Source organism: Variovorax paradoxus NBRC 15149, from assembly GCF_001591365.1.
Classification (GTDB): domain Bacteria; phylum Pseudomonadota; class Gammaproteobacteria; order Burkholderiales; family Burkholderiaceae_C; genus Variovorax; species Variovorax paradoxus.
Genome location: NZ_BCUT01000005.1, coordinates 1 through 57,671, shown reverse-complemented (window position 1 = coordinate 57,671; position 57,671 = coordinate 1). Strand labels below are relative to the sequence as shown.

Sequence of the window (57,671 nt, the reverse complement as noted above, 5' to 3'; positions counted from 1 at the left end):
CTGGACGGCATGGGCAACCGCACCGCCGAGCAGATCAAGGACAGCGCCGGCAACGTCGCCTGGAACGCCGCGCGCACCATCAACAACATCAACCGGCTCAGCGCCCAGACCGATGGCCCCAATCAGGCCAGCTCCTTCGGCTATGACGCCAACGGCGAACTGATCACCCAGACCAATGGCCTGAACCAGAGCACCCAGTACGACCTGGACGGCCTGCGCCGCGTCAAGGCCATGACCGATACAGCCAGCGCCACCGCCACCCTCAAGTACAACGCCCTCGATGCCGTCACCGAAGCCAAGGACTTCAAGGGCGTGGCCACCAGCTACGCGCGCGACGCCCAAGGGAACGCGACGGCCGAGAGCAGTGCCGATACGGGTGGGGCGAGCACCCAGTACGACAGCCTGGGCCTGCCCAGCCAGATCACCGATGCCCTGGGCCATGCCACCACCGTCACGCGCGATGCCCTCGGCCGTCCCACCAGCCTCGTCTTCGCCGACGGCAAGACCACCACCCTGCGCTACGACCTGAGCGCGAACAGCAGGGGCTATCTCTCGGAGATCCTCGACCGCAGTGGCACCACCGAGTACATCCGCGATGCATTCGGCCGCGTGACCCTCAAGAAGCAGACCCTCGCGAACGGCAGCGTGCAGCAGGTCAGCTACAGCTACAACGCGAACGGCACCCTGGCGAGCATCGGCTACCCCAACGGCGGCGGGCTGCTCACCCACAGCTACGACGCCACTGGCCGCCTCACGGGCCTGAACTGGAACGGCACCCCGCTGGTCGCCGGCTTGGCCTGGAACCCGCTGGGCCAGCCCACCGCCTGGACCTGGGCCTTCGCGAGCCCAGCTCTCGCGGCCAGCCGCAGCTACGACACCGCGGGCCGCATGACCGCGACCGAGTTCAGCAGCTACGTCTACGACGCCGCCGGGCGCATCACCAGCCTGACGCAGACCCTCTACGGCCCGGGCGACACCGACCCCTCCCACAGCACCATCGGCGCCAGCAACATCACCTGGACCGTCGGCTACAACGCCGTGGGCCGCATCACCGGCTTCAGCGCCACCGGCAGCACCGCCGGCTTCGGCTACGACGCCAACGGCAACCGCTCCAGCAGCACCCGGGTACTCGGAACCCAAAGTACCAGCCGCACCTACACCGTGGGTGCCACCAGCAACCAGCTCACCGGCTTCACCCAGAGCATCAACGGCGCCAGCACCACCAGCGTCACCTACGGCTACAACGCCAACGGCGACCTCGTGAGCGACGGCCTCAGGAGCTACACCTACGACGCCGAGGGCCGCCTGGCCGCGGCTACCACCGGCGCCACCGACGTGAGCCCGACCACGCGCTACGCGCACAACGCGCTGGGCCAGCGAGTGTTCAAGACCGAGCCGCTGTACCCGCCCGGGCAGGGCGACGAAGCCGACCCGGGCTTCATGCAGAGCCTGATCGCGTTCTTCACCAAGCTGTGGTCACCAGCGACCACGCAAGCGGAGCAACTGGGCTATGCCTATGTCTACGACGAGCAGGGCAGCCTGATCGCGGAGGCGGGCAGCGGCGGAGCCAACAGCGCAGGGCAGGCCAGCTACATCTACCTGCCGACGGCGAACGGGCCGATGCCGATTGCGGCCGTGATCAACGACGCCACCTATGCGGTGCACAGCGATCACCTGAACACGCCGCGCAAGCTCAGCAATGCGGACGGGCAGCCCGTCTGGCAGTGGAGCTACAGCGCGTTCGGGGAGGACAAGCCGACGATCGCGAAGAACCGGTTCGCCAACCTCGACATCACGGCGAACCCGGGCACGACGAACCTCTCGGAGGTGAAGTTCAACCTACGCTATCCGGGGCAGTATGCGGATGAGGAGAGCAGGCTCTTCTACAACGGGTTCCGAACGTATGACCCAAGAACCGGGGGGTACACGCAGAACGACAAGATCGGACTGGCTGGAGGCCTCAACAGACGCGTCTACGCAGATGGAAATCCACTGATGTACTCCGATTCGCTTGGGTTGCAAGTCGATGACCCAGACCAACGGGGCGGCCCGATCATCCCGATTCCGACTCCTGCGGACGGACTAAGAGAGCTCGCCCGTCGCGCCAGCAAAGCTCTCAGCGATTCGGAGAAGACTTACGAGACCTACACTCGATGGAATCCACTCACGGGGCAGTGCTATTCTGGACGCACCTCCGGCACTGACACGCCGGCGAACAATGTGAAAAAGCGCGGCTATGGAGAGCCTGAACTGACGGCAGAAGGATTCGAGCCCCCTGTGTTGGACAAGTCCTCGCCGAGCAAGAGTGCGATTCGTGGGCGAGAACAGCAGCTTATCGAAATCAATGGCGGAGCTAAAAGCAGTGGCGGAGACTCTAGAAACTTGATCAACGGCATCAGCCCACTAAATCCGCGTGGCTGGTTTGAATACATTCCGGCTGCGAATGCTCAATGGGGAACACCGGTGCCGGCCGGTAGATGCACTTGTCAATGAAGGCGTATCCATGACTAAGCAGTCGCTTTCGAATGACGACTACCAATCGCTCAAAATATTTCTTGATCGCCACTTTGAGTGGTATGCGCCCAAATATCCGACGACGCCGCCCGGTTCCCCGTCACAGTTCTTGGATCGAATAGAAACGACCTCTCTCGCAAACGCCAAAAAGGGTCTGCAAATGGCAGTCAACGACATAGTTGAAGACACCACAGACTGGACGCCGGAACAAGTCGCTGCCGCTGATGCCAAGTTCACAGCCGCTGGCACCTTCACCTTGAGCGAGGTCAGGCGGCGCTACTCGAAGAAGTACCTGCAAATTCTGAAGCGAGGGGTAATCCACTCCGAGACTGAGTACTACTTGGTCAAGGGCATCAGCGACGGCGGGGGTCTCGAACCCGGTGCGACGGAGTCGACTCAGCTTCAAGCCATGCTCAACGACTTCGAGGCACGACTTGCTGCTTCTTTAAAGCAGAAGCCGACTGCCTCGGAATAGTCCGGGTCGAGATTGGTGTGCAGAGGTGGATAAGCGTTCGATGGGAAAGTGGTCAAGCTGGGTGAAAATTCACAAACTGCCCCATGACAGCTTCATCAGTTTCACAGGCTAACCCCGTCTCATTCAACTTCAATGTTGCTCACGTTGCGACGATCCAAGCAAACTTGCTGGAACTCGCGTCGCGGCTGGACTTCAGTGTTGGCCAAGAGGTGGACGACCTCGAAGAGCACGAAGTGGCGTACCTTCAGTTGAGCGATGGATTTCCCTTTTTTCTCAGCAAGTACAAGAGCCGACCTTCGAACGCGACGGAGGTGTTTTTTGCATCTCAGCTGAATAATTGGGAGGTCAGGCTTGAGGAGATCTGTTCCGCTCTTGGCATCAGTTCGTCGGATCTGCTCTGGAAGAACGTCGCGTATACAAAGACCCCTTGAACGAACGGCACCGCTGCAGTGATGTGTCGGTGATGTATTCCGGTCGTCCTCCCAGAGGCGGGAGTGAACGAAGTCGAAGATCAATCTTCTACGAAAGGTCGGTGCTCTGCCATGGGTCGAGGGGAAACGCGCTGAGGATCTTCGCGTCCATTTCGCTGCGCAGTTGGTCGGCAGCCTAATGCAATTTTCGAACTCTGTCCAACGCGTGACAGTCGGGGGAATGCCCATGCCAAAGAGGCAATCGATGAGGGCCACCGTCTCACTGCGTGCTTTGCGAGCGCGCTGATTCGCTTTGTTCCAGCGCATGTAAAGCTTTTTCCAGGTCTCGAATACTTGGGGGTCGACTTCCACAGCGATGCTCCGATGCTCCATCGCGAGCGAGATGTCTGATGCCCCAACTCTCTCGCGAAGTGCTGCTGGTTAACACTGTCAAAAGTGATGGGGGGGGCGCTGGGCCGCTGCAGTCATCAGTCGTAATAGTCCGCTCAAGGCCGTTGTTGACGGCTGGACCGTTTAGGGCGTGACGTCGGTGACGTGTTGAAGCAGAGCGAACGCCACGCGCCATGCACGCCCGTCGCAGTGAACGGTGGCCGTACGCTGGTTGAGCCGAACGATTTCTCCGACGTGGCGCTTCAGGCTTTGGTCGGTGAAGCTCACGCGCTGGCCGACGCGGAAGTCCTGTTTGTGATGGATCTCCGGCGGCGGCCTCAGCGGCGCTGCAGTCGCCGGTGAGGGTGACGCGCCTGCCTGCTATTCATCGGCAGGCAAAACGGCCGCATACAGCACGCTGAAGCGCTGTTTGCTTTGCTCATTGAGCAGCGTGACCTGTCGGTCTTTTCATCGCCGCGATGCGAGCCTCGCGCAGCTTGCCGGCCCCCCAGTCCCAGTACTTCACGAGTTGGCCCATGTGCAGCTGCCAGCGCGCCTGCACGACGCGCCTGGGGTCGGCCATGAGCTGCTCGATGACCCAGCTGAGCTGGTACAGCTCTGCGCTGGTGGCCATGGGGAGATCTTCGATCTGCTTGACACGCATGCTGGCGATTTTGCCAGCGGCGATGCGCTCAGGCCGCGAGCCTGTCGGTAGGCTGTGAGCTCGTCGGCGCCGCCTTGGCAAGCTCACTGGCGGCTTTGCCGAGCCAAGCCTCCCCCTCCTGCGGCGAAGGTTGGACGTTCTCCAGATCGACGAGCAAAGTGGACGCTGCGCCCATGCTCAAGCGGTGCCGCGGCAACGCGGATAGCTCGAACACCCCCAGAATTCCTGGCCTGCGTTGGCTCCCTTTCTCGCCGTGCGTCGCACCATGGGCTGTGCGCACCTGGGGCAGCTCGGGGCGGCTGTCTTTGCCGCTTGGGGTGCTGCGTTGGTGGCCTGCCCCGCCCTGTTGCCGTCGTCGGGCCTGGCCGAAGCGCTGCCTCGGGCCTGCTTCAACAACCGGTGCAGCTGCGGGCCGTCGAGCAGGCGAAGGTTGCGACCACTGGCGAACGCTTCAGCTTCCGGCGTAAACCGACCGGAGGTGACCACGAACCCACCGACGGCGCCCTTGGCCGTCATGACGCCATAGAGCTCGCGCACCACGGGCACGCCGACCTTGAAGGCCCGCCATTGCTTGCACTGCACCAGGTACTTCTCTCCGTTCTTGCGAAGGGTGAGATCGATGCCGTCGTCCGGACCCGCCTCGAAGTTCTCCGCGACCTGGTAGCCCTGCAAGCGGAATCCCTCGCCCACGAGCATCTCGAACTCCCGCCAGCTCATGTCGTCAAGGATGTCGGGAGCGTCTGAGCGGGTGACGTTGTCCATCAACGAACGCCTCGCGTGACGGCGCCAAGCAGAGATGGCTGCGCCGGCGAGGCAGAGGATCGGCACGATGTACTGCCCGCCAGTCGCCAGGCCGCGCCCCACGGCTCCGACCATCGCATTGCCCACCTCACCGGGGCCAAAGGCACTGGGAAGGGGCGCTATCGCGATGCGGTGGAGGAGCAGGTACCCGGCAACAGCCAGGAAGACTCCAACGTACCAAGGCAAGAGCGCGATCAGGTCGACCATGTCTTCGGCGGGGCTGGTTTTTTTGCGGCGGGCCATTGGCGAGTGCCTCCTTCTGGCGGATTTTGCCCAAAAGCAGCCGACTTTGATACAGTCCGTTACGCTCGTCACGACGGGATTTCGGCCGGCCAGGTGCGTGCGGCGCGGATCGACACACTGGCTCTTTTTTAGGCGCAACCCCGCCGGTCCGCGCCGAAGCCCAAACTGAGGCGCCGCGCCGATTGAATCGCACCATGGGGTGGAAGCCGACGCCGTGATGCTCACGACCGATACCGGTTATGACCATGATTGAATTGCTGAATCGTCGCAGTTGGCGATCTACTACTCCGTTCTTTGAATGACCTCCACCAAGGCGCCTGTCCCCAAGACGTCCATGAGCGAGCATTTGCTCATGGCTGCGTATTGGATCGTTGCCATCGTCATCCTCGCCGCACTCGTCGTCCTGTTGGTGTACTTCCATGCTTTTGGCGGGCAAAAAATGTCCGGCGATCCCGGCGATTGGGGAGCGTTTGGAGACTACGTCGGCGGGCTTATCAACCCCCTCGTCGGGATCGCCACAGTCACGTTGATCTTCCTGACGCTCATGCTGCAGAGGAAGGAACTGCAGGCCTCGCTTGAAGAAATACGCAGTGCCCATCGAAGTGCGGTGCTCCAGGGATTCGAGCAGTCGCTGTTCTCGTGGCTGGCCAACTATCACTCCCTTCTTTCGGCCACGAAAAGCAAACTCGGCGGCGAGGGACGTCAAGCCTTGACAACCATGTACGAGCAGCGCTTCTCGAGCGTGGTTGCGATGCAGAGGCATCAACGTGCCGAAGGCCTTGGGGCCCTCGATGAAGAGGAAGCGAAGATCTATCTTGGGGAAATACGCAGGGCGTCCGCAACCGGGGACGCCGAAGAAAAGGGCAACCTCTCCAACGTTTTCATGATCGCGCTCTGGGGCTACAAAGAAGTCATCCGTATGCATCGATCGGAGTTGGATGCCGTCTTTCGCACCCTGTACCGTCTGCTGCGGTGGATCGACACCTCTGAACTCGACGATGTTCAAAAGTGGCACTACGTCGCGCTTGTGCGCGCGCAACTTTCCTGGATCGAGTTGGTTTTTATTCTCTACAACTGCCTCACACCGGAAGGCGAGAAGTTTGCTGATCTGGTCAATGACTATGCGCTCTTCGACAATCTGGAGGGGGCACCCGATGAACTGATTGATGCCATCGCCCATGAGTTCACTGTGTCGCCCCCGTCTTCGTTCACGGCGAACCTGCCACCAGAACCATGGCCGTTCAACGAAGCTGCATTCTCATCCGAGGTCGCCAAAGCCAAACGCAAGCTGCCACCGTCGGCATAGCCAGCCCTCATAGCCGCACAAGGACTCTGCCCTTGGAATTCCAGCGTCGAACTCCCCTTGCCGTTTCGCGGCTCCGGAGCGTTGCCGTCGATCGACAGCTCGAAGACCGCCATCAATGTTCGGCATGCCGAACATGACGGAGGTAGACGGAACGATCCCGCCCTCGTAGCCGCACGAGCACTTTTCCCTCGAAGTTTCGACGTCGTCCTGCGACCGCCGCTCCAGGCTACCGAACCCGAAAATTCATTCCGCTCGCGGAGCAACTCCACGCGGCCGTTGCATAAGTTTCCTCACGGCGCCATCAAGCAAAAGACCTCCGCTGTTGCGACCGTTCGAGACTTTCTCGGTGTTCGGCATGCCGAACACCGAGAAATGGAGCCGGACAGAGAGGTGAATTCGGCACATAGCGAATTCGGGGAGACCATCGAACGGACATCCGCGTCGCCCCGCTGCGCGGCAGTGCCGCCAGGAACAGGCCTACTCTCGCAGCGTAAACACCACTGAAAGGTATGAGACCGGCTGGGTCTGAATGGCCTCGATCCCATGCAGTGCGGTCGCATCGAACAGCAGCGAGTCCCCTGCCCTCACCTCCGCAGTCCTGCCGCCATAGCGGTAGCGGACCTCCCCGGACAGGAAGTACAGGAACTTGAGACCCGGATGCTGGAAGGTCACATAGGGATCGGCCCCGGGCAGCAGCGTGACCAGGTAGGGCTCCACGAACAGGTTGCCCGACAGCAGATGGCCCAGCAGCTCGTAGCGGTAGTCCGCCACCGCGCCGATGCGATCGACCAGGACACCATGTCCTGCGCGCACATGGCAGAAGTCCGTTCGCCGCGCCTGATCACTGAAGAAGCGCGAGGTCGGCACATGCAGGCCCTGCGCGAGGCGCTCCAGGGTCTCCACCGAAGGCGAGACCAGCCCGCGCTCGATGCGCGAGAGCATCGAGGCAGAAATCCCCGAGGTCTTTGCCAGCGCGCCGCCAGACACATCGGCCGCCATGCGCAGCGCCCTCACCTGCGCGCCAATGCGCGCCGCGGACAAACTGCGCACGACGGGCACTGGCTGCCGCGGCCGAGCGCGTGTGACCGACGCCGGCAGTTTCGGCAAATGCGCAGTGGGAAATGGCGACGGCACCCGAATGTTTCGCATGACCACGGACCTCTTGTAGAGCCATCAGGTCTTTCGATTGTGACTCAAACACGGCTGACGTAAAAGCAGCTTTCTCGAAGACTTCCCCCGTGACCAGTCCTAGGAATTCTTCGAAGCAACCCAAAGCCTCGGCGAGGGAAGTGCTTGCTTTGAATTTGATCCGCCAGCGCGGAGCAAAGGGGTGGTCCCAGGAGGCTTTGGCGTTCGAAGCAGGACTGCATCGGACGTTCGTCGCCCACGTTGAGCGTCAGGCTCGCAACATTTCACTCGACAATCTCGAGCGTCTCGCTTTGGCACTGAATCTCAGGCCATATCAGCTTCTCGAGGAATAGCCGCCGCCGGATCAACGATCCGAAGCGTCTCGCGCCCTTCTGCGCCCCCCGTACAGACTTCTCTTGAGTGCGCCGGCCGCTCTATTTGGACTGGTGCCGCGCCTGCGAACAGCACCTGAGGTGCGCTATAGCGACTTTGACTGGAGCCGGAGCCTAGCTACCGCTGATTCGGAAGTCCTCGTCTCAAAAGCGAGACATACCGACGTGCATTGAAGCGGCAGGTTGTTGTTCAAGGCCACGCCAAGACCGGAGGCCATGTTGAGGCCGCCCGGCCCCATCTCGCCCAGCGCCACCGCGATCCGCCCCGGCGCGGCATGGGTTGCGGCCGCCATCATGGCCCCGCGCCCTCGTTGCCGCACCTCGACGAAGCGCAATTGCACCTGCTGCGCGACGGCGTGCAGCAGCGGCCCCAGCTTGCCGCCAACAATGCCGAAGACTTCGCGCACCTGCGCCGCGGGAAGCAAGCGCACCGCGCCTGCGCGCCGTTGATCTGCAGGGCCATGCGTCAGTCCTCCGCCGTGAAGTTGGCCGCCTTGGCGGTTAGCCGGCGTGTCGATGGAAGCGGCCCGCAGCGGCAAGGGCAGTCACCATGTCAGCGGCCGCTGCAGGTAGGCCATCAATACATCGATGGCTACCGGAAATCCCGGCTCACCGTCGCCCCCGCCAACCGCCCCAGCAGCGGCGTCAGATCTTCCAGCCGCGTCGCGACCAGGTTCTTCACCGCCCCCTCGCGCTGCCACCTGCCGTGAACGGCCATGAGCCGAGCGCCCAGCAGTTCCTCGCGCTGCACGTCCCTGAGGCTCTTCCAGACGATCACCTGCACCACGCCCGTCTCGTCTTCCAGCGTCACGAAGATCGTGCCCTTCGCGGTCTCCGGCTGCTGGCGCAACGTCACGATGCCGCAGTGGCTCACCTGCTCGCCGTTTTCGACCCCGTCGAGATCCCGCGCCGTCATGAGCCCGCGCCGCGCGAGGCGCTCGCGCAGCAACGCGAGCGGATGCCGGCGCAAGGTCAAACCCGTCGAGGCATAGTCGAACACGATCTCCTCGCCCTCGGGCGCCGCGTCGAGTTCCAGAAAATCCTCATCCACCGGCACCTCGCGCAGCAACCCAGGCGCTGCGCGCAGCCCCGACGCTTCCCAGACCTGCTGCCGCCGGTGACCCGACAGGCTCGCGAGCGCATCGGCCGCAGCCAGCAACTTCATCTCGTGCAGTTCCAGCCTCGCGCGCAGCGCCAGGTCCTCCGTGCTGTCGAACACCTGCTGCGCGCGGGCCTCGACGATGCGCCCGGCCGAGGCCGACGCGAGCCCGCCGATCATGCGCAGCCCGAGCCGCACGGCCGGTTCGTGCGCCAGGTCTTCCAGGGTGCAGTCCACGTCGCTGTACATCACGTCGACCGGCCGCACCTCGACGCCGTGCCGCCGCGCATCCTGCACCAGCTGCGACGGCGAATAGAACCCGAGCGGCTGCGCGTTCAGCATGGCCGCCAGGAACTCCGCCGGATGGTGGCACTTGATCCAGCAGCTCGCGTAGACCAGCAGCGCGAACGACGCGGCATGGCTTTCCGGGAAGCCGTACTCGCTGAACCCCTTGATCTGCTCGAAGATGGCCTTCGCGAAGCTCTCCTCGTAGCCGCGCGCGGTCATGCCGTCCACGATCTTCGCGTAGTAGTGCTCCAGCCCGCCCTTGCGCTTCCACGCCGCCATCGCCCGCCGCAAGCCGTCGGCCTCGCCCGGCGTGAAGCCCGCCGCCAGGATGGAGATCTGCATCACCTGCTCCTGGAACACCGGCACGCCCAGGGTCCGGCCCAGTGCTTCCTTCAGTGCCTCGCTCGGGTAGACCACCGGCTCCCGGCCCTGGCGCCGGTTCAGGTACGGGTGCACCATGCCGCCCTGGATCGGCCCCGGCCGCACGATCGCGACCTCGATCACCAGATCGTAGAAGCAGCGCGGCTTCAGCCGCGGCAGCATGCTCATCTGCGCACGGCTCTCGATCTGGAACACGCCGATGGTGTCGGCCTTGCAGATCATGTCGTAGGTGGTGCCGTCCTCGGCCGGGATGTCCTGCATGCCGAACACGCAGCCCTTGCGCAGGCCGATGAAGTCCAGCGCCTTGCGGATCGCGGTCAGCATGCCGAGCGCGAGACAGTCCACCTTTAGCAATCCGAGCGCATCGAGGTCGTCCTTGTCCCATTCGATCACCGTGCGGTCGGGCATCGAGGCGTTCTCGATCGGCACCATGCGGCACAGCGGCCCCTTCGTGAGCACGAAGCCGCCCGTGTGCTGGCTCAGGTGCCGCGGAAAGCCGATCAGCTGCTCGGTCAGGTGCAGCAGCTGCTGCACCTGCAGTGAATCCGCAGACAGGCCGAGCTCCTGCAGCCGCTCCGGCCGCACCGCCCCCCCGTCCCACCACTGGTGCCCCTTGGCGAGGGCGTCCACCGTCTCCAGCGACATCCCCAGCGCCTTGCCGACGTCCCGGATCGCGCTCTTCGGCCGGTAGCTGATCACGACCCCGGTGATCGCGGCGCGGTCGCGCCCGTACTTCGCATAGAGGTACTGCAGCACCTCCTCGCGCCGCTCGTGCTCGAAGTCGATGTCGATGTCCGGCGGCTCGTTGCGCTCCTTGGAGATGAAGCGCTCGAACAGGACGCTCATGCGGCCCGGGTCGACCTCGGTGACGCCCGTGCAGTAGCAGACCACGCTGTTCGCGGCGCTGCCGCGCCCCTGGCAGAGGATGTGGCGCGAGCGCGCGAACATCACGATGTCGGCGACCGTGAGGAAGTAGTGCTCGTACTTCAGCTCGGCGATGAGCGCGAGCTCGTGCGCGATCTGCGCCTGGACCTTGGCGGGGATGCCATCGGGCCAGCGGCGCCCGGCCCCCTCGTAGGTGAGGCGGCGCAGATAGCCGGCCGGCGTCTCGCCCGCGGGCACCACCTCGTCGGGGTACTGGTAGCGAAGCTCGTCGAGACTGAAGCTGCAGCGCGCCGCCACCGTGAGCGTTTCCGCCAGCAGTTCGGGCGCATAGGTCTGCGCGAGCCGCAGCCGGGTGCGCAGATGCCGCTCTGCGTTGGGCTGCAGTTCGAGGCCGCAGTCGGTCAGCGGCTTGCCCAGGCGTGTCGCGGTCATCACGTCCTGCAGCGGCTTGCGCGAGCGCACATGGAAATGCACATCGCCCGCGGCCACCAGCGGAATCTCGGTGGCCGCGCTGATCTCGCCGAGGCGGTGCAGCCACATCTCGTCGTCGAGCAGGCGCAGCTTCTCCACGGCGAACCAGCAGCGCCCGAGGAACTCGCGCAGCAGCCAGGTCCCGAGCCAGCCCAGCTGCGCCGGCGTGGCCATGCGCCTGGGCGAAGCCAGCACCACGCAACCGGCGAGTTCGGCGCCGCGGATCTGCGCGAGCGTCAGCTTGTAGGTCCCCTTCTCGGCGCTGCGCCGCAGCTTGGTGATGAACGCCGAGAGGTTGCCGTAGCCCTCCAGATCGCAGGCCAGCACGGTGAGCGTGAACGGCGCGGCCTCCGGGTCGAACTCTGCGTCGGGCTCGACGAGGAACTGGCTACCGATCAGCAGCTTCAGGCCATGGTCCTTCGCCGCCACATGCGCGCGCACGACACCGGCCAGGCTGCATTCGTCGGTGAGGGCCAGTGCCGTGTAGCCCAGCTGCTTCGCGCGCTCGACAAGCTCCTCCGGCTGGCTCGCGCCGCGCAGGAAGCTGAAATTGCTCACGCACCGCAGCTCGGCGTAATCGGGCAGGTCCACGGGAGGCCTCTCAGGCGAAGGTGCCGTGCAGGAACCACGCCGTCTCGTCCTGGGCCAGGCGCATCTGGAAGATCCACAGCACGCCGGCGTGCTCGCTCACGGCCACCCAGTAGTCGCGGCTCGCCTGGCGCGTGGTCTCCTGTCCGCCCTCACCTTCTTCACCTTCCTGCGTCGTGCGGTCCCACCATCCGCCCTCGACGCGATGGGGACCCGCGAGCAACTGCAGCACGCCCTGGTAGATCGGACGGTTGGCCTGGGTCGCGAGGCGCAAGGGCTTGGGCAGGATGAAGGTCGGCTGCGGCACGTCGACCGTGCGGCACCGCGCCCGTGGCGCCGGTTCGGGCGCCGGACGCCAGCGGCACATCCACTCCAGCCGGTGGTCTTCGAGGATGACCGGACGCAGCACGCGGTCGGGCCCGAACCGCGCTGCGATGCGCTCGAGCACCAGCGCCAGGCTCTCGCCCGACTGCCGGGCCTCGGGCAGCATCGAGAGGCTCTTCTCCTCCAGCGACTGCACTTCGGTCGCCAGCAGCTCCAGGTCGCCCACGGGCGCCAGCAGCTCGACCTTGCCCAGGTGCTCGGCCAGCAGCCGCATCAGGTGTTCGGTGTCGCGCGTGGCCTGCGCGGTACGCACGGTGAGCTCGCCGCCGTCACCGGCGGTCCTGGCGCGCATCGCGTCATGGCACCAGCGCAAGGTGAACGCGGTCACGCCGGATCGCCGGGCCATGAGCCAGCCGGCCATCTGCAGCATCAGGCGGCGGGCACCGAACATCATGGCGGGCGCGTGCTCGACCCGCGCCATCAGCTCGAGCCTGGCGCGGAAGGTCTCCGGCAGCTGCGCCCAGGGATAGGTCTCCGGGCGCAGCCCGTAGGCCTGGTCGAGGGTGGCGAGCAGCTGGGCATCGAAGCGGCGGCTCAGGCCGCCGCGCGGCAGGGCCCGCACCTGGCCCAAGGTCCGGCAGCCGAGACGGGCGAGCGTCGCCTGGTGGGCGGCGACCTGCGTCAGGGTTTCGATCGGCAGCGCGTCGAGGAGCTGAACAAGCGGCTTGGCGAAGCCGTTCGACAGGCCGGCCCGGGCCACCGCGAGCGCGGCCAGGCTGGTCGGCGCCCAGCTCAGCTGCCGCACGCCGAGGTCGGGGCATTCCTCGCGCACGCGCTCGACCAGCCGGCGCTTGCCGCCGAACAGGCGCACGCTCTGTTCGAGTTCCATGACAACCGCTGGGCACGGCAGAAGCGCTTCGAGGACCGCGACGCGGGGCGTGAATTGCAGGCACCACGTCGCGAGGGCATCGAGCGCCTCAGTGCGCGGCTGCGGGTCGGCCGGCAGGCTGTCGGGAAGAAGGGCTGCCCACAGCATGGGAAAGCTCCCGGGATTGGCGCGCCGCGATCAGGCGGCTCGGGTGGCGAAGGCGCGGCGTGAGGATGGCCTCCAGGCCACCGGGCACCGAGGAGAGCGTCAGTTCCCCCTCGTGCGGCGGCCCCTTGCGCTTGAGCAGGTGGATGCGCAGCTCCCAGTCGACGCCGAAGCGCGCCTGCAGACGCAGCGGGGCGGCCGACGACTCGTGCTCGGCCGCGGCCGGCCGACACAGGATGACGGGTCCGTCGCAGCCCTGGGCGCAGACCTGCAGCCGACGGATCTGCTCCTGGCGGGCCTGCGGCAGCCAGCTCACGAGCATGCCGGCGGCATTGGCCTTGATGAGCTGCTCGGTCGCCCACAGGCGCTCGACGGGCTTGTCGGCGGCGATCCAGACCAGGTGGCGCTCGTCGAGGCCGAGGTGGCGCAGCCCCGGCAGGTGCGGAGCCTTCGGCGGGCCGATGACGACGATCTGCCGGCCCTGCCCGACCAGCGTGCGCATGGCGGGCGCGAGCAGCCGCCATTCGAGCACCGAGGGCTGGACCTGCAGCACTTCGGTCAGGGACTGGCAGGGCCAGCCGCCGCCCGGCAGTTCGGCATCCAGGCGCTCGAACCCTGTGCTCACGGCCGAAGTGACCGGGGTGCCGAGCGCATCGCCGCGCCAGACGGCCGCTTCGACCGCGTGCGGCAGCACGACGGCCGGGCGCCGCGGCCGCTCCGACGGCGGTGAACTTTCGCGGGCCGATGGCGCTTCATCGCCATCGGCCCATGACAGGGGGATGGCCACAAGGACTCCAGATACTGTATGGATGAACAGTATCCATCCGGTGCAGGGAAGTGAGCAAGAAGGTTTACAAATTTGCTCTGGCCATGCCGCTTTGTGAAATCCGACAGGCCGCACGCCCAAGGAAAATCCCCGTCCGGCGAAGCCGGCACCGCCGCCACAATGGGACGCATGTGCTACTCAGCCCAGATCCGCGCGGACTACAAGCGGTTCTTCCGCCAGTTCGGCGGCGTCCTGTCGCTGCGCGCCTTCGCCAAGCTGTACTACGAGCGCCAGGGCAACCCCAGGATCAAGATCCCGAAGGCGGTCGACGCGGCGTTCATGAACCCGGAGTCCGACGAGGAGCGGGAGATCAAGGGCCTGATCGACGCCTTCAACGCCGAACAGGCCATGGCGCTCGAGCAGGACCTCTTCACGCAGCGCAAACGGCTCGCCGACGCCGAACGCAAGCTCCAGGTCAAGGCGACGAAGAAGGCCGCGGAGGATGTGCGGATCGCCACGGCGAAGATCGAGTGGGGTCTCGGCAAGCTGGCGGACCTGAACCGTGTCGAGCTCGAACCGCGAGACGCAAGGATCTTTCCGGGCGTGTACGTCCCCGTGATGATCTGGGAGGACGGGCAGCGGGTGGTCAAGCCCATGCGCTACCAGTGCCGGCCCGCCGGCAAGCCCGCAAAGTTCGATGCGCTCTATCCCGGCACCTACATCGCCCGGCGCGACAACCTGGAAGGGTTCTGGAAGGACGTCTTCGGTCTGTCGCACGGGCTCATGGTCGTGAATGCCTTCTATGAGCACGTCAAGCGGGATGGCGAGGATGTGGTGCTCGAGTTCAGGCCGCGGCCGCAGCAGGACATGCTGGTCGCATGCCTCTGGTCCGCATGGTCGGCGCCCGGCGAGCCCGACCTGCTCTCGTTCGCTGCCATTTCCGATGAACCTCCGGCAGAAATCGCGGCGGTGGGCCACGACCGTTGCATCATCCCCATCAAGCCGGAGAACGTCGATGCGTGGCTGAGGCCGGATCGCGCGAACCTTGGGGCTTCGTACACAGTCCTCGACGACCGCGAGCGGCCGTACTACGAGCACAGGCTGGCGGCATAGATGCAGGCCCACCCCCATTCCCGATAGCGACTTTAGACTGAGTGCAGTCGTCCGACCTGTGATCGGCGACTGGTGGCAATCTACTCAGAGCCGCCTTCCATTGCAGTGGAACAAGACGAGCTTTCGATTCCTAACGAAGCGAGGCGACAACATCCAAAAGATGTTTTGGAGCGACTGCCGACGCAGTCTCCTTCAGCGATGATGGACCTGTTGCCTTGCCGCTTCAGACATTTCGCGCTAAGCGCACCAAGGTCGGTGCTCTGCGGCTATAAACACTTAAACCAAAGGCAATCTATGGGGGAAATATGGAAGATTGCGAGCGCGTCGATGCTGCTTTACCTGTGCGGCAAGGCGACGTATTAAAGCGTGTACGTGGCGACGGCAACTCAAATCTGGTAGTTGTTGTCACTGCCGATTGCGATATCGCCAACGGAAAATACGGCGAAGCGGGCCTGGCGTGTGTCCAGTTGGACCTGCTCGCCAATCACGTGTTGGGCGAGCACGCGAGGGGGCTCGCACAGGCGGCGCTGAAGAAGCGCTTCGAAAAGGCCGCAGAGTGGGTCAACAAACGCTGGCGTGAGAAGAGTGCAGACAACGGAGACTTATCGGCGGAGCACGTTAAAGCGTGGATCCTGGCTTCCAAGCCCGAGGAGATAGAGGCTGAGCTGAACCTGCCCGTTGATGACCAAAAGAGCTTCATCAAGAGGGAATGCGTTGCACTGAAGGCAGCGAATAACTTCGTCGATTCCTCGACTGATCGCTATTCTGGAATCGATGCTCTGTGCGCACTCCAGGCGCAGATGCCGACGCGGAGCGCACAACTGAAAACCGTCTTTGGAACACTGAATTCCAAAGACCTGCCCCTGGACCTCTTCTATATCTCCAGCGTCCCGGACGTGCCAGGTTTGGGGTTTGTCGCGAAACTTCGCGCACTGACCTTCATCCCGTTCGAGCGCAGCTTCACCTCGCTGGACGCGGCAAAGGACGTCGACAACAGCTTTGTCCGCGTCGGCCGCCTGGCCCCGACGTTCCGCCACGCGCTGGCGCAGCAGTTCGGCATGCTCTTCGCGAGGATCGGGATGCCCAAGCAGTTCGAGGTAGACCGCGATGCCGCGTTCGGATGGATTGCTGAACAGATCAAGACTGAGATGGAAGCGCTGCAATGACCAACGCGATTGCTATCGACTCTTCGGCGCTGGATCGCCTTCAAGCCGGGTTCGACTTTGATGTCGACTGGTTTACTACCTGGTCAGAAGAATCGCTGCCCGAAGGCGTCAGCCGGGAGGAGATTGGGCAAACCATCTATTTGCTCGGCCCGAAGGCAGATGCCGATTCGCATCTTCTGGTCATCGAGATCAGGGAAAAGGGCCTGTTCGGCTACTTGGAGGCCAAGCAGAGACCCGAAGCCTTCATGCGCCTGGTTCGACTGGGCCGATCCGAGCAGACGGCCGGGCGGCATCCGCTGCCAATTTCCTGGGCGCCGTATCACGCGAAGAGTCTTGTCTCCTTCAGGTCCAACAGCGGTGCATCAGGCGAGCATGCGCGAATCGAAGTGGACCTGAACCCTCGCGGAACCCGCCACGTCTTCGCCTACAACATTAACCGAGAAAAGCGCGACCTATACACCGTCAAAGTCGACCACACGATATTTGACGCTGCGTTGGCCGGATTGGACGACGCGGTGATTGCGATGCTGTCGCGGCCTCCGGCTGCGGCACGCCACGACGACACCAAGGTCGAACTTGCTGAGCTGGCCAATCGCGTGACGCTCGGGCGCAGTCTGGATGCATGGCTGGATGGTCTGCTCACCCAGCCGCAGATGGATTTCGTCAACGTGCCGTTGACCAAGAGCTTGCGACTGGTGGGCGCGGCTGGCACGGGCAAGACGCTGTCGCTCGTGGTCAAGTTCGTGAGCGAGCTCAGAAAGCACGTGGATGACACCGAGGGCTATCGCTCGCTTTTCCTCACGCACAGCCAGGCGACGGTCGAGCTGATCACCCAAGCGATTGCGTCCATGGATCACGACGGTATCCTGTCCAGAGGCAAGTCGACGTTCGTGAAGATCTGCACCCTGCAGGAGCTCGCCAACGAGGCGATGAAGTACAACCTCGACGGTCTGGAGCCGTTGTCCTCCGACGGCCTTGAGGGGCGCGCCCTGCAACTGGAGGCAATCGAAGCAGAGATCGAGCGCGTCCAGCGCAGCGACTGGGTGACTGCCAAATCCCGTTGCAGCGAAGACTTTCGCAAGGGAATGTCGAGCACCCGCGGCACACCGGCGTATCAGACGTTCGCGAGGGAGATTGCAAACGAAATCGCATGCGTGCTCGAGGCTGACGGCGTAAGGCAGTCGGCGGAGCGGCGCGAGCGATACCTTAACGAGAAGCGCAAGTCCTGGATGATGTCCTTGCCTGACATTGAGGATCGACGCGTCATTCTCATGGTTTACGACCGGTTCCGCAGCCTCTTGAAGTCGATGGGTGTGCTCGGCACCGACCAGATGATCGCTGACTACCTGGGGTTCCTCGATAGCAACCGCTGGGACAACATCAGGCAACGCGAGGGCTTCGACGCCGTCTTCGTCGATGAGCTCCACCTGTTCAACCGGCAGGAGCGGATGACGCTGCATCACCTGATGCGCGACGACGCCAAGGCGCCGGTCGTGGTCATGGCCTACGACAGCAAGCAGAGTGTTCGCGACACTTTTAATGGCTTGCACGACGCGCCAGGCGGAGTGGCCGGGCTGTCCCGCGACATGCGGCTGGGCGAGACTGAGAGATTCGATCTCGCCGAGGGTTTCAGGTACACGCCGGAGATCGCGCGTGTTCTGGAGTGGATCGACCAGGGCTTCCCGGCTGCAGGCATCTCAGAAGAGCTCGGATTTGACTGGCGTCCGATTGGCCTGGGAAGCATGAAGCAGAGCGGCTCGCAGCCTATCCTGGTTCGGGCGAAGAGCACGCTCGACATCTGGAATTGCGTCTTCCCTCGCGCGCGCGAGCGAGCGAAGTCGCTGCAGAAGGGGCGGCGCGTGGCTGTGCTGTGCGCCAGCGAAGCGCTCTTCAAGAAATACTCGGAAGCCGGGCAGTACGCCGACTGGTTCCTGCCGATCTCGGACAGAGAGCAACTGTCCAGCCTTCGACACGCCGGCAAGCGCTTCGTCTTCAGCATGCCGGACTTCGTCGCGGGAATCCAGTTCGATACGGTCTACCTTATTGAGGTGAACGACGGAGAGGTCGAGGACGGCCCATATTCGACAGGCGCTCTCCGCAGGTTCGTCTCGACCGTCTACCTTGGGGCAAGCCGGGCTGAACAGGTCTTAGAGATCTATTCGTCCGACGAGCGTGGTGGTCCATCACGTGTCCTGCGGCATGCCCTCAATAACGGCGCGCTGGATGTGATCGAAATCAGTGATTTGCCGTGATAGACAGGGTTCCGACGACCAGGCTATGTGAGGCTCAACTCCATCCGGCTCCGCACATGGTCTATCGAAGGACAGTTTGTAACGCACCACACTTTGAATCGCGTCGAGGCGATTCAGGCCGACGCGGCGAAGCTGGCAGGTAGGGGTACAAAATTTCGCAGGCAATTAATTAGTGACCCCTCCTGGCCGGCCGGGAGCAGCCTATGAGAATCGGTCGGGTGACCGGCCGCAAGCGCTGCGAATGCGCCGTTTGGGGTAAGACCGCTCCAGACTGCAAACGGTAGGTGGCGACCCAGCCATCCGAAGACTGCTTGCAGAGGAACCGGTCATTCAACTTCTGCGTCGAGGGCTGGCCAGCGGCACGCACTTCAATTCCCTAGCCACGCTTCCACTCACCTGCAGACGCAGAGGTTCGTGCGCAGAAACTGTCGGGAACAGGCCCGTACCTACTGTTCTACAAGGACGGCTCCGCACTCAAAGCCGCTCCTCGCCGTTTGAAATCACATATAGAAGCTATATTTTGGCTGAACAACTCCGTCGACCGCGACGTATTTGAGAACCTTCCCGACTTGGCGAGCAACTCGCATAGTGATCGGCTCTCCCCCATCGAACTGTGTGTTGTTCCAATTAAGCTTAGTTAACGCCAAAATCTCCTCGGCAAGTTTGCGGGGGCTTTCGTCGCCTTGAGCAATCTTGAATCGAAGGGTGCGTGGAACATACATGCCCGGGAACGTGGAGTAGTAGGGAACGCTTCCTTTTGTGTACAGGACATGATTGCGGTCATCGAGACTCAGCAGCGTCCCTCGCAACGGCGGATAGCTGCCCTCCCGAAACAATCGCGTGAAACTCTTCTCCACCACCAGGAAGTCAGCAGTATCGAGGCGCTGATCCTCGACTGCTCGATTGAAGCCCGACAACTCTTCCGCGCTAAAGTTCGAGCTCTTGTGCAGCACTAGACGGGCAGGTGAGTGCTTATGCTCCCGCCGATACTCGGTGAGGGCATGGACGATCAGCGTAAAAGCATCCTCGCTGGAAAGGTGCGGAATCGGATCGTCCTTTTTCAAGGCTACCGGCTTTCCACGCACGATCACGCCTTCGCCCCGTTCGTCGTAGACCTGGGCCATGCTGGTCATGAGGTTGACCTTGTCCAGGGAGCGATAAAAGTTAATGCCGACGAAGCAAGTCTTCAGATCGTTCGGGTTGCGCACCATGCGCCAGGGCCGATAGTTGGCCTTGTAATACAGGGCGATATGCAGATTCCATGCGCGGGTGGCTTCATCTTGAAGCCTTCGCTTTCCATCCAGCTTGTCTGCCTTCGCCTTCGCGGTGGAGTCGTAGGTGGTCGGCAGAACGATCTGGATTGGCTGGCCGAACTTCATCGCTTCGGCCTTCAACATGTGATGAAGATCCAAGTCAGTTCCGTAGGCCAACTCCTCCTTCTCACCCTGAGGTACGTCCTTGGTCTTCGCCTCGCGGTCGTCTTCGTCCTCATCCAGTCCTACGAGTTCGGGAGGCAGCGCTACCAGCACGACAGCAGGCCTGATCTCTTCGGACAAGGCTTTTATTTCATTGGCTAATAGCTCCACGCCACGAATCAGCGCGCCGTAATGGGCGTGGTCCGACAGGGCCCGGAGGTCTCGCGGCGGAATGATTCGGCACGACGCATCGTCAATCTCAAAGGACGCTCGAAACGGCGAACTGTCTCCAAAGCCAGGGAAGTCTGGAAAAAGGTTTGGCTGGCGACTTTTCTTGGCCTCAACTCCAGTTGCACATCGCCCTAGCCAGCGACGCAGCCCGTCGATAGTCTGCTGAGTACCGACGATTCCGATTCGTATGCGCCGCACGTCGTCATCTACGGTATCGAGAGGGCCATACAACTTTAGGCCTTGCCTGATGTCCACGTGGCGGCCGTGCCGACCGAATTCGAGCTCTGGCTCTTCAAGGAAATCTAGCTTCATATCTCTAGAAGAGGCCGAGGGGGAGTTCATTGCCGGCAAGTGGAGCTTCTTCGTCCCCTGCAGTCCAAACGGCGTCGTCTAGGCCGCGCTCGGACTGGAACGTCAGCGGTTCCCCAAAACTGAGGTGAGGATACGGTTCGGCAAAAAGGTCCGTTGGTGGATTCAGGAATTCGGCCCACATGCCCAACTGGCCAAGTACCGCGTTGTTGCGTTCGAGGCGCTTTATGCCTGTGGTCCATTCGGCCGCGTACTTACTTGGCTTCATGGCGTCAGGCCCTGTGAAGTAATAGGTGGGACTGACCTCCAGATACCAGGAATCGCCATACCTGACGAATTGGGCGTTCATAGCCGAGTGCCTGTGGCCCATGACGTGCCCCTTCTTTTTGTTCACCAATACCTTCACGACCTCTCGTGACGTGAGCTTCTTCTGCGCTTGATAGCTGAGCACTGTCGGGGTGCCAGCCTCCTGCGCAGGGAAGAAATAGACACTAGAGCTCTTGTCGAACAAAACCCTTCCCGGCGAGGATCGAAGGAACTGGCGCAAGCAGCTATTCAGCAGCCACACAAATTCGCGCTGAACTACTGGGTCATCCGATGCAGACCACTGCTCGACAGGGAAGTCCTCAACTGTTCCTCGGTCACACAGGAATGAATATTGAGGTTCGGTCAGGTCGCGCACCGTCAATACCTGCTTGCTGCGGACCACGTTCTCAAATGTCAGCTCTCGGCCCTTCAGGGCCTGCCCCATCGCTTTGGGTTGATGGTGCGGCGTCTCAGCCAGAAACAGACGGGCCGGCAGAGATCTGACCGCAATCAAGTTGCTGATGAGGCGCTCTGGGCGTCGCAGTGCAATCCCTCGGGTGCCTTGAGCCTGTGTCCTTACAAGCTCCGCAAGCCCCACGGCCGCGCTGGCGTCGAGCCGGTTCTGGCTCTTGACGAAGTGGAATTTTCGCTCTTGGACCCGCCCGGAGGGATCGCGAACAGGAAGCCAAAAAACCTCGTCGGTGCGAGGCCTCGACACGACAAGGATCACGGGGACGTTGTGCTGCAGCCAGTAGTCCACGTCTCGCTGCTGCGCCAGGTATTCAAAGCCCTCGTCGGTCTCGCCTTCGAAGTTCGAGACAGCCTTACTCTGAACTTTGACCGACAAACCCGAAACCACGCCCGATGCTGCGTCTCTGATCTCAATCTCACCGTCAATGCCTGTGTCGTGCTGAGATGTCGGTCTCCAGACATATCCCATCCTGGAAACGGCGAGGCTGATGAGGGAAGTTCCTTGTTCACCGAGCAGTTGTTGGTCCGTCAGCTTCTTGTCCGACATCCTCTTTCCGTCTCCCTAGCTGGTTGCCGGTAGGCAGCTGCTCCCAAGTAGTTAGCGAGGCCAACGCGCTTCAAGAAGCAGCTATAGGCTCAATCCAATGCATAGACGAGCAGTAGCACCTATGCTGTATTTTCCTCAAATTATGCACTGCCATGCACCAACAGTAAGTCCAATAAACCACATGCCGCTGGCTGGCGACAATTGACAGCGGTTGGCATCGAGGCGTTCCCTGAGCAATTGCTTTCTCCGCTTTTCCTCTACCAGCGCCACACCGCTGTCGAAAGCCAGTGTCCGCGGTGCGAGTGAAGCCAGAGGGAGGTCTGTGCAGGAGTTCCATGAAACGATACTCGTCGTCTTGCGGCGCCCCCCGTCGATTGATTGGCCTCTTGGAGTAATGCCGAGGGGTGCAAAGAGTGCATCACCCTCCGAGATCGTGACGGAGTTTCTCCTACGAAGCATGGCGCAGTTGGCTCAGTTGACGCGCGACACCCCCAAGATCTAGCATCTTCGTCTCACCTGCCGCGGGCAGGTGTGGTCGCCTTTCAGAGGTGTTGAGGAGTCCGCATGGCAGCCCGTTCAATCGCGTCGCTCACGCTCAGCTTCGGCCTGGTTTCGATCCCGGTGCGCCTCTATTCCGCCACGGAGAGCTCCAGCGAGATCCGTTTCAACATGCTCACCAAGAGCGGCGAGCGTGTGAAGCAGCAGTACATCTCCGAGAAAACCCGCAAGGTGGTCGAGCGATCGGAAATGGTCAAGGGCTACGAGTTCGAGAAAGACCACTTCGTCCTCTTCACGCCTGAGGAATTGAAGGCCCTCGAGGAAGGCAGCAGCCACGTCATCGAGATCGTCGCCTTCGTTCCGATCAAGACCATCGACCCGGTGTTCTACGACAAGGCCTATCTGCTGGCCCCGGACAAGCGGGGCGGCAAGCCCTACGCATTGCTGGCCGAAGCAATGCGCAAGAGCGGCCGCTGCGCGCTGGCGAAGTGGGCATGGAAGGCCAAACAGCATGTGGTCCAGGTCCGCCCTGTCGAGGACGGCCTCATCCTGCAGCAGCTCCTGTACGCGGACGAGGTCCGCTCCCTGCAGGACCTGGACATCGAAAAGGTCACCGTCGCGCCGGCCGAGTTGCAGCTCGCGCTTCAACTCATCGACCAGATCTCCCAGGACACCTTCGATCCCACCCAGTTCGAGGACGAGGAGAAGCAACGGGTCCTTGCGGCCATCGACGAGAAGATCGCCGGCAAGCAGATCGTGGCCTCCGCCCATAGCGAGGATGCCGCCACCGGCCAGGTCATCGACCTGATGGACGCACTGAAGGCCAGCCTCGGCAGCAGGGCCGCTGCGTCCGCCGCTCGGTCGGGCAAGCCGACTGACAAGTCGACGCGAACCAACGTCACCCCGATGCTCGAGGCAAAGGAGCGCAAGTCGGCACGCCGGGCGCCGGCGAGGGCCCCGGCACCCGCACCTGCCCCGGCGCCGTCCCAAGCACGAGCGAAGAAGTGAACGCCAAGGCGGCGGAAGGCTACACCGTTCGGAAGGTCCAGCAGATGCTGGGCATCTCGAGGGCCATCATCGACCGGCTCGTGCGTGCAGGCTTCGTCTCGCCGACGCGCGGCCGCCGCAACGAGCATCGCTTCGCCTTCCAGGACGTCATGCTCTTGCGCACGGCATACGACCTCCAGCGAGCACACATTCCCCCTCGCAAGATCCTGCGGTCCCTGGAAAGTCTGAGGTCCTCCCTGCCCCGAGAGCTGCCTCTCACGGGGCTGCGAATTTCCGCCGTGGGCGAGGAGGTCGCCGTGCGAACCCGGGGCAGCACCTGGGAAGCGACCTCGGGGCAGATGCTGATGGATTTCGAAGTGACGTCGAACGACGGAGAGCTTGCGTTCATCGATCCGGTGAACGCCGCCAGCGCCGCCGACCCGTCGCCGGCGGATCTCGTGAACCTCGGTGCGTCGCTGGAAGAGACAGACCCGGTGGGCTCCGAGGCGGCATACAGGTCGGCCCTCGAGGGAGCACCGGATTTCGTGGACGCCATCCTGAACCTGGGCGCACTGCTGTGCGAGAACGGGCGTTGCGCCGAGGCGATTCAGCTGTACGAAGAAGCGCTTCCGGCCGTCTCAGCTTCGGCGCCCGTGCACTTCAACCACGCCATCGCGCTGGAAGATGCGGGCCAACTCACGGCCGCGGCGCAGGCCTACGCCCGCGCGCTCGAACTCGACCCGGGGTTGGCGGATGCCCACTACAACCTTGGGCGGCTGCACGAGCAGCTCGGGAATCCCCAGGCCGCCCTGCGGCATTTCAGCGCCTACAGGCGCCTGACGCGCGAGCCGTCGGCGCAAATGGATGACGAAGATGCCTAGCCGCCGCGGCTACCTGCCCTTGAGATGCTTTTCGACCGCTTCGGCACTGGTGCCGACGGCTTTCACCGCAGCCTTCAACTGTTCCGGTGTGACCTTGAGCTTTTTCGACCAATCCCGCAGCTCGTAGTCCTCGTTCACGTTGATCCGCGTGCGGTCCTGGCCGCCCGGTTTGCTCTTGTCGTCTGCCATATGGGTCTCCTGCTCATGGGCTGTTCGCCGACCACCAGGTCGACGGCGAGCCGCAAAGGTCCCTCGGCCGCCGCAAGCGCAACGCCGGACGGGGCCGAGTCCGGTTGGAAGGCAAGTCCCACAGCCGGATGCGCCGACGGCCGTCTCCAAGATCATCGGCACGTGCCCACAGTCCAGCAATGGCCGCCCGCGACACCACCGCCGATCCCCTCTCCCGGTACTGGGCCAAGCGGGACTTCGCGATCACCTCGGAGCCGCGCGGTCGGCGCGCCAAGCCCGGCAAAGCCCTGTCCTTCGTGATCCAGAAGCACGATGCGTCACGCCTGCACTACGATTTCCGGCTGGAACTCGACGGCGTCCTCGTCTCCTGGGCCGTGCCGAAGGGGCCGAGTTACGACCCTGCCGACAAGCGGATGGCGATTCACGTGGAGGACCACCCGCTGTCCTACGGCTCGTTCGAGGGGACCATTCCTCCGAAGCAGTACGGTGCGGGCACGGTCATCGTCTGGGACCACGGGACCTGGGAGCCCGTCGGCGATCCGCACGAGGGCCTGTCCAAAGGAAAACTGGTCTTCCGACTGCATGGCCAGAAGATGGAAGGGCTCTGGGAACTTGTGAAGATCGCCAAGGGCGGCGAGAAGCAGGAGCCCTGGCTGCTGTTCAAGAAGCGCGACGGGTTCGCTCGCACGAAGGCGGACTACGACGTCGTGTCCGCGCTGCCCGACAGCGTCATCGCGAAACCCTTGCGTACCGCGGCGCCGCCGGCGTCTGCACCACGCACCAAGCTCAAGACCGGCGCTCCCACGCCGACCTCGAAGAAAAGTGCCAAGGCGCAGGCTGCCGTTCCCGGCGCGAAGAAGGCGCCCATGCCGGCCACGATGTCGCCCCAGCTCGCGACACTCGCGTCCGGCGTGCCGGCTGTCGGCGAGTGGGTCTACGAGATCAAGTTCGACGGCTATCGCGTCATGGCCCGGATCCAGGCAGGCAAGGCCTCGCTCATCACCCGCGGCGGCCATGACTGGTCCGCCAAGATGCCGCGGCTGGTTCAGGAACTGGGGCAACTGGGCCTCAAGTCCGCCTGGCTCGACGGCGAGATCGTGGTGCTGAACGACGAGGGCCTGCCGAGTTTCAACGCCCTGCAAAAAGCCTTTGACCGCGGCGCGGGCAGCGACGCGATCGTGCTGTTCCTGTTTGACGTTCCGTACTTCGAAGGCTACGACCTGCGAGAGGTGGCGCTCGGCGCGCGGCGCCAGCTGCTGAAGGCGCTGCTGGACGAACGGGCGACGGAACACGTCCGGTACAGCGCCGATTTCGAATCCGACCCGTCCTCCATCCTCAGTTCGGCCTGCCAGATGAACCTCGAGGGCGTGATCGCCAAGCGCCTGGACGCGCCTTATGTGTCCAGGCGCTCGGAGACCTGGCTCAAGCTCAAGTGCAAGCAGCGCCAGGAGTTCGTGGTGTGCGGCTACACCGACCGGACCGACGGATCGCCGCAGATCGGCAGCCTCCTGCTTGGCGTGCATGGTCCGAACGGCGAGCTGGTTTCCGTCGGCAGCGTGGGCACGGGCTGGGATGCCACGGAGGCGCAGGGCCTCAAGCGCAAGCTCGCCAAGCTCGAAGTGCCCAAGCCGCCGTTCTCTGCCGGCGCCAGCAAGCCGGGCCGGTGGTCGAAACGGGTGGCCGGCAGCGAACGGTGGGTGAAGCCGGTCACCGTCGCCGAGGTCGAGTTCGCCGAGTGGACCCCCGAGGGGCAGATCCGGCATGCGTCGTACGTTTCCCTCCGTACCGACAAGCCCGCCAGCGCCATCGTGCGCGAGACGGCGAAGCAGATGGGCCCCGGACCGTCGAAGCCGGCCCGCAAGGCGGCGACGGGCAGCGTCAAGGTCAGCAACGCCGAGCGTGTCATCGACCCGAGCACGGGCCTCACGAAGCTCGACCTGGTGCGCTACTACGAATCGGTGGCCGAATGGATGCTGCCGCATCTCCAAGGCCGCCCCTGTTCGCTGGTCCGGGGACCCACGGGTATCCAAGGAGAGCTGTTCGTCCAGAAGCACGACGACAAGCTGAGCATCCCCGGCGTCAAGGCGCTCGACGAGAAGCTGTGGCCCGGGCACGCGGGGCTGCTCGAGGTGGGCACGGCGCAGGCGCTGGCGAATGCGGCGCAGATGAACGTCATCGAGTTCCACACGTGGAACTCGCTCGCCAGGAACATCGACCAGCCGGACCGGATGATCTTTGATTTGGACCCGGGCGAAGGCACGACCTGGCAGCATGTGCAGGAGGCCGCCACGCTCGTTCGCACGCTCCTCTCAGAGCTGGGCCTCGAGTGCTGGTTGAAGACAAGCGGCGGCAAAGGGCTCCACGTCGTCGTGCCCTTGGCGCCCAGACTCGGCTACGACACGGTCAGGGCGTTCTCGCAAGCGATCGTGCAGCATCTCGCGAAGGCCATACCGTCGCGGTTTGTCGCGAAGAGCGGCCCGTCCAATCGGGTCGGCAAGCTCTTCGTCGACTACTTGCGCAATGGGCACGGCGCGACGACAGCGGCCGCGTTCTCGGCGCGCGCCCGGCCCGGCCTTGGCGTTTCGGTTCCTGTGAGCTGGGAGGATCTCGCCACCCTGAAAAGCGGTGCGCAATGGACGATCGCCACCGCGCGCGAGCACCTGTCATTCCAGGCCAGTGACCCATGGGAGGGGTACTGGAAAGCCAAGCAGACGCTCACCAAGCCGATGAAGGTGCTTGGCTTCACAAAGAAGGTATGAACGCGCTGTGCCAACGCCCCGAACGTGGAACCACGAAACACACGAGGTCGTGATCGGCCCGAACTCGCGAAGATGCGCCGCGAGACGAAAGCACATGCAGCATCTCGCCAGGCGGTTCGCCGAGGGTCCGGCAGCATGCCGAGGCGGGCACCTTCGGCCTCATCGTGATTCCCTCAACCATCTCGCCACCGCTGGATCGAGAAGCCGAGTACAAGACAACTTGTTCGATGACGCTCGCAGCAGCCCCACCGCGTAGGATTGATGAAATCAGCCCGCAGCCCGCGGGCTTTCTTTCGCCTCGATTACGGGTTCGAGCGGAAGGTTGGCCTGCCGCGCGGCATCAGGCAACGGCAATTCCGAAATCTCGACCGCCTTCATGCCGACCGACTTCGCTGTGCTGCGCAGCCCGCCATCATTGGAGACGATCAAGTCGGCGTTGTGAACGCGCGCGATCGCGATGATCTGACGGTCGACCTTGATCTTTTGCCAGGGTTCAAGACGGCCGCCCTTCTTGTCTCCGGCGCCGATGGCACTCTTGTCCAGCAGCGAGCACTCAAATGCAGCGCGGCGATCAAATGCCCCGATCACGATGGACTTTTTCTTCTCGATCGCCGCCAGCCAATCTGCAGTTGCTTCGTCCGTCTTCACGAGATATTCAGCTAGGCTGGGCGTTGGAATGATCAACTTTCCGTTGGCCTTCGATACGGCTTCAAAGAGATGCGCAAGCCGAGATCGATCGTCGTCCACCTCGTCGCTTGAAGACCACGCAACGAGGCCGTTACTATCCAATACGACGATCAATCGAGCCCCCTGATCTTCTTCCACAGAGCATTGGCATCTGCAAAATCTTTCCAGCCATTGCCGGGGATGTCGGTAAGGCTCTGCATCGCTGTCGACGCATCGGCCTGCTCCAGTTCGTCAAAGGAGTCTCCGTAGACATTCAGGGGCTCCCACCGGCCGGCGGCGCTCCGACGCCACGTCCCATGCACGTGCACCCGAATCTCGGGCTTACGAAACTTTGAAGCCAGTTTGTCGGCGAGTTCGGCACTGCGAACGACGACGGTCACGACCACGCCGTCATGACGACGCAAGCGAACATGGGCCGTCTCATCCGCGCCAGCAATTCCAACGACCACTCCGTCAATGTCGCCGACATCGGAGATGATTTGGTCGCGCTCTGGCTGCGTGGGTTTTGTTCCGAGGAAGGTCAACAGGACCTCATTGGCCCGATCGACGAGCTGCCCCCGCCCACCATCCTCGGCCATCATCAGGTCGAGCTTCGCATAGGCCGAGTGGGCGACCGATCCAACGACGCAGGCGTGACGCAGCCGAACGTCAGTAATCTGTTTGCGGCCAGCGTCCACACGCGCGCGAAACAAAGCGCTGCCCTTGAACACGCCCGATGAAACTGGTCGTGCCTCATCCCCAATGAGCGCCGCGAGTTGTTGCATGTACTCGCCCACGCGCGCCAGCGGCAGGGTCTCCAGAGAGACTCCTTTCACCTGAAGCTCAAGGTCCCATTCGCGCGCACTCATAAGCGGAGTCTAGCCGTTCCAATAGCTTCGTCTATGCGGCCCGTGACACCTCAGCATCGCGCGCTGCACAGTCGCGCTGCACCGGTTCCAACCACCGCGCCGCCGCCTCGCTCGGCGTCATGGAGCGGAAGCGCGGATCGCTCCACAAGTCAGCCGCCACATCTTCGAGCTGCTCAGGGTCGACCGTCCGCCACCGCCTCTGTAACAGGTGCGCGCAGGCGGCAATCCAGATGTCTGCAGGCGGCTCTTCCATATGACAATTGTATTCATGTGCTGTATATTTGTACAGTGTCGCGCCGCACCAAGTTCGGCGTGGGAGCCTCTACACTGATACGAACCCCTTGTAAGGAAATCATGAGCGCATGGCCTGAGTTCCTAGCGAACAAACCTGTGAACACGCGCGCCGAACTTGGCGCCTACGAATATCTCTGGCAACAACCCAGCTCGAACACGAAGCGCCTAGCTCAACTGTTCGAATCTCATCCCGGAAGCCTGCCATCGGACCTTGTTGATGAGGATGTCGCACAGCGCGTGGCTGGCGAAGTCGTCAAGCAGTTCGCCAAGCGAGGTATTAAACGATTTGGCGTTCGCATCAATGGCATGCACGACTACCCTGGCCGTCTCCGTGATGCAACTGAGCCTGTCGAGTTTCTATATTTCCTCGGCTCATGGGAACTCGCAGAAGCGCCTCGCCGGGTAGCTGTTGTCGGTACCCGGAAGGTGACAGCCGAGGGTGCGGCGCGGACGCGAAAGCTTGTCCGCGCGTTGGTAGAGCATGACTTCACCATCGTGTCCGGTTTGGCGCAGGGTGTTGACACCATTGCTCACCAAACAGCCATAGAACATGGCGGTCGCACCATCGCCGTCATCGGCACCCCTATCTCTGAGGTCTATCCAAAGGAGAACGCTGAGCTTCAGCGGCGCATTGCCGAGGAGTTTCTTGTCGTCAGTCAAGTGCCGGTCCTTCGGTACAAGGCTCAGGGTCCGAACGGAAACAGGCTGTTCTTCCCGGAACGCAACAAGACAATGTCCGCGTTGACGGAGGCAACCATCATCGTTGAGGCTAGCGAGACCTCTGGCACCTTGATTCAAGCTAAAGCCGCACTGGACCAAGGGCGCAAGCTGTTCATTCTCGAAAGCAACTTCAACAACTCCGCGATTACGTGGCCCGCCAGATTTGAGAAGCTTGGCGCCATCCGCGTGCGAGAGTTTGAAGACATAGCACGCCACCTCGCATGACAATGCCTCCACGCTTGGCGGTGGTCGGCGACCTTGAGCGCCCAGATCACTTTCACCTCCCGAAGGATGCCACCTGTTATTTCTGGGGCGAGTACACGCCGTACGAGCACACCAACGGGAAGAAATGGAATTTCTCTCCCACGAACCAGCTCGTCAGCAACTTCAAGAAAAAAATGGACCGCCGAGGTCAAGCTGACTGGAGGTACAAGCGGGCAGCGATCAATGAGATTGCAGTGGGCTTCTCTAAGTTCTGGAAGTGGGGCAATCTCCATGAACAATATCGCGTGGCGCTCTTCCCGATTCCCCCCTCAAAGGCGCGCAGCGATCCGATGTTCGACCCGCGCATGCTCGAAATGCTGACGGCGGTCGCGGGTCGTGCGCAGGTCAATCTCGATATTCGTGATTGCTTGACTTTCAGTGGCGCATATGCCGCGAGCCATGAGACTGATGACCGCCCGACCCCTGACGAACTGTATAACGAGTTGAGCTTTGACAACGCCGCGGGAAGGCCCGGTGATCCACCGGGGCTCATATTTCTCTTCGACGACATGCTGACCACAGGTGCTCACTACGTCGCTACGGCACGAAAGCTTGCCCAGGTATTCCCGGGCGTTCAAATCGTTGGCAACTTCATCGCACGTCGGATCGTGCCGAACCCGTTCGCAGAGTTCGACGACATCGATCTATAGGCACGGTGTGCGATCGTGGCCCGCAACTGCCGAACTGGTTGAATGCGCGATCGGCCGTCCAGGGCGAAGCGACGGCACATTCGCCGGAGCCTCATGTCAGCCCGCAGCCTCACAGTCGCTGCAATGCGTCCGTCAATCGCCTGAATGCCTCTGAGCGTCGAGTTGCTCAGGTGTCATGGCCTTCGTCTGCGCCCAACCGGTGAGATATTTTCTCAGTATCTGCGTCGCTTCGCTAAAGCACTCGCAAATCTCGATCCAGCTAAATTCCGGGAATCGAAGATCGGTGTCGGAAAGCAGGAACGACATCGTCGCAGCGTCCGAATTTTCGGCAAGGCTCGCCACTGAATCGATGATGTGAGAGCCAGAAAAGTGAATGTAGCCAGAGAGGTTGCCATACACGTTTTGGAGCCACGGATAGTTGCCCGAACGAAGTTCAACAAGGCGCTTGTCGGTCAGCCGCTGTCCGAGCCGATCCTTCATCTGATCGATTCGATCCCCGCGAAGCACCGCCATCGCAAAATCGTGTGGCTTCTGAACCTCCCATGCCGCGGAGAAGCGAAGGCCAGTGTCGATATGGGTGCGCAGCAACGTTCTTGCACAGATCATGTTCCAAGATTCGACCATCTGTCGAAACGCGCGCGCGGTGTTCAAATTTCGCTTGATCGCGCCGAGTGCCAGAAAGTCCAACGGAAACATCGGGGCACTCTTGCCATCGCCGCCAGATGAAAGCACCTGCTGACCCACTTTGACCATCAGGTCCGAGTCGCTCTCGATACCGGCAATCAAATCGAGCACGCTCGCCGCGTGCTGAGGCAATTGAGCTTCCATTTAACCTGCTTTCTTCATGCTGCTCGGGGTCAGCGCGGCGGCCAGTATCTCGCACCATCATTTGCAGCACCTCTCGCATGCACAATGTCGAGCACGGCGCAGGACGCGAGCCTAAAAGCCGCGAAAAAGTTCGCCCAGCGGCGTCTTGAGCGCAGCGCCAATGTCAGGATGGCATCTAGCGATGGATTGGCCCCGCCCGTCTCAATGCGCGACATGTAGGTCCGCGCGAAGCCGCACTTCTCCGCGAACTCTTCCTGGGAAAGCCCCGTCTCACGACGGAGGTCGCGAACACTGGGGCCGAATCTGATCCGAAGAGCTTTCACTGCGCGTGAGATTCGGGGGGCACATTGGCTGATTCTTGCGGCGCCGCTGCCCGATGTCACTCGGTGATTGGCCTCAGCCATTCGACTGCTGCACCCTCGGGAAGCATTTCTCGCAGCCGCTCGTCGCGCCACAGATCGCGCGCGACATCCTCCAGTTCAAGCGGGTCGACGGTATGCCACTGCTGCTGCAATCGATGCGCGCAGGCGGCAATCCAAAGGGTTGCGGGCACGTTTTCCATGGCCTTATTGTGCCCATATACTGTATATTTATCCAGTACAAACGTACTAAAGATCCGTGATGCCCGAGCCCTCCATTGAAGAAGAACTCGCCGAAATGGCGCGCCGGGCCGGCGAGCTCGCTGCGGGCGAGCCGTTGCGTCCGACGTTGCTGCTGTTCGCCGACATGGTGTCAGGCAGGTGCGCGCAGATCGGCGACCGCCGAAACCGCAAGCGAGCGATTGAGACCATCATGAGAGTGAAGATGAGACCCCGATACCGCGGCGGCACCCGGCTCAGCACACGGGAATTTGTCGATCAACCGTGGCTGTGCGGCGTGCTGACGCTCCAGATCATCGAAGGGCGGAAGCAGCTTGGATTGTGGGAGGCACGGCCAGGCGACCTGGCACCGCCCCTGGGCATCCTCTGGCGCCCCGAGGTGGTCGCCTGTGCATTCGACACTATCAGCTTCGCCGGCACCGAACAGATCGGCGGACGGTGGTGCTACCAGGTCTGGTATTGCGAGACTCGCAGTCGACCCTCCGCCCTCTCCCTCGAGCTGCTGCAGGCAGCCTCGACAATGAACCATGAGCCAAACTGAATTTTTCTCCGAACCCGCCACCATCCTGCGCATGCCGTCGTGGCTGGGCAGCCACGTGCACGAAGACCGCGAGCTGCCGCTGGCGCCCGGCGACTACAAGGTGACACCCGGCGACCGCTGGACCGTCACGTCGCTGAAGACCAATGAAGTCGTCTACAGTGGCATCGGCCCCGTGGAGATCCTGCGCGAGCGCGCCGCTGCCTGAGTCGACAACGATGGCGAATCTTTACCTCTCGATGACCGATGCGCGCATCAGGCACTGGAAGGCGAACGGCAACGCCTCCCCTCGAAAGTTTATTTTCACGCCGGCCGAGCACAAGGAATACCTGGAGAGCCGCGCTTGGGCATAGGCGGCCACAACGTCGACGGCAGCCTCCACATGGACGTGCCGGTCGAGATTTCCGAGGGCACGCCCGGCGCGATGGTGGCCGTCGACGGCACCGAGGTCTCGCTGCAGTGAGGGTGCTCCGCCCTCTTCTTCTGGCCGGCCTGCTGTCGCTGCCGGCACTGGCCCAGGCCGCCGAGCCGCGCACATGCCTGGTGGTCGGCGTCAGCGACGGCGACACCATCACCGCGCGCTGCGGCGCCGCGGGCAACTACGAGCAGATCAAGGTGCGCTTCAACGGCATCGACGCGCCCGAGAAGCGCCAGCCCTTCGGCCAGCGCGCGAAGGAGGCGCTGTCCGACCTGGTCTACATGAAGGAAGCCGCGCTCGACTGCCCGAAGTCCGACCGCTACGGCCGCAGCGTCTGCAAGGTGATGGTGGCGCCCGCCTCGGCGCCGCGTGGGCCCAAGACGCTCGATGCGGGCCTGGCCATGGTCACGCTCGGCATGGCCTGGTGGTATCGAACCTACGCCCGCGAGCAGACGCCGCAGGAGCGCGGGCAATTCGAGTTCGCGGAGGTCGAGGCGAAGGCCAAGCGCGCCGGCCTGTGGCGTGATGCCGAGCCCATGGCGCCGTGGGACTGGCGCAAGGCGCAACGCGAACACGCGCAATGAGCTAAATGCAGGCGGCGCGACGTGAAAGCCGCCTCGACGCAGCCGAGAATCGCCATCGTTGCGCCAAGCGGACGCCATTCATCGACGGCCGCTGCGCGCCCATTTGCGGTTGGAGTCGAGCGCCAGACGTCGTCCCTCCAGGCCCAGGCACTGCTTCAACCAACTCCTTGCGTGTTGCCATGCTGTTTCGCCTCGTCACGTAGTGCTCCCGTCGGACCATCCGACTGGTAGCAAGTTACGTGAGGCAACAGGTCGGCTCGGATAACAAATCCGACGAGTCAATGCGCCGGCCAAGATGAGTGTCGCCGTCCATTGCCTCGCTCCAGCGCTCGCCCACGATGATCGGCGTCGTGGTGACGTGCTTGGTCAGGCCGTTGCAGACGGTGGGCAGACCGCAGCATGGCTGTGCCGCCCAGAACAGCCTACTCTCGCAGCGTGAACACCACTGACAGGTAAGAGACCGGCTGGGTCTGAATGGCCTCGATCCCATGCAGTGCGGTCGCATCGAACAGCAGCGAGTCCCCTGCCCCCACCCCAACTGACTTGCCGCCATAGCGATAGGTGACCTCACCGGACAGGAAGTACAGGAACTTGAGACCTGGATGCTGGAAGGTCACGTAGGGATCGGCGCCCGGCAGCAGCGTGACCAGGTAGGGCTCGACGAACAGGTTGCCCGACAGGAGGTGGCCCAGCAGCTCGTAGCGGTAATCCGAAACGGCGCCGACTCGATCGACCAAGACACCATGTCCTGCACGCACATGGCAAAAGTCAGTGCGCCGCGCCTGATCACTGAAGAAGCGCGACGCCGGCACACCCAAACCATTCGCGAGACGCTCCAGCGTCTCCACCGAAGGCGAGACCAACCCGCGCTCGATGCGCGAGAGCATCGAGGCAGAAATCCCCGAGGCCTTGGCCAGTTCGCCGCCAGACACATCGGCCGCCATGCGCAGTGCCCTCACCTGAGCGCCGATGCGCGCTGCGGACAGGCTGCGCACGACAGGTGCCGGCTGCCGCGGCCGGACACGCGTCACCGATGTTGGCAAGCGCAACGGGTGAGCCGTTGGCAGAGGCGAAGTGATCTGTCGACGCGTCATTTGGATCCCATGGCAGAGGAGTCCCGAGAAAGGCCGAACCAGCATTTCTCCCTGTCATCCATGATAACGAAAAAAGGTCGAAATGGCCTTTCTCGAATTGCCTTCGAGCATCGGGTAGTGACACCGTCTATTCACCATCGCCGATACGAGGTGCTAAGAAAGCATCTGCGCTCCCTTCGGCGCTCTGCTGGCTTGACGCAGACAGAACTTGGAGTGCGGCTCAAAGTAGACCAGTCCCATGTATCCAAAGTCGAGCGAGGCGAACGGTATATGGACGTGCTGTTCTACCTGGACTGGTGTCGCGCTTGTAAACAGCATCCCGAGACCGCGATTACGGTGCTGGTCAAGGCTGGAGCCTAGCTGCGGCCGCCTTGAAGGCGGCACATCCGCAGAGCCTCCTCACATTCCTAATGGCGGCGAGTCGTCCGAGCGTACGTGTTCTTGTCGTGCCAACTTGAAATAGGAGCCACAAGTTCACGGGTTGGCCAGGCGCTGCAAATAGCCCAAATCGATAGCCTCGTAAATCGAGGCCTTGACCCAGGCACGCCCCTGCGCTGCATGGGCGTTCGCGTAGCCCCAAGCCGCAACGCGATGGGCGACCTCCCCGTCAGTCACCACGCCCGCGACTGCGCCAATCTCGCTGAGTTGTGGTGAGCGCACGGTTAACCGCTCGAGCCATCGCACCAAATGCCCCTTGCCGGCCAAAGAATCCGACTTGCTCCTATTGCACTGCGGATGTGCCAACACGAAGTTGTGTGCAAGGTCGCGCGGGTAGAGCGCGAACGGAACGAAGTGATCGACGTGGCCCTCGTGCAGCCCCTGACCGCAATAAAAGCACCGTGGACCATCCAACTTCCGCAGGCCGGCACCAATGATGGCTAGTGACTGTCGAGAGATACCAAAAAGAAAATCCTCCAGGTCCCCTGCATCCCCCAAAATTCCGTGATTTCGTCGATTGGCCTTGACGTGACCCACCCAGTGATTGCGGGCCAACTGTTGCACCAGAGGATGAAAGCGACGCAAGCAGTAAGCAACATTCGGCTTGAGCACCACGATGCCCCGACCCGGCCTCTCATAAATGAACGGGTCGGTGATGCCGCCGAAGTTCTGCAGGTAGGTCAGCGGCTGCGCCGACACAACGGCGGCAACCTTGGCCAGCAAGAGCCCATAGGCGACCTCACGCCGCGCCTGCTGAAGCGTCGTCGAACTCGATGTCGAACGAAACTCCTCAATGGCCGTGAGAACGGCTGCTTGCACTCCTAGATTCTGAACCAGCACTCCCGGCGTCGCGCGGGCCTGGCCCGTCCCAAAAGGCAGCGCATGCCGCCAATACAGCTGCACGAATCGCTCGGCGATCTGCCGGGTCGCCAATGACAGTTCGGCCCCGTCGTCAGCCCCCAACTCGACGGCAAGGTCCGAGAGCGCGATCAGCAGCGCAAACTTGTAGGTTGCCGTGAAATCGCCCTCGGCAAAAAGACGCTGCAGCTTCGTCAAGAACTCCAGTTGCTGGTCCGCAGATGGGGGTGCCCGAGCGATCAATCGCGCGAACTCCAGTAGTCTGCCTTGTCCGGAATCACCCACCGCACACCACCCCGCGGGTCAGACTGATCGTCCAGGTAGCGCGGAATGAGATGGATGTGAAGGTGCGGCACTGTCTGCCCCGCAGCGGCGCCATCATTGATTCCAATGTTGAATCCATCTGGGTGAAATTCGGTAGCTGCAGCGGCCTGGGCCTGATCCAGGAGTTCCAACAGTGCGGCGCGCTCCTGCGGGCTGGTTTCGAAGAAGGACCCGATGTGACGCTTGGGAATCACCAAACTATGCCCGGGCGAAACGGGAAAGCCGTCACGAATCCAGAGCGCATGGGCGTTCTGCCCCAAGACACGCTCAGCAGGCAAGCCGCAAAAGGGACAAGGCTTTTCAGTCATTGAAGATCACCCAACCAAACGCCGGAACGACGCTTGATAGTCAATGGGTTCCAGATGAACCTGGTCCGCCAGGCTGCCCTTGAGGATGTAGAGCTTCGGCTCTTCGCGGAACTGAAACACACGATAGAGATGAAACGCCTCTTCGGCTTCTGCGGCGAAGTCCAACTCATTGCGGCTGATGATGAAGGAGGAGGCGTGGCCACCGTTGGTGGTCTTGACCTCGATGAAGCGATGCTCGCCGGGCCGCTCATGCGAAAGGATGTCGTAGCCGATCCCGTCACCGAGACGGTCTGAAACCCAGTCCAACTGCTGGAACAGTTCCGGATGCCCCGCGTCTGCGAGCCGCCGCTGTTCGAACCCGATGACCCACTGTTCGCCGGCACGGCCAAGATTTCGATTCGCTTCGTCGCGCTGAGCCCAGTTCGTTTTGCGCGGGAACCTCACTTTGGGCCCTCGCCCGGCCACCTCCACCACGGTCTCAAGGTTCGGAGGTCCCACCAAGGAGGCGTGAAAAACCTGCTGGCCCGGCGTCTTGATCTCCTCCATCGCATCGACAACCTGGGACACCAGACCCGGTTGATCCACGACGAATTGCTGGACCGCCTGCCGCAACAGGAGTTGCGCGTTGCTACGAGGCTTATAGCCGCGGACAAAGGGCAGGTCGAGGTCGTGCAAGACGGCGCTGATGTTCTGGTACTTCAGCTCAACCGAACCTTTGCTACGCCCGCGCAAATGCTGGCGAAGCTGCGCATTGAACTCCGTCTTGGTGTAGCGCTGCTGCGCCGCTTCCAGACGGAGCATCTCGAAATAAGAAGTGACCGTGGCCTGCACCTCGTCCGAGGTCCAGTCCTCGCCGATGCGCACGACCTCGAAGCCGAGGCGCTGCAGCTTGGGAACGACCGTGGCCTCACCGCCGGAAAAGTCCGCAGGTTTAAGCGGGCCCTCGTCGGGAAATTGATGGCCGAAAGCGGCTCCCACGATGGCTTTGGAATCGCACAACTGTCCGGTCTTCCCATCGCGAACCAGAAAATCGCGCGACTTTCCAAACCCGTATCGCGTCAGAAACGCCGTCCGACCGACGCGGGAAAACTCGTCCAGTGCAGCTTGAATGGCAGCGGGACTTTGGAGGCGCAAAAGTTCAACAGCCATCAGCGTTTGGGAAGAGCCGCCTCAGCGGGATAAATACCGACCGACCAAGATGGTCACGTGGCAGACATCCTGCCAGCCTGGAAGCAACACTTTATGTTACAACGTCTTACTCTCACCTGCTGCTGATCGCTGGCCTTCATTGGAAACGCCTGTCCTCGACTCCTTGCATGCACGTGCTCGGCGCATCGCTGCCGAGGGTCGAATTGTTTCCGTCGACGTGGAGGCCCATCCGGAAAAGGGCAACCAGATCTTTGCTGTCGGCGCAGTCCGATCTGACAGCGCAGATACCTACCGCAGCACCTGTTCTCCTGGCAAAGCAGCCGCGGTGGCGGTAGCCCTCAACAGTTTTTCCCGGGACGGCCAGGTTCTTCTGGGCCACAACATCAGGCGCCACGACATCCCTCTGATGCGCGCCCAGTTGCCGCATCTGGAGTGCCTGCACTGGCCGGTGCTGGACACGCTGGAGCTGTCCGCCCTCGCCTTCCCGAGCAACCCCTATCACCGGCTGGTGAAGGGGTACAAGCTGCTCTCGGACGAACGCAACAACCCGACCAAGGACGCCCGGATCGCGCTCAACGTGTTCAAAGAGGCCGTCGAAGCGCTGCTGGAGACGAACGAGCAGGAGCCTTGGTGGCTGGCGTTGCTGCACTTTCTGCTTCGCAACGACGAGAGCATGGCGACGCTATTAGCACAAGTGCGTGAGGAGACCGCTCCCGCTGGCGAGGCGGTCGGGCCGATCGTTGCCAGCCGTTTTGCGGGTCGCTGCTGCGCCACCCGTTTGCAAACGCTGGTCGCCGACGTCGCGACTTCCTTCGATGGCCACGATCCTTGGTCGATCGCGTTCGCCCTGGGCTGGATCCGTGTCTCGGGAGGAAACTCGATCCTTCCTCACTGGGTCTTCCACGAACTGCCCGCCGTCAGGCAATTGATCGCCGAGCTGCGGGAGATCGACTGCGGTCAGCCTGAATGCCCATATTGCCGCCAGAACCACAACCCTGAAGTGCTGCTGTCCTCTCTGTTCGGCAAGCCCAGCTTCCGGGCGCACCCGACAACCGCCGATGGCTCATCGCTGCAACGCGCGATCGTCAGTGCCGGACTGGCACGCGAGAGCCTGTTGGCCGTCCTGCCCACCGGCGGCGGCAAATCCATCTGCTACCAGCTCCCCGCTCTTGTCCATTACCGCCGCTCAGGGCGGCTGACCGTCGTCATCTCTCCGCTGCAGTCGCTCATGCGAGACCAGGTGGACAACCTGATGAAAGCCGACATCCAGTGCGCTGCAACCGTCAACGGGATGCTCACCCCACTGGAACGACGAGATGTGCTGGACCGCATCCGCCGGGGCGACATCGGCATCGTGCTCGTCTCACCCGAGCAATTCAGAAGCAAAACTTTCGTCGAAGCCATCCGCATGCGGGAAATCGCGGCCTGGGTTTTCGACGAAGCCCACTGTCTCTCCAAGTGGGGACACGACTTCCGCACGGACTATCTGTACGTCTCGCGCTTCATCCGGGAGCAGTTTCCCGGTCAGGCGCCGATCGCCTGTTTCACCGCCACCGCCAAGCCGGACGTCATCGACGACCTGTGCGACCACTTCCGGGAAGCCCTTCAGATCAAACTGAAGACCTTCCTCGGCGGCCACGAGCGCACCAACCTGTCCTATGCCGTGGTGCCGACCTCGGGCGGCGAGAAGCCGCAGCGCATCGTGGAACTGCTGCGCGACGGCCTGCGACGAGACGATGCCGCCGTGGTCTTCTGCGCCACGCGCAAGAGCGCCGAGACCATCGCACAGATTGTCGCCCAACAGGGCATTGCATGCGGCTGCTACCACGGCGGGCTCGCCGCCGATCTGCGCAAGGAAACTCAGCGCCGTTTCCTCGACGGCGAGTTGCAGGTGATCGCCGCCACGAACGCGTTCGGCATGGGTGTGGACAAGCCCAACGTTCGGCTGGTGATCCATGCCGACATTCCCGGCTCCCTGGAGAACTACCTCCAGGAAGCTGGAAGAGCCGGGCGCGATGGGGACGAAGCCAAATGCGTCCTGCTGTTCGACCCCAAGGACGTGGAAACCCAGTTCCGCCTGTCCTCCACCTCCCAGCTGTCGCAGCGGGATTTCATCGGGCTGCTGCGTGCCTTGCGCTTCCAGGCCAAGAAGCTGGGAAAAGACGAGATCGTCATCTCGGCGAAAGAGCTGCTCGCGCAAAGCGTCGGGACCGGCATCGAGATCGACGCCCCTGACGCTTCCACCAAGGTCACCACGGCGCTGTCGTGGCTTGAGCGCTATGGTTTCCTGAAGCGCAACGAGAACGCCACCAAGGTCTTCCCTGCCAGTCTTCGGGTGGCCTCGCTGCAGGAAGCCAAGGAGCGCATCGACAAGGCGGATCTTTCCGCCAGCGTTCAGCAGAAATTCCTCGCTGTCGCCACAGCCCTGTTCCGCTCCGACACGCCCGAGGGACTGAGCACCGACGAGCTCATGCTCGACGCGGGCATCCGACCGGAGGAATGCTTTCGCATCGTTCACCAGTTGGCCAAGCTGGGCATCCTGGTGAATGACCTCGGACTGACGGTGCGCCTGATGCGTGGCGTGAGGGGCGCGTCTGCATCCCGCCTGGAGTATTTGAGCGCCATGGAGAAGGCGCTCATCGAGCTCATGGCCGAAAACGCCCCGGACGCGGATCAAGACGAAGCGCAACAACACCTGAACCTGCGAGCGGTCTGCACGGAGTTGCGCGATCGCCTAAAGCTCGACGACGAAAAGGGGCAACTCGACCCCACTCAGGTCCGGGCATGCTTGCGGTCCATGGCCGACGGTTTCGGCTCCGGCAACGACAAGCGCAGCATGATCCAGCTGCAGTCGCTGGGCGAGGACACCCTGCGCGTCACCTTGCGTCGGCCTTGGCCCCAGATTCGCAGGATCTGCGAACTGCGCCGTGCCGTCGCCCAAGTCACGCTCACGCGGCTGCTTGCAGAGGTGCCCGACGGCGTCAAAGGCGCATGCCTGGTGGAGTGCAAGGCCCAGGCACTGATCGACGCACTTAGCGACGATTTGGTTCTGAGGACCCAGCTGCGCGAGCCCGACGTGGCGCTGGAGAATGCGCTGCTCTACCTCCACCAGACGCGTGTGCTCGAACTGGACAAAGGCAGGTCCGTCTTCCGCTCTGCGATGACCATCCAGATGGACGAGGACACCGCCAGGCGGTTCAATCAAGCATCGTTTGCGCCGCTGGAAGAGTTCTACAAGGAACGGACGCTGCAGACGCACGTCATGCACGAGTACGCGAAGCTGGGCGCGGAAGATCCCGCGAAAGCGCTTGCGCTGGTCAAGGCCTACTTCACCCTGCCTCACAAGCAGTTCATCAAGGAATTCTTCCGCGGGCGCACGGACCTCCTGGAGCGCAAGACCACCGACGAGTCGTACCAGCGCATTGTCGATGACCTGCAGCACCCCGTGCAGCAAGCCCTGGTCACGCAGCCGCGGACAGGCAATCATCTCGTCTTGGCGGGTCCAGGGTCCGGCAAGACGCGGGTGATCGTCCACCGCATCGCCTACTTGCTGCGCGTACTGCGCGTGAATCCGGGACGCATCATCGCGCTGGCCTACAACCGAGGTGCGGCCATCCAGCTGCGCCGCCGACTGATGGCGATCGCCGGAGACGATGCGCGCGGCGTGCTGGTCATGACCTACCACGCGATGGCGCTGCGCTTGACCGGAACCAGCCTCGCCGGGGCGGAGCGCACCTCCAGCAGTGTCGACTTCAGGAAGATGCTCCAGGACGCCATCGATTTGCTCGAAGGCAAGAGCTCGGCCCTGATCGATGCGGACGAAGTCCGCGATCGCCTGCTGCAGGGCTACGAATACATCTTCGTTGACGAGTACCAGGACATCGACGAACAGCAGTACGCGCTGGTCAGCGCCCTCGCCGGCCGCCGGCGATCAGACGCCGACACCAAGCTGAGCATCATGGCCGTGGGAGACGATGACCAGAACATCTACTCCTTCAAGGGCGCGAACATCGAGTTCATCCGGCGCTTCCGGGCCGACTATGAAGGGGAACTCACCTACCTGGTCGAGAACTTCCGTTCCACCCAGAACATCATCTCGGCCGCGAACCATGTGATCCAGCGCGGTGCCAATCGCATGAAGGTCGATCACCCGATCCGGATTGACGCTCGGCGCAAGGACGATCCACCAGGCGGACGCTGGGCCGCGATCGACCAGGAAAGCCGCGGCGCGGTACGGTTGATCACCAGTCCGGCAGACCCGAACCTTCAGGTCCAACTGGTCCACGCGGAGATCGAGCGCCTCCGGCGCCTCGATCCGACGGTCAAGCTCTCGGAGATCGCGGTGCTTTGCCGCACACACGCCCCGCTGGAAAAGATGAGGGTCATTTGCGATGTCGAAGGCCTGCCCTGCGAGATCACCGGCCCGGAGGCGTCCAAAGGACAGATCGCGCTGATGCGGACGCGCGAAGGCTGGGCATTGGCCCAGGCACTGAGGCGGCGACAGCTGCGCATGGTGCGACTCGGCGCGCTGCGCAGATCCCTGAGCCATCTGCAGCGCGCCCAGCCCCGAAACGCCGCGTTGCTGGATCTCCTCGATATCGTCGATGACGTCGCCGCCACGCTGCAGGCAGGCGTCGTTCCAGCCACCGAGGCGCTCGACCTGTTCTATGAAGCCGCGGGCGAAATGCGACGGGATGGCCGCGAGAGCGCCATCAAGCTGATGACTGCACACGGCGCCAAGGGCCTGGAGTTCGACCACGTGATCGTGATGGACTGCGCCGACTGGCGTTGGGATGAAGAAGATGAGCGGCGGCTCCTCTATGTGGCGATGACGCGCGCTCGTCAATCGTTGACCCTGATGCGCGCAGAGGGTGGACGCAATCCCTATCTCGTAGACCTTGGGACCGTGAACGGCGTCCATGACCAGCTGCCACGAGCCCGCCCACAGCATCGAGCGGATCTGGAACGCCGCTACGTCATGCTCGGCCCGACCAGCATGGACATTGGATTTGCTGGAAGGAAGGCGCCAGCCCAACTCATTCACCGGGCAATCGGCGCCCTAAAGACCGGCGATTCCGTCGAAGTGAGAGGCCGATTCATCCTTTCAACCTCCGGTCAGATCGTTGGTCGACTGGCCGCAAGCGTCGATGACGCCGCCCTTCAGCGAGGGACCGCATATGTCGTAGCCATAATGGTGCGGACACGATCCCAAACACCCGAAGAATACTGGCCATCCTTGCAGGTAGATCACTGGGAAACACCGCTTGCAGAGGTCGTGCTCGGCGCTGGCGACGACTCGCCCAGATAGAACAGTTGTCCACGCAGGCGCGCGTAATGTCTACGCGCCGCTCTCGGCGCATGTCCTGGAATCCGTCTGCTTGCGCTGCGCGCCGACTGTCGCAAAGGCTTATGGCCCCGCAGGGCCGATAGAGTCGGCAACAATCTTTCATGAAAGGAACAGGACGTGGAAAATCCTTTGATTGACGTAGAGGGTGCGGCACGGGCACTGAGGCAATTTGCCGAAGACCGGGACTGGCAACAGTTCCACTCGCCCAAGAACTTGGTCATGGCCCTCGCGGGTGAAGTCGGTGAGCTCACCGAGATCTTTCAATGGATGACGGAGGCTGACTCGCACAACGCCGCCTCGATGCCAAAAACTGCCGGCGCGGTGCGCGACGAACTCGCTGATGTCGCCCTGTACCTGATCCGACTCGCTGATGTGCTGGGGGTCGACCTCAACGCAGCTGTCGCTGCCAAACTCACCTCCAATGCGGCCAAATACCCCATTGAGGTCTCGCGCGGCGTCAACACCAAGTACGACCAACTGCCAAAGTCATGATCGTCTACCAGGCCGACAAGAGGGAGTTTCTGATCGACTATGACGACCGCGACATCGAAGACGTCATTCACGCCAAATACCAAGCAGCGACCCGCCGCAAAGTCGCGAAGGCGGAAATTCGGTCGTGGCGTGAGTCGCTGGGCTACATCGCGCGCGTGCTGCGTGACCCAACCATCGCCGACGACGTGGGTGTGGCCGTGGAATTCATCCTGCCGCAGACGGCCAAGCGTATCGATGTGATCCTTGCGGGGCACGCCGACGATGGTTCACGGCGTTTGATCGTCGTCGAACTCAAGCAATGGTCGTCAGTCGATGCCACCGACCGGGATGCGATCGTGTTGCTGCACGCTGGTAGTCGATCGGGCCAAGTGCGAGTCCATCCCAGTTATCAGGCTTGGTCCTATGCGGCATTTTTGGAAGGCTTCAATGAAGCAGTCTATGACGGCGGGCTACAGCTACACCCTTGCGCATACCTGCACAACTACGCCGCCGATGGCGTCATCGACGCGCCCCACTACCAGCCCTATATCGATCGCGCCCCTCTGTTCCTGAAGGGCGACGAGGATCGCAAGCGGCTGCGCGAGTTCATCAAGCAGCACATCAAGCACGGCCGAGGCCGGCAGGTGCTGTTCGATCTTGAGAACGGCCGCCTGCGGCCCTCCAAAGCGCTCGCGGATGTCGTCGGCAAGCTGCTCAAAGGCAACAGCGAGTTCACGCTGATCGACGGCCAGAAGGAGGTTTTCGAGGCAGCCAAAGCGGCATGCCGCCAAGCCAATGCCTCCGGCAAGCCTCGTGTCGTGATCGTCGAAGGCGGCCCGGGAACGGGCAAGTCCCTCGTGGCGGTCAACCTACTTGCCGCGCTGCGCGATGGCCTGACGGTCAAATACATCTCGAAGAACGCAGCCCCGCGCGCTGTCTACAGCGACAAGCTCATCCAGACACCAGAGAATGCGCACCTCGTCAATCTGTTCGGCGGATCAGGCTCCTTCACCGAAGCCGAGCGCGATGCCTTCGATGTGCTGGTGGTGGATGAGGCCCACCGCCTGACCGAGAAGAGCGGCTTCTACGGGAACCTGGGGACCCACCAGGTCAAGGAACTGATCGAGTCGGCCAAGTGCAGCATCTTTTTCATTGACGAAGATCAGCGCGTGACGCTCAAGGATGTGGGGTCCAAGGCAGTCATCCGTGAATTCGCCGCAGCCCGCGGAGCGGAGGTCGAAGAATATTCGCTGGCATCGCAGTTTCGTTGCGCAGGCTCCAACGGCTACCTCGCGTGGTTGGACGACGTGCTTCAAATCCGTCCAACGGCCAATAAGGCCCTCGACGGTATCCCCTTCGATTTTCAGGTGTTCGATGACCCATCCGCTCTGCATGCGGCGATTGAGGCAAAGAACGGGAACAACCGCGCGCGCGTGGTCGCCGGTTACTGCTGGCCTTGGAACAGCAGGAAGGATCCGAAACAGAACGACGTCGTCATCGGCGACTACGAACGTCAGTGGAATCTCGATCAAGACGGAAGTCTATGGATCGTCGCGCCTGAATCAGTTCTGCAAGTGGGGTGTATCCACACCTGCCAGGGACTGGAAGTCGATTACGTTGGGGTCATCATTGGGCCTGACCTCGTGATGGACAGCGACACCCTGAAGTCAGTGCCCAGGGCACGCGATAGACACGACAAGACTATGAAGGGTTTCGTGAAGATGTCGAAGGAGCAGCCGGCTGAGACGGCTCGGCAGGCCGACATGATTATCAAGAACACGTATCGCACACTGATGACGCGGGGAATGAAAGGGTGCTACGTCTACGCCACCGATGCGAAGTTGGCTGAGTATCTTAGGACACGGGCATAGCATGTTTGGGTACAGTCCGCAGGTCAACGGAATGTGATTAGAGTCCATACTATGCGCATCAAATGTGCTTCATAGCCTGACTCACAATCTAGTGCCGATCACAAGGGACTCGAGTCAGGCGTGCAGACATCAACCTACCGAGCCCATTGCCATCCGAGTTGCTCGAAAGACTAACCGATGCCGCCACTGCAAGAATTCTCATCCACGTTGACGCCACTCCGGATTCCAGGAGACCTTAGGTCCGATGAAGCACTGACGCGCGTCAGTGCTACCTCGTACTTCTTACTGTCGATTGATCACTCTGATGAGATGGATCTGTTGAACGACCCGTGGACCCTTCAACGATTCCTTTCTTGCTTAGCACTCAAAACCTTACCGGAATGTAGATGGGAAGAAACCGCTTTGGATGTGCTTACTCGCTCGCCAGGCGCGGCGGCAATATTCAGTTGCGCGATCTGCTTCGAGAACGCTCGTCATCGAACGGCGAATGGAGAAGCATTGTCGGCGCAGAGGCGTGTCGCGCTGCAGTCCGCGCTCACCGTTCACAGGCTATCACCGGACTGGTTCGAACGATCTGACTCGCTAGTCTGCTTCGAGAGCCTTACACGAGGTTGGAATCGAGCGCTGTACGCTTCTCCGAACCGTTTGAGAACCCGGTCCGAGTTGTCCGCTGTACTCGATCCAATCTTAGCTTCTCGAGTCACGGGAATGCCGAACGAAGAGCTAGTGCTGAAGTGGCGAGACGCTTTGACGTCCGTGGTTTTCGAACTCTTCGAAAACACACAGATTCACGCAAGGTTCGGATACGACCGACGCACGCTTAAAGCAGATGTCATCCGTGCAATCCTCGTTCGGACCGTGGTTGTGCAAACTGGCGGCAATCCCGTCCTCCAAAAGAAGCTCGGCGCAGCCGTCGAATGTCTAGAGATCTCGGTGGTGGACTCCGGCGTTGGCTTCTTTGGATCAAAACACAAGCGCGCACTTCTGGCCTCCGATAGCCTCGCAGAAGAGTGGACATGTCTTCGCGAATGCTTGGACAAGCATAGTGAGGAAGCACAGCATCTGCCTGAGGGCGATCCAAGAGGAATCGGGCTCTACGAGGTCCTCCGTGCTCTGCACTTTCTGAGGGGCGCGATTCAAGTTCGCTCCGGACGAACAAAGGCTTATCGCAGCTTCTTCACCGGCGACCATCAGATTCAGATGGAGTCACGCGAATCGCGCACACGACCAGGAATGCCAAAGGTTCGCATGCTCGACTTTGATAATCCTGTCAGACCTAGCCCAACGGAAAACACTGAAGTCAAAGGCGTCGCCATCCGCACGCTGGTGCCGCTAGGGTGGCTATGAACGTACGCAATCAGTTCATCTGTCGCTCGGCGACGTCAGCAGAAGTTCCTCCAACGGTTGATACTTACACGGAAAGCCATCTACTCGTCTATGAAAGTGAGTTTTCTGAAGGCACGTTGAGCCAAGACATTCGAGATGTCATTGCTTCTTTCCCACTGGCGAAGTCCATCACGATTCTCGCGCCTCTGGTGTCTGATCAGGAAGTCCTGGAAAGCCTTATTGCTGTTCGTCATCTTCGTAACGCATCAAATTCCCCCGAACTGAGATTCGCGCACTTCGATGCAGCAATCAAGAAAATAATGCTCACCGGAGTTGACGCAGGTCAACCAGAAGAGCTTCCCGCAGTGACTCGAACCGGTTGGATGGCGGACCTCTTTCAACAGCGCCGCTGCGTTGTACACGCACCCGACGGCATTCATTTCGGGAAGACTTCAGGAAAGCATGCGCTTAGTTTCCTGCGAGCAGCGAACGCGCTGACCGGATCACTGGAATGCATGCTTCTAGCCTTTTTCACGCTGCCGCACGTCCCATCTGCCGATGTTCAGCGTATCTATGTTGACACCGGTCCGCTCGTCGCAGTGGGCGCGAGCATCATTGAACAAGCGCATTTGCGAAGCATGTGGCGATCGCGCCCGCCAATCGAATCTTTTAGCAGCTATGACGGCTTAGACCGTCTATCGCGAGCAAATACCAATCATCTCGTCTTGATTTCCGCATCGACGTCCGGCGGGCTCGCGGAAGAGATTTCGCTTCGCACCTCGAACGAAGACCGTATCGTCACCCTTTTCTACATTCAAGCGGAAGGGTTTGACCAGTACCAAGGAGCAGTGGTTGCTGACTTGACCGCGCGCGACACCGAAGCTTGGGGCTACTCTCCCATAGAGACCTTCCGAGCAAACGACTGCAAGTGGTGCAAAGAGGGTATCCCTGCCGCGTCGTTCGAAGGCGATCAATTCTTGCTGCAGAAGCGAAAAGTCGACCTCCTTAACATTGCATTCCATGGGACAGACGCTGGGAGATGCTCAATGAAAGGCGGTGCCAAAGAGTTCTTTTCCGCTGTCAAGTCGCGTGGCGCCATCTCTGTCTTATTGCACGCGCCTGGAACCAATGTTCCATACTTGGAATTGTCGATGGATCAAGCCAAGGTGCTACAGGCCTGTCAGCAGACACTACAGGCAGCACTGACAGAGAGCAAGGCGGCGCCGTCTCTAGACTTGCTAGTCTCCGATGAGCTCACAAGTAGCGACATCGCGGCTTTTGAGCCTTACAAGAGCGGAAAGGGTTCACTGCCGGCAGCTACGAAGTCCGATCACCTTCAGGACCTCACCCCAACGCATAGAGCCAACGCACTTGTGGCATTTTCTTGCATCGAATCGGTGCACATCCCAAGAAAGATCAATGAAATTCTGAGAGCAGTTACGCCGGACGGGACTGTATCTTACGTAGCAGCGGCAACCCTCGTTGAATCGCCTGAACAATTCAAGCAGCTCCGGTCAGCTCTTAGGTCTGGGGCGAACGGGCCGAACACATTTGAGTTTGAAGCTGGATCGGTCGTGATTCTGCGTTACAGAACAGAAGCCTTATCCAGCTGGGATAGCGAACTTGGGATGCTGCAAGGCATCGTCGACATTGGCGGCATAGACGCTGTTCCTTACGAAATTCGTGAGCGACTAGCGTGGCTGAGGGACAACGGGTCAGCATATGAAAATCTGTTCTGGTACGGCCAGAATCGCCAAGCTCTCAAACTTCAGTCGGACTTCGTTTTCCTGCCTGTGGATGGCAGCGAATCGCAAGCCGACATTTACGCCATCGTTTGCAACCTGGTTGCAACAGCACTTGGGCTAAATCGGGATCCTCTTGCAACCAGTGACATCTCGACCCTTAGGCGAGCCTTGGAGTTCTCCGTCTATTCGGAGGTGCTCGTTGATCCAAACAACTTCATGAAGTTCAATGACGCGGTTCTTCGTGCGTCGATATTGAGGGCGGCGAGACCTTCAGAACTCAATTACGAGTCAAATCTGCCGCTAAGTCGGAGTGTCACCGACATCATTCTCTATGAGGTGAGTGAGTGGAGAGTCTCGCGTGGCCAAATCTTGACCGAATTTATTGTTGCCTTGGCGACGAGCAGGCTCAAGCTATGCTCGCACCATACAGAAAGTGTGAAGGAGGCCGTGCTGTCATCTGCGTACATTCCTAGCTATGTAAAGCTGCTGGCCCAAGAGATTCAAAAGAAGAGCGAACAGACGAGCATGTGATGCCGATCGTGTTAACGAACTTGTGGTGGGTTGTTGACCAAGAGATTCGGCGCGAATGATTGGCGTGCAGTCTTGATGGATGGCTTGCAGGACGGTCCGGAGCTTTGCGAGGGCGGCTTCAGAACGGCGCTGGGCTTGAAGTCGCCGGACGCCGCGAATGCGTGACGGCTGTCATTCTTGCGTATGGAGGACTGTCGGAACCTCTTTGGGAAACCTTTCCAGGAGCGCGCGGGTAGTCGACGGCTGAGAGCTTGGCCCGCACCATGAGGAATTTCATCGCGAAGCGCCGAGGGCAGGACTGCCAAAGGGACACGCGTGTCGTTGAGATGCGACAGGCAATGACGGATTGAACTTTATCGGTATTTTTGTCGGTACTTTATTAATCAATAAAACAATAACTCAATATTCATGCGGCTTTCTGAATGATTTTTCATTCCTGTCGAAGCACCAAAGACCCGAATCACGGCGTCTCCCCCACATCAAAAACCCGCACGCTCCTGGGCGTAGCGGGTCGACGGCTCGATCGCCAGCCGGCAGTTCAGTGTGGGATCAGGTCCAGGCATTGCCGACGGCGCCACGCGGCGCTGCGTACGGTTTGGCCGTCGTCGAACACGACTTTGTACTGGCATACGAGGTAGTTGGCCGATTGCGGCATTTGGAACTTGAACTGGTAGTCCCACTCAGTGCCGAGCGCGCCGCGCTGCTGCCTCAGCGCCTGCCCGAGCACGGCGAGCACCTGGGCCTGATTGACCCCGGGCTTGATCTCGCGAAAGCGCTCGGGCCGCGACACGATGCCGTCGCGCAGAAAGGGCTCCTTGAAGTCAGGGCGGCGCGCCTCGACGTCGCGATAGTCCAGCTTGTCGGGGTTGCTCACGGGGTCTACAGGGTTATCGCGCGCCGCCACATGGGTGGCGGTGCCGAGCAGCGCGGCGGCGAGCGCGAAGGCGGCAACGGTGGGTGATGCGTGCGGGGTCTTTTTCATGGCTGGCTTCCTCTTGGGTCGGATGGGATTCTTGGGAGAGATGAATGAGCGCGCGCGAATCAGCGCTCGCGCATGGCTTCGCGCGCCTTGTTCAGCGGCTTGGTCAGGTAGTCCCACACGGTCTTGCGACCGGTGCGGATGTCGGCGGTGGTCACCATGCCGGGCACGATGGGCATGCGGCGGCCGGCCTTGTCGGTCAGTGCGTCGGAGTCGGTGCGCACGAGTACGGGGTAGTAGACGATCTCGGGCTTGACCTCGTCGCGCTGCGTGTCGGGTGCGATGGTCACCACACGCCCTTTGAGGCCGCCGTACACGGCGTAGTCATAGGCGGTGACCTTGATCTGCGCCTCCTGCCCGGGCCGCATGAAGGCGATGTCGCGAGGCGAGATGCGCGCTTCGACCAGCAACTGGTCGTCCAGCGGCACCAGGGTCAGGAGCGAGCCGTTGGGCGGCACGACGCCGCCGATGGTGGTGACCTGCAAGCTCTTGACGATGCCGCGCACGGGCGAGTTCAGGGTGAGCCGCTCGAGCGAGTCTGCACGCCCGCGCACCACGGACGACAAGGACTTCACCTCGGCATCGGCCTTGGCGAGTTCCTCGCGGCTGCGCACCATGTAGTTCGATCGCGCCTCGGAGATCTTCAGCTCCAGGTCGGCGGCCTGGCGTTGCAGGCGGATGAGCTCGACGTTGCTGGCCGCGCCGCTCACCTGCAGCGAGCGGGTGATGTCGAGCTCTTTGCGCACGAGCGCAAGCGCCTGGCCCAGGCCCGAAACGGTGTCGCGCATGCTGCCCTGCCGCGAGCGGAAGAGCGCGCTTTCGGAGTCGACCAGCTGCGCGTACGCCTTCAGCTCGGCGGGGAACTGAAGGGTGCTATGCCCTTCCACCTCGGCGCGCAGGCGCACGCTGCTGGCCAGTGCGGCGCGGTAGCGCGCGGCGGTTTCTTCCACGCTCGATTCGCCGCGCGTCGGGTCGAGCTGCGCGAGCACCTCGCCCTTCTCGACGATCTGGCCTTCGTGCACGCGCAGCTCGGCAAGGATGCCGCCTTCGAGCGACTGGATGCGCTGCTCACGCGAGCTGGGAATCACCTTGCCCATGCCGCTGGACACTTCGTCGATCTCGAAGCACCAGGCCCACACGAAGAACGCGAGCAGAAAGAGCGCGATGAACCACACGACGCGCGCGGAGCCGCTGGCGCGCGCCTCGTCGAAGTCGCCGGCGCCGCCGGGGCCCCACACGGTGGCGGTGGATACCTGCGCAGGCACCGGTGCCTTGTTGGTCAATGTCACGGCGTTCATGCCTGTGCCTCCTTGCCACGGCCTGCGAGGGCCGTTGTCTCGCGCGATGCGGCCGCGCCCTGGCGCAGCCGCGCCATCACCTGGTCGCGCGGCCCGTCGAGCACGACGGCGCCGCCGTCCACCACGAGGATGCGGTCCACCGCATCGAGCACGGCCGGGCGGTGCGTGGCCAGCACCAGCGTGCGGCCTGCGGACAGAGCGCGCAGTTGTTCGATCACTTCGCGCTCGGCCACTTCGTCGAGCGAGGCGGTGGGCTCGTCGAGCAGCAGCACGCTGGGGCGGCGCAGCATGAGCCGCGCGAGCAGCAGGCTCTGGCGCTGCCCGCCCGAGAGGCCGCGCCCGCCTTCCAGCAGCGGATGGTCCAGCCCGGTGGGCAGGCGGCGCACAAAGGCCCAGGCGCCGGTGGCTTGCAGGGCGGTGATCAATTCGGCGTCGGTGGCATGGGGCGTGCCCATCTGCAGGTTCTCGCGCAGGGTGCCGTGGAACAGGCGCGCGTCTTGCGCGAGCAGGCCGACGTCGCGGCGCACGTCGGCGGGGTCGATGTGGGCCATCGACACGCCGTCGAGCACCACGCTGCCCGCGCGCGGTTCGATGAGACCCGACAGCGCCTGCAGCAGCGTCGACTTGCCCGCACCGTTGCACCCGAGCACGGCAATGCGCTCGCCAGGGCCGATGTGCAGCGCCTTCACGTGCAGCGCGGTGGTCTGGCCGTCGTGGCTGAAGACGGCGTCGCGCAGCGTGTAGTCGCCCTGCACGGCGGGCCGGTGCACGCGCGTCTCATGGGGCGGGTGGTCGACCGGGAGCTTCATGAGCTGGTCGAGCGATTCGCCGGCCACCTTGGCCTGCTGCCAGCGGTTGAGCACCTGCGTCACGCCGGCCAGCGGCGCGAGCATGCGGGTCGACAAAATCGATGCGGCCACGAGCACGCCGGTGCTCATCTGCCCGTCCATCACCAGCGGCGCACCGAAGAACACGACGAAGGCAAAGGCGCCGCCCTGCACGGTCTGCGACCAGTTGCTCAGGGTGTTGAGCAGCGCGCGCAGTTGCAGGCCCGAGTCGGCGTTGACGGCGTTGTAGTGGTTCCACTGGTTCTGGAAGCGCGGCTCGGCCTGCAGCACCTTGATGTCGTCGATGCCCTGCACGGCCTCGACCAGCATGGCGTTGCGCAGCGACGATTCGCGCATGCCCGCCTGGGCCAGCGCGCGCAGGCGCCGCTGCGCCAGCAGGCTGGGCACGAGCAGCAGCACGCACGCGGCCAGCGGCACGAGCACGAGCCAGCCGGCAATGAACCAGAAGAGCACGCAGAACACGAAGAAGAACGGCAGGTCGGCCACCGCCGCCACGGTGGTCGACGTGAGCATTTCGCGCACGGGCTCCAGCTCGCGCAGCTGCGAGATGAAGGTGCCGGTGGCGCGCGGGCGCGCCGAGCCGCGCACGCGCAGCGCGTGGCCGAACACGCGGTCCGAAATGCGCAGGTCGGCGCGCTTGCCCACCACGTCGGTGATGCGCATGCGCGCGCCGCGCATGACCCAGCTGAACGCGATCGACAGCAGCACGCCGCCGAACAGCACATGCAGCGTGGGCAGCGACTGCGCGGGCACGACGCGGTCGTACACCTGCATCGAGAACAGCGTGCCGGCCAGCGCCATCAGGTTGTAGGCGAGCGATGCGACAAGGATGTGGGCGTAGGGCCGCCAGTCCGCCAGCACGATCTGTCGCAGCCAGTGCGGCTCGACGGGGCGGATGTAGGCATCGACGCGCGAGTCGGGTGCGGACTGCGCGGGCCGCAGCACGGCCATGGCTTCGAGCGCGGGCTGCAGCTCGTCGATCGTGCAGACGGTTTCCGCGCCCTGGTCGCCACCGAGCATCACGCGCAGGCCCTGGGCCGAAATGGCGGTGACCACGGCCACCTGCCCGTCGCGCAGCTGCAGCACCACGGGCAACCGCCAGGGGCTCAGGGTGTCCAGGCGCGGCGCGACCTGGCGCACGGTGAGCCCGGCCTGGCGGGCCATCTGGCGCACGCGCTCGCCGATGTCTTCGTGGCCGCTCCACGCGGCAGCGCCGCGGATGCGCTCGCGCGAGGTGTCCAGGTGGTAGTGGGCGGCCACGGCCAGCACGGCGTCGACCCAGCCGGCGAGCAGCTCGGGGCCGCGCGCGGCAGAAAGCTCGGGCATCGTGGTGGCGGTCATGGCTGGCCTCCGGCCACGAGCTCGCCCGCATCGACCAGCCCGAAGGCTTCGCGCAGGCGGCCCGACTGGTACAGGCACTCGACCGCGAGGCGCTGCACTTCGTGCACGCTCTCGGCCTGCTCGAAGCGCGCGCCGTGGAACTCCTGCTCGGCATTGAGCAGGTCGAGCAGCGAGCGCGTGCCCAGCTGCAGGTACTGCTCGCGGTACAGGTCGCGCGTGCGCTGCGTGCTGTGCACGCGCGCGGCGAGCACGGGCAGGCGCAGCGCGTGGCCTTGCGATTGCACGCGCGCGTCTTCGAGCCGCTGCCGCACGTTGAGCTGTGCATAGCCCAGCGCGGCCTCGGCCGCTTCGACCGCGTGCACGGCGGCGCGCTGGCGGGCCTGGCTGCGCCCGCCTTCGTACAGCGGCGCGCTGAAGTTCACGGTGAGCGTGCTTTCGGTGCCGGACTGGCCGGCAAGCCGCGCGCCCGATTCGAGCCCCCGGTTGACGCCGGCGTTGAGCGACAGCGTGGGCAGCAATTGCGCATCGGCACCGCGCAGCGCGGCCTGTGCCATGTCGCGCTCGGCCTGCGCCATCTGCACGGCCGGTGCGGGCAAGGCCGTCTGCGGGTGCGCGGCGCAGGCGCTCGCGAGCGGCGCCGACGCTTCGCCGGCAATGTCGGCCGGCATGCGGCCCTGGGTCAGATGCATGAGGTTGAGGCGCCAGCGCTCGGCCTGGGACGCGGTGTTGAGTTGCTGGGCACGCGCGGCCTCCAGGCGCGACTGCGCCTGTGCCACGTCGGACTGGCTGGTGGCGCCCTTGGCCTGGCGCTCGCCCACCAGGCCGGCCAGCGACTGCACGCCCTTCACCTGGGCCTGCGCGATTTCGCCGAGCGCCTGCTGGCGATGCACTTCGATCCATGCCTGGGCGGTGTCGCGCACCACGTCGTCGACCGCCAACAGCAGCTTGGCGCGCGCGGCCGTGGCCGAGGCCTCGGCCTCATTCACGGCGCTCGACACCTTGCCGAAGTCGTACAGCATCTGGGTCACCGACAGCGAGGCCTGGTGCACCTGGCGGCGACCGTCGGTCTGCAACTGCCGGTTGCCCGTGCGTGCGCTGAGGCCCGCGCTGACCTGCGGGTAGTAGCCCGAGCGGGCGTCCGCAATGCCCTCGCCCGCCTGCAGCGCTTGCCCGACGGCGTTGCGCACGGTCGGGTGCGATGTGGCGGCCAGGCGCACGGCCTCGGTCATGCCCAGCGGGGTGGCGGCGCTCGCTTGCGCAAACGCCGCCGTGCCGGCGAGCAGGAAGAAAAGGCCCGCGGCGGCGGGCGGAAGGAAACGGGAAGCAGACATGCGTAAGAACGTGCGGACAGCGTGTGGACCACAAGGTGTCGACGCCGCAAGCGGCGCCGACGCCCCGGTGGGTCAGTGGTGAAACGCGAGGCCCATGTGAAGCTCGTCGTCGAGCGAAGGGGCCACGGGCGGTGCGTAGGCCGTGAGCGAGTCGGCCGACGACGCCAGGGCCAGCACCGTGGGCGATGCCTGCGTGCTCGCAAAGGCCGGCGGGAACGCGGCCTGCAGCAGCACCTGCAGCGACTCGGCCGCGTTGTAGGCATGCAGCATGTCGGACAGCTGCGTGCCGCCCCATGGGCTGTCGCCGTAGGGGGAATGCGGCGCGTCGTGCGGTTGCTGCTGCTCGAGCGACACCGTCGCTGCGTCGACGCCGGCCAGCCCCAGCGAGTCGGCCGAGGTGAAGAGCGCTGCCGCCCCCGCTGCACCGGCTGCGGGCGTGTAGTTGACGTGCAGCGTCTGCGTGGCCGCGTTGCTCGCATCGCCGTCGCGGTCGACCACCTGGTAGCTGAGCGTCTCGTCGTAGTTGTGCGAGCCGCTGGTGCGCGGTGCCACCTGGTAGCTGAACTCGCCCGAGTCGAAGTCCACGACCAGCTTGCCGCCCTGCGCCGTGGCAATGGTGACCTGGTGCGTCGCCGCGTCGTAGCTGTAGTCGCTGCCGGCGGCGGGGCCGGCCTTCGTCATCAGGCCGGTGCTGCTGTCGAAGGCGTAGGTGGTGCCGTCGATGCTCAGCGTGGACACATGGCCGCCGTCGGCACCGAAGCCCGACGAGCCGCCGAGGCCGCCGGTCAGCAGGTTGCTGACGGTGGGTGGCACGCTGATCGTGCCTTGCAGCACGTCGTTCAGCTGGCTCGTGTCGGTGATGATCTGGCCATTGGTGTTCGCGCCGGTGTTGCCGTTGTAGGCGATGGGGTCGATGAAAGCCTGTGCCTCCGCGTTCAGGCTCGAGCCCAGGCCCAGTGCGAACGAGTTGATCTGGTGGGTGTTGAGGAAGTTCGTCCAGATCGCTTCTTCCCCGGCCTGGATGCCCCTGTCGGCCGTACTGCTGTTGCTGCTGTTCGCCAACTGCGCCGTGTTGCCGTCGCCCAGCGTCGGCTCGCCGTCCGTGAGGAAGTAGGACACGTTCTGGGCCCCGTCCAGCTTGCCGGTGGCCGAGAAGCCGTTCATCGCCGCAGCCAGGGCCGCGTCGTAGTTGGTGCTGCCAGCGGCCTGCAGGTTCTGCACCAGCGCCTTGGCTTCGGCCGCCGTCATCCAGGCCTGCTGCGAGGCCCCGGTCGTGCTGAAGGTGACGAGCTGCACCCGCACGTCGCCGTACAGGTCGTAGCCGTCGATCAGATTCTGGATCGCCTCTTTCGCACGGCTGAGGCGTGTCGGGGTTTCCTGGCCCATGCTCCCGGAAAGGTCCAGGATCACCATGAGGTTGGTATCGATCGGCGCCACGTCGACGGCCTGCTCGCCGTTCACGAGCACCGGCGCATCGTCCTTGACGGGCACCTCGAAGCCCACCGGCGCGCCGCTGGCCTGGCCATCGCTCACCACGGCTTCGAAGTGCAGGTTCGACACGCCTTCGCCGTTGCCCGGCGGATGATCGATCGGCGCCTTCAGCGTGACGGTGTAGCCCGCCTCGAACTGCCCCGCGCCCGTGGCGCTGACATTGCCCACAGCCACGGTCATCACCTCGGTGGTGACGCCGCCGACGGTGACGCTGCCCGTGAGCGTGTGCGTGCCCGCGTCCCAGGTCCACGACACCGGCTGGCCGCCGGAGGTGACGCCGTTGGGGCCACTCAGCGACACCGACAGGTCGCCGGCCGCGCTGTCCGGGTCCGCGATGGAAATGGTGCCGGTCGATTGCAGCGGCGGCTCTCCCGCAGCCGGAATGCCGCCGGGCAGGCTGCCTTCGGAGACGGCTTCTGCGTTGTTCACTGAGGCCGATGGCGCGTCGTTCACCGGGTTGACGGTCACGTTCACTGTGCTGGTGGTCGTGCCGCCGTGGCCGTCGCTCACCGTGACGGTGAAGCTGTCGGTGCCGTTGAAGTTGGCACCGGGCGTGTACGTGTACGTGCCGTCGGCGTTGACCGTGACCGTGCCATGCGACGGATCGCTGCTCTTCACGTAGGTCAGCGTGTCGCCGTCGACGTCGCTGCCGACGATCTGGCCGCTGACGGGCGTGTCTTCGTTCGTGGTCTTGGTGTCGTCGGGCGCCGTCGGCGCTTCGTTGAGGTTCTGCTCGTTGAGCGTGACGGGGATGGACGTCGTGACCGTGCCATCGTTCGCGCCGACCACCAGCGCGTGCGCGTTGGCGCCCGCTTCGTAGTCGTTGACGAACGCCGCAGCGCCCGCCGGCGTGAGGCTGATCGCACCCGTGACCGGGTCGATGGCGAAGTAGCCGTTGTCGTTGCCCGAGAGGATGCTGTAGGTGACGGTCGCGCTGTCGACGTCGGTGGCGTGGACCGTGCCGAGCACGGCGCCTGCGGGCCGGTTCTCGTCGTAGCCGAAGACGTAGCCGTCTGTCGTGTTCACCGGGGTGCCACCGGCGTCGACGAACACGGGGGCGTCGTTGACGGGGTTGACGGTCACGGTCACGGTGCTCGTCGTCGTGCCGCCGTGGCCGTCGCTGACCGTGACGGTGAAGCTGTCGGTGCCGTTGAAGTTGGCGCCGGGCACGTAGGTGTACGTGCCATCGGCGTTGACCGTGACCGTGCC

At 62.9% G+C, this 57,671-nt stretch carries 46 protein-coding genes (1 of these 46 running past the window's edge); 22 read left to right on the top strand and 24 right to left on the bottom strand.

The features are described 5' to 3' along the window. The 3 genes from VPA02S_RS20640 to VPA02S_RS20630 all read left to right on the top strand — a co-directional run. Positions 1-2,493, top strand: partial view of an RHS repeat-associated core domain-containing protein gene (locus VPA02S_RS20640; RefSeq protein WP_081247611.1) — the 3' portion only. It extends 2,202 nt beyond the left edge of the window; only the last 2,493 of its 4,695 coding nucleotides appear in the window; its start codon lies beyond the left edge, outside the window; the stop codon is at positions 2,491-2,493. 10 nt (positions 2,494-2,503) lie between these two features. Beyond that, entirely contained in the window at positions 2,504-2,989 is a 486-nt protein-coding gene (locus VPA02S_RS20635; RefSeq protein ID WP_062365460.1) for a hypothetical protein, read from the top strand. An 83-nt stretch (positions 2,990-3,072) separates the two neighbouring features. Next, complete coding sequence (locus tag VPA02S_RS20630) at positions 3,073-3,420, top strand: hypothetical protein (protein WP_155736628.1); 348 nt, start codon at positions 3,073-3,075, stop codon at positions 3,418-3,420. Between the two features lie 808 nt (positions 3,421-4,228). Here VPA02S_RS20630 and VPA02S_RS32230 read toward each other — a convergent pair. Both VPA02S_RS32230 and VPA02S_RS20620 read right to left on the bottom strand, forming a co-directional pair. After that, positions 4,229-4,423 (bottom strand): hypothetical protein, encoded by a 195-nt coding sequence (locus tag VPA02S_RS32230; RefSeq protein ID WP_244883695.1) that lies wholly within the window; start codon positions 4,421-4,423, stop codon positions 4,229-4,231. Positions 4,424-4,630: 207 nt separating this feature from the next. Further along, entirely contained in the window at positions 4,631-5,497 is an 867-nt protein-coding gene (locus VPA02S_RS20620) for a restriction endonuclease (protein WP_062365458.1), read from the bottom strand. Positions 5,498-5,795: 298 nt separating this feature from the next. Here VPA02S_RS20620 and VPA02S_RS20615 point away from each other — a divergent pair, with 298 nt between their 5' ends. After that, the gene (locus VPA02S_RS20615) at positions 5,796-6,803 is read left to right on the top strand and encodes a putative phage abortive infection protein (protein WP_081247610.1); all 1,008 of its coding nucleotides are present in this window, start codon (positions 5,796-5,798) and stop codon (positions 6,801-6,803) included. 477 nt (positions 6,804-7,280) lie between these two features. Here VPA02S_RS20615 and VPA02S_RS20610 read toward each other — a convergent pair whose 3' ends face one another. Then, positions 7,281-7,853, bottom strand: coding sequence for a helix-turn-helix domain-containing protein (locus VPA02S_RS20610; protein ID WP_028256447.1), 573 nt, complete (start codon positions 7,851-7,853; stop codon positions 7,281-7,283). Between the two features lie 188 nt (positions 7,854-8,041). On the opposite strand from VPA02S_RS20610, the gene VPA02S_RS31475 reads away from it, so the two are divergent. Next, entirely contained in the window at positions 8,042-8,284 is a 243-nt protein-coding gene (locus VPA02S_RS31475) for a helix-turn-helix domain-containing protein (RefSeq protein ID WP_081247609.1), read from the top strand. A gap of 125 nt (positions 8,285-8,409) precedes the next feature. Here the strand turns inward: VPA02S_RS31475 and VPA02S_RS20605 are convergent, their stop codons facing one another. From VPA02S_RS20605 to imuA, 4 genes are all read right to left on the bottom strand, one after another. Beyond that, complete coding sequence (locus VPA02S_RS20605; RefSeq protein ID WP_028256448.1) at positions 8,410-8,748, bottom strand: thiamine pyrophosphate-binding protein; 339 nt, start codon at positions 8,746-8,748, stop codon at positions 8,410-8,412. A gap of 167 nt (positions 8,749-8,915) precedes the next feature. Beyond that, the gene (locus VPA02S_RS20600) at positions 8,916-12,038 is read right to left on the bottom strand and encodes an error-prone DNA polymerase (protein ID WP_062365456.1); all 3,123 of its coding nucleotides are present in this window, start codon (positions 12,036-12,038) and stop codon (positions 8,916-8,918) included. A 10-nt stretch (positions 12,039-12,048) separates the two neighbouring features. After that, complete coding sequence (locus tag VPA02S_RS20595; RefSeq protein WP_062365455.1) at positions 12,049-13,395, bottom strand: Y-family DNA polymerase; 1,347 nt, start codon at positions 13,393-13,395, stop codon at positions 12,049-12,051. Further along, the gene (imuA, locus tag VPA02S_RS20590; RefSeq protein WP_062365454.1) at positions 13,337-14,179 is read right to left on the bottom strand and encodes a translesion DNA synthesis-associated protein ImuA; all 843 of its coding nucleotides are present in this window, start codon (positions 14,177-14,179) and stop codon (positions 13,337-13,339) included. Before imuA ends, VPA02S_RS20595 begins: the two co-directional genes overlap by 59 nt. A gap of 168 nt (positions 14,180-14,347) precedes the next feature. On the opposite strand from imuA, the gene VPA02S_RS20585 reads away from it, so the two are divergent. The 3 genes from VPA02S_RS20585 (at position 14,348) to VPA02S_RS20575 (ending at position 18,689) form a co-directional block, all read left to right on the top strand. Further along, positions 14,348-15,271 (top strand): SOS response-associated peptidase family protein, encoded by a 924-nt coding sequence (locus tag VPA02S_RS20585; protein WP_062365453.1) that lies wholly within the window; start codon positions 14,348-14,350, stop codon positions 15,269-15,271. A gap of 305 nt (positions 15,272-15,576) precedes the next feature. After that, complete coding sequence (locus tag VPA02S_RS20580) at positions 15,577-16,437, top strand: hypothetical protein (protein WP_155736626.1); 861 nt, start codon at positions 15,577-15,579, stop codon at positions 16,435-16,437. Continuing rightward, on the top strand, positions 16,434-18,689 hold the full coding sequence (locus VPA02S_RS20575) for a UvrD-helicase domain-containing protein (RefSeq protein WP_062365451.1): 2,256 nt from the start codon (positions 16,434-16,436) through the stop codon (positions 18,687-18,689). The genes VPA02S_RS20580 and VPA02S_RS20575 overlap by 4 nt, the downstream gene beginning before the upstream one ends. A 500-nt stretch (positions 18,690-19,189) precedes the next feature. Here the strand turns inward: VPA02S_RS20575 and VPA02S_RS20570 are convergent, their stop codons facing one another. Continuing rightward, a complete protein-coding gene (locus tag VPA02S_RS20570; protein ID WP_062365450.1) occupies positions 19,190-20,647 on the bottom strand; it encodes an argonaute/piwi family protein in 1,458 nt (485 codons plus the stop codon). Positions 20,648-20,651: 4 nt separating this feature from the next. Beyond that, positions 20,652-21,968: a DUF4365 domain-containing protein gene (locus VPA02S_RS20565; protein ID WP_062365449.1), complete on the bottom strand. Its 1,317-nt coding sequence runs from the start codon at positions 21,966-21,968 to the stop codon at positions 20,652-20,654. 564 nt (positions 21,969-22,532) lie between these two features. Between VPA02S_RS20565 and ku the strand changes: the two genes are divergently transcribed. Together ku and VPA02S_RS20555 are read left to right on the top strand one after the other, a co-directional pair. Then, positions 22,533-23,474: a non-homologous end joining protein Ku gene (ku, locus tag VPA02S_RS20560; RefSeq protein ID WP_062365448.1), complete on the top strand. Its 942-nt coding sequence runs from the start codon at positions 22,533-22,535 to the stop codon at positions 23,472-23,474. Beyond that, positions 23,471-24,334 (top strand): tetratricopeptide repeat protein, encoded by an 864-nt coding sequence (locus tag VPA02S_RS20555; protein WP_244883693.1) that lies wholly within the window; start codon positions 23,471-23,473, stop codon positions 24,332-24,334. The genes ku and VPA02S_RS20555 overlap by 4 nt, the downstream gene beginning before the upstream one ends. Before the next feature lie 9 nt (positions 24,335-24,343). On the opposite strand, the gene VPA02S_RS20550 is transcribed toward VPA02S_RS20555, so the two are convergent. Next, positions 24,344-24,523 (bottom strand): DUF3606 domain-containing protein, encoded by a 180-nt coding sequence (locus VPA02S_RS20550; protein ID WP_062365447.1) that lies wholly within the window; start codon positions 24,521-24,523, stop codon positions 24,344-24,346. A gap of 179 nt (positions 24,524-24,702) precedes the next feature. Here VPA02S_RS20550 and ligD point away from each other — a divergent pair, with 179 nt between their 5' ends. After that, positions 24,703-27,282, top strand: coding sequence for a DNA ligase D (gene ligD, locus VPA02S_RS20545; RefSeq protein WP_062365446.1), 2,580 nt, complete (start codon positions 24,703-24,705; stop codon positions 27,280-27,282). A gap of 267 nt (positions 27,283-27,549) precedes the next feature. Here ligD and VPA02S_RS20540 read toward each other — a convergent pair whose 3' ends face one another. Next, positions 27,550-28,083, bottom strand: coding sequence for a type II toxin-antitoxin system VapC family toxin (locus VPA02S_RS20540; protein ID WP_155736625.1), 534 nt, complete (start codon positions 28,081-28,083; stop codon positions 27,550-27,552). Further along, a complete protein-coding gene (locus tag VPA02S_RS20535; RefSeq protein ID WP_062365444.1) occupies positions 28,080-28,817 on the bottom strand; it encodes a hypothetical protein in 738 nt (245 codons plus the stop codon). Before VPA02S_RS20535 ends, VPA02S_RS20540 begins: the two co-directional genes overlap by 4 nt. 354 nt (positions 28,818-29,171) lie before the next feature. On the opposite strand from VPA02S_RS20535, the gene VPA02S_RS20525 reads away from it, so the two are divergent. Beyond that, entirely contained in the window at positions 29,172-30,056 is an 885-nt protein-coding gene (locus VPA02S_RS20525) for a DNA-processing protein DprA (protein ID WP_062365442.1), read from the top strand. Next, positions 30,053-30,745, top strand: a complete 693-nt coding sequence (locus VPA02S_RS20520) for a hypothetical protein (RefSeq protein WP_155736624.1) — start codon at positions 30,053-30,055, stop codon at positions 30,743-30,745. Before VPA02S_RS20525 ends, VPA02S_RS20520 begins: the two co-directional genes overlap by 4 nt. A gap of 132 nt (positions 30,746-30,877) precedes the next feature. Here VPA02S_RS20520 and VPA02S_RS20515 read toward each other — a convergent pair whose 3' ends face one another. The 3 genes from VPA02S_RS20515 to VPA02S_RS20510 are packed head-to-tail and all read right to left on the bottom strand — an operon-like array spanning position 30,878 to position 32,135. Beyond that, positions 30,878-31,573 carry a hypothetical protein gene (locus VPA02S_RS20515; RefSeq protein WP_062365440.1) on the bottom strand — a complete coding sequence of 232 codons (696 nt, stop codon included), beginning with the start codon at positions 31,571-31,573 and terminating at the stop codon, positions 30,878-30,880. Positions 31,574-31,602: 29 nt separating this feature from the next. Next, positions 31,603-31,977: a helix-turn-helix domain-containing protein gene (locus tag VPA02S_RS31470; protein ID WP_081247626.1), complete on the bottom strand. Its 375-nt coding sequence runs from the start codon at positions 31,975-31,977 to the stop codon at positions 31,603-31,605. Continuing rightward, positions 31,953-32,135, bottom strand: a complete 183-nt coding sequence (locus VPA02S_RS20510; protein ID WP_062365439.1) for a hypothetical protein — start codon at positions 32,133-32,135, stop codon at positions 31,953-31,955. The genes VPA02S_RS31470 and VPA02S_RS20510 overlap by 25 nt, the downstream gene beginning before the upstream one ends. Positions 32,136-32,194: 59 nt before the next feature. On the opposite strand from VPA02S_RS20510, the gene VPA02S_RS20505 reads away from it, so the two are divergent. From VPA02S_RS20505 to VPA02S_RS20490, 3 genes are all read left to right on the top strand, one after another. Continuing rightward, complete coding sequence (locus VPA02S_RS20505; RefSeq protein WP_244883691.1) at positions 32,195-32,713, top strand: hypothetical protein; 519 nt, start codon at positions 32,195-32,197, stop codon at positions 32,711-32,713. Continuing rightward, positions 32,700-32,918 (top strand): hypothetical protein, encoded by a 219-nt coding sequence (locus VPA02S_RS20500; RefSeq protein WP_062365438.1) that lies wholly within the window; start codon positions 32,700-32,702, stop codon positions 32,916-32,918. The genes VPA02S_RS20505 and VPA02S_RS20500 overlap by 14 nt, the downstream gene beginning before the upstream one ends. Before the next feature lie 251 nt (positions 32,919-33,169). Continuing rightward, entirely contained in the window at positions 33,170-33,712 is a 543-nt protein-coding gene (locus VPA02S_RS20490; protein WP_081247607.1) for a thermonuclease family protein, read from the top strand. Positions 33,713-34,134: 422 nt separating this feature from the next. Here the strand turns inward: VPA02S_RS20490 and VPA02S_RS20485 are convergent, their stop codons facing one another. Then, positions 34,135-34,707: a helix-turn-helix domain-containing protein gene (locus VPA02S_RS20485; protein ID WP_062365437.1), complete on the bottom strand. Its 573-nt coding sequence runs from the start codon at positions 34,705-34,707 to the stop codon at positions 34,135-34,137. A 216-nt stretch (positions 34,708-34,923) separates the two neighbouring features. Here VPA02S_RS20485 and VPA02S_RS31465 point away from each other — a divergent pair, with 216 nt between their 5' ends. Continuing rightward, complete coding sequence (locus tag VPA02S_RS31465; RefSeq protein ID WP_081247606.1) at positions 34,924-35,166, top strand: helix-turn-helix domain-containing protein; 243 nt, start codon at positions 34,924-34,926, stop codon at positions 35,164-35,166. A 114-nt stretch (positions 35,167-35,280) separates the two neighbouring features. On the opposite strand, the gene VPA02S_RS20480 is transcribed toward VPA02S_RS31465, so the two are convergent. From VPA02S_RS20480 to VPA02S_RS20470, 3 genes are read right to left on the bottom strand one after another with little or no spacing between them, the layout of a single operon-like run. Beyond that, positions 35,281-36,345, bottom strand: a complete 1,065-nt coding sequence (locus tag VPA02S_RS20480) for an HNH endonuclease (protein WP_062365436.1) — start codon at positions 36,343-36,345, stop codon at positions 35,281-35,283. Further along, entirely contained in the window at positions 36,342-36,734 is a 393-nt protein-coding gene (locus VPA02S_RS20475; protein WP_015867330.1) for an HIT family protein, read from the bottom strand. The genes VPA02S_RS20480 and VPA02S_RS20475 overlap by 4 nt, the downstream gene beginning before the upstream one ends. A gap of 6 nt (positions 36,735-36,740) precedes the next feature. After that, the gene (locus VPA02S_RS20470) at positions 36,741-37,883 is read right to left on the bottom strand and encodes a protein NO VEIN domain-containing protein (protein ID WP_062365435.1); all 1,143 of its coding nucleotides are present in this window, start codon (positions 37,881-37,883) and stop codon (positions 36,741-36,743) included. Positions 37,884-38,022: 139 nt separating this feature from the next. On the opposite strand from VPA02S_RS20470, the gene VPA02S_RS20465 reads away from it, so the two are divergent. From VPA02S_RS20465 to VPA02S_RS31825, 5 genes are all read left to right on the top strand, one after another. Next, on the top strand, positions 38,023-43,191 hold the full coding sequence (locus tag VPA02S_RS20465; protein ID WP_244883687.1) for a RecQ family ATP-dependent DNA helicase: 5,169 nt from the start codon (positions 38,023-38,025) through the stop codon (positions 43,189-43,191). A 156-nt stretch (positions 43,192-43,347) separates the two neighbouring features. Then, positions 43,348-43,722 (top strand): nucleotide pyrophosphohydrolase, encoded by a 375-nt coding sequence (locus VPA02S_RS20460; protein WP_062365433.1) that lies wholly within the window; start codon positions 43,348-43,350, stop codon positions 43,720-43,722. Beyond that, positions 43,719-45,572 (top strand): DNA/RNA helicase domain-containing protein, encoded by a 1,854-nt coding sequence (locus tag VPA02S_RS20455; RefSeq protein WP_062365432.1) that lies wholly within the window; start codon positions 43,719-43,721, stop codon positions 45,570-45,572. The genes VPA02S_RS20460 and VPA02S_RS20455 overlap by 4 nt, the downstream gene beginning before the upstream one ends. A 708-nt stretch (positions 45,573-46,280) precedes the next feature. Then, entirely contained in the window at positions 46,281-46,919 is a 639-nt protein-coding gene (locus VPA02S_RS31830) for a hypothetical protein (protein WP_155736623.1), read from the top strand. After that, entirely contained in the window at positions 46,916-49,174 is a 2,259-nt protein-coding gene (locus VPA02S_RS31825; RefSeq protein WP_155736622.1) for a hypothetical protein, read from the top strand. The genes VPA02S_RS31830 and VPA02S_RS31825 overlap by 4 nt, the downstream gene beginning before the upstream one ends. Positions 49,175-49,712: 538 nt before the next feature. Here the strand turns inward: VPA02S_RS31825 and bamE are convergent. The 5 genes from bamE to VPA02S_RS20425 all read right to left on the bottom strand — a co-directional run. Continuing rightward, on the bottom strand, positions 49,713-50,156 hold the full coding sequence (bamE, locus tag VPA02S_RS20445) for an outer membrane protein assembly factor BamE domain-containing protein (RefSeq protein ID WP_062365430.1): 444 nt from the start codon (positions 50,154-50,156) through the stop codon (positions 49,713-49,715). Between the two features lie 59 nt (positions 50,157-50,215). Further along, positions 50,216-51,451: a beta-barrel domain-containing protein gene (locus tag VPA02S_RS20440; protein ID WP_062365429.1), complete on the bottom strand. Its 1,236-nt coding sequence runs from the start codon at positions 51,449-51,451 to the stop codon at positions 50,216-50,218. After that, positions 51,448-53,640 (bottom strand): type I secretion system permease/ATPase, encoded by a 2,193-nt coding sequence (locus VPA02S_RS20435; protein ID WP_062365428.1) that lies wholly within the window; start codon positions 53,638-53,640, stop codon positions 51,448-51,450. Before VPA02S_RS20435 ends, VPA02S_RS20440 begins: the two co-directional genes overlap by 4 nt. Then, positions 53,637-54,971 (bottom strand): TolC family outer membrane protein, encoded by a 1,335-nt coding sequence (locus VPA02S_RS20430; protein ID WP_062365427.1) that lies wholly within the window; start codon positions 54,969-54,971, stop codon positions 53,637-53,639. Before VPA02S_RS20430 ends, VPA02S_RS20435 begins: the two co-directional genes overlap by 4 nt. 72 nt (positions 54,972-55,043) lie before the next feature. Then, positions 55,044-57,671: tandem-95 repeat protein (locus tag VPA02S_RS20425; RefSeq protein WP_155736621.1), on the bottom strand; the 2,628-nt coding region annotated here is incomplete at its 5' end.

Excerpts from the sequence above, each read along its gene's own strand:
- VPA02S_RS20500 (WP_062365438.1), top strand. The coding sequence starts at position 32,700 with ATGAGCCAAACTGAATTTTTCTCCGAACCCGCCACCATCCTGCGCATG.
- VPA02S_RS32230 (WP_244883695.1), bottom strand. The coding sequence starts at position 4,423 with ATGGCCACCAGCGCAGAGCTGTACCAGCTCAGCTGGGTCATCGAGCAG.
- VPA02S_RS20505 (WP_244883691.1), top strand. The coding sequence starts at position 32,195 with ATGCCCGAGCCCTCCATTGAAGAAGAACTCGCCGAAATGGCGCGCCGG.
- VPA02S_RS31470 (WP_081247626.1), bottom strand. The coding sequence starts at position 31,977 with ATGGCTGAGGCCAATCACCGAGTGACATCGGGCAGCGGCGCCGCAAGA.
- VPA02S_RS20470 (WP_062365435.1), bottom strand. The coding sequence starts at position 37,883 with ATGGCTGTTGAACTTTTGCGCCTCCAAAGTCCCGCTGCCATTCAAGCT.
- VPA02S_RS20455 (WP_062365432.1), top strand. The coding sequence starts at position 43,719 with ATGATCGTCTACCAGGCCGACAAGAGGGAGTTTCTGATCGACTATGAC.
- VPA02S_RS31830 (WP_155736623.1), top strand. The coding sequence starts at position 46,281 with ATGCCGAACGAAGAGCTAGTGCTGAAGTGGCGAGACGCTTTGACGTCC.
- VPA02S_RS20430 (WP_062365427.1), bottom strand. The coding sequence starts at position 54,971 with ATGTCTGCTTCCCGTTTCCTTCCGCCCGCCGCCGCGGGCCTTTTCTTC.
- VPA02S_RS20475 (WP_015867330.1), bottom strand. The coding sequence starts at position 36,734 with ATGACTGAAAAGCCTTGTCCCTTTTGCGGCTTGCCTGCTGAGCGTGTC.
- VPA02S_RS20510 (WP_062365439.1), bottom strand. The coding sequence starts at position 32,135 with ATGGAAAACGTGCCCGCAACCCTTTGGATTGCCGCCTGCGCGCATCGA.
- VPA02S_RS20550 (WP_062365447.1), bottom strand. The coding sequence starts at position 24,523 with ATGGCAGACGACAAGAGCAAACCGGGCGGCCAGGACCGCACGCGGATC.
- VPA02S_RS20630 (WP_155736628.1), top strand. The coding sequence starts at position 3,073 with ATGACAGCTTCATCAGTTTCACAGGCTAACCCCGTCTCATTCAACTTC.
- VPA02S_RS20520 (WP_155736624.1), top strand. The coding sequence starts at position 30,053 with ATGACAATGCCTCCACGCTTGGCGGTGGTCGGCGACCTTGAGCGCCCA.
- VPA02S_RS20440 (WP_062365429.1), bottom strand. The coding sequence starts at position 51,451 with ATGAACGCCGTGACATTGACCAACAAGGCACCGGTGCCTGCGCAGGTA.
- VPA02S_RS20575 (WP_062365451.1), top strand. The coding sequence starts at position 16,434 with ATGACCAACGCGATTGCTATCGACTCTTCGGCGCTGGATCGCCTTCAA.
- VPA02S_RS31825 (WP_155736622.1), top strand. The coding sequence starts at position 46,916 with ATGAACGTACGCAATCAGTTCATCTGTCGCTCGGCGACGTCAGCAGAA.
- VPA02S_RS20635 (WP_062365460.1), top strand. The coding sequence starts at position 2,504 with ATGACTAAGCAGTCGCTTTCGAATGACGACTACCAATCGCTCAAAATA.
- VPA02S_RS20615 (WP_081247610.1), top strand. The coding sequence starts at position 5,796 with ATGACCTCCACCAAGGCGCCTGTCCCCAAGACGTCCATGAGCGAGCAT.
- ligD (WP_062365446.1), top strand. The coding sequence starts at position 24,703 with ATGGCCGCCCGCGACACCACCGCCGATCCCCTCTCCCGGTACTGGGCC.
- VPA02S_RS20515 (WP_062365440.1), bottom strand. The coding sequence starts at position 31,573 with ATGGAAGCTCAATTGCCTCAGCACGCGGCGAGCGTGCTCGATTTGATT.
- VPA02S_RS20595 (WP_062365455.1), bottom strand. The coding sequence starts at position 13,395 with ATGCTGTGGGCAGCCCTTCTTCCCGACAGCCTGCCGGCCGACCCGCAG.
- VPA02S_RS20570 (WP_062365450.1), bottom strand. The coding sequence starts at position 20,647 with ATGAAGCTAGATTTCCTTGAAGAGCCAGAGCTCGAATTCGGTCGGCAC.
- VPA02S_RS20535 (WP_062365444.1), bottom strand. The coding sequence starts at position 28,817 with ATGAGTGCGCGCGAATGGGACCTTGAGCTTCAGGTGAAAGGAGTCTCT.
- VPA02S_RS20435 (WP_062365428.1), bottom strand. The coding sequence starts at position 53,640 with ATGACCGCCACCACGATGCCCGAGCTTTCTGCCGCGCGCGGCCCCGAG.
- VPA02S_RS20525 (WP_062365442.1), top strand. The coding sequence starts at position 29,172 with ATGAGCGCATGGCCTGAGTTCCTAGCGAACAAACCTGTGAACACGCGC.
- ku (WP_062365448.1), top strand. The coding sequence starts at position 22,533 with ATGGCAGCCCGTTCAATCGCGTCGCTCACGCTCAGCTTCGGCCTGGTT.
- bamE (WP_062365430.1), bottom strand. The coding sequence starts at position 50,156 with ATGAAAAAGACCCCGCACGCATCACCCACCGTTGCCGCCTTCGCGCTC.
- VPA02S_RS20620 (WP_062365458.1), bottom strand. The coding sequence starts at position 5,497 with ATGGCCCGCCGCAAAAAAACCAGCCCCGCCGAAGACATGGTCGACCTG.
- VPA02S_RS20585 (WP_062365453.1), top strand. The coding sequence starts at position 14,348 with ATGTGCTACTCAGCCCAGATCCGCGCGGACTACAAGCGGTTCTTCCGC.
- VPA02S_RS20565 (WP_062365449.1), bottom strand. The coding sequence starts at position 21,968 with ATGTCGGACAAGAAGCTGACGGACCAACAACTGCTCGGTGAACAAGGA.
- VPA02S_RS20580 (WP_155736626.1), top strand. The coding sequence starts at position 15,577 with ATGGAAGATTGCGAGCGCGTCGATGCTGCTTTACCTGTGCGGCAAGGC.